This is a genomic window from Rhizobium sp. NZLR8, assembly GCF_019685025.1.
Classification (GTDB): Bacteria; Pseudomonadota; Alphaproteobacteria; order Rhizobiales; family Rhizobiaceae; genus Rhizobium.
Window position 1 is genome coordinate 55,598 of sequence record NZ_JABDVY010000017.1, and the last position, 54,766, is coordinate 110,363.

Below are 54,766 nucleotides of genomic sequence, written 5' to 3' on the forward strand. Positions count from 1 at the left end.
CGGGTGCGCCATTTTCCTTTTTATCAGCTTTAATTCCGCTCGGCTCTGGAAGGGTAACGTCATCTGACGTGTTCCTCTGATACTGTGCGTAACCGACCAGCATTTTTCCCATAGTCCCAACGGAGGACGTGGGCCCGATGGCAGTTGTCTGCGGAGGAAATTTACCGTGGCAATTTCAGAATTATTGACGGTCTCCAATCGACATCAATTCCCCTTGCCGGACTTTCAGAACGGGGATGAAATCAGGTTTCCCGGCGCTTTGGTGTCGGCATTGCTTGATCGGTTTACAAAACCAGGAGACGCCGTTCTCGATCCTTTTGTGGGACTGGGAACGACTTTCTTTGCCTGCGAGGAGAGGGGCAGGATTCCTTATGGGATAGAAGCCGACCGGCAGAGATGTGAATGGGTCAAGGAACGCATCACGACAAAGCATCATCTGCTCTGCGGTGATAGCGCAGAGCTGGCAGCCTTCGATTTTCCCGAGATGGATTTTTGCATCACATCGCCGCCATACATGCCCCATTGGCATAAATGGAACCCGCTTTACAACGGCGATCCGGATTATGATGGCTATGACGTTTATCTGAAAAGAATGCAGGAAATATACGGCCGGATCTGCAAACGCATGAAGACAAACGCTTACCTCGTCGTTCAGGCCGACAATCTGACCAACGAACAATTCTCCCCCCTTGTCTGGGATCTAGGACGAGCTTTGTCGGAGGTTATGACGCTTGAAGGGGAAATTATGGTGAATTGGTCTGATACAGTGGAAAGCGGCAACCGGTTCACACAGTGCCTCGTGTTCAAGAATGCAAGCGGATGAAATCAAGTTTGCCGCGACGGCCGCTCCAGTCTGTGCCTCAAGGCAGCGAAGCGAAAAACTATTGCTCGTCCGGATGGTCTCTCAAATAGTCTTCCCTTTCTTTCTTCCCGAACAAGGATGAGTAATAGCCGCTGCAAACCAGATATGAGCACTCGTCCGGGTTGCCCGTTTGCCATCCCGGCTGGCAGAGGACGACGCGACGGAATTTGGCGTTGCAAAGTCCGTGGTTTGCCAAGAGCCGCGGGTCGTTTCCGAAATACGCGCTTATGGCGTCCTTGTGAGTCCATGCAGGAACGGCTTTCCAATCTGCGGCGCCGCCCTCATCGCTCACATTGGCGATCGCACAGAACGACCAATTCGAAATCACGACCGGCTGATCGCAGGGAAAGGCCTGGACGGCGCTTCCCAGCAGGATCGAAACCAATACCAACAGCCGCTGGCCATAGACCATCGCGCCCTTCTCCGTTATGCCGACCTTTCGCATCCTGGCCTCCACCGCGTGCAATTACCTGTCATCATCTGACGGGATCAGGCAATCTCAAAACCGCCCTAAGATTTTTTTCCTAGTTCACGAAATGTTCTTACGCTAGATTGCTCGCCGTTGCAACCATGGAATGTTGAAGAATCTTGTGGCGATTGGCGATGCGGGCGCTTGGGCCGGTCTTTTCCCTCCGCACGCGTGAAAAACCAGTTCTTCTGCCCTTTCCCGGAAGGACGTGCTGGCAGCCAAGGTGAGGGCTGATCAACCGGCGGGACAAGAGCCGTACCAGTTGCCGGAAACCGCCGGCGCGTGCCCCTTGGTGGAGGCATCAAGCCCAACAGAGGCCAAATGCCCTGGCCCTACTCCTTGATGGGGATTCCGGCTTCGATCGCAGCTTCGATAAAGGCCTGCCGCGCCTCTTCCCGGTTTCGTTTGCCCGACATGACATCAGCGCAAACCGCGCACGCCCGATCCAGGGCCGGCCCATCCTCGGTCGGCCAGTCTTCAACCAGCGCCCATGTAGCGGCCTGGGTCGTCTGGATGACCACCCACTGATCCGGGCCTTCAAGGGCGAGTGTCACCGGCTTCTTCCAAATGGTTTGCATTGTCTCAGGACCTCCGCTGCGTGCTCTCTGCCGCCTCCTCACATAAGGCGGTTTAACCCGCGTGGCGAGGCGAGGGTGTGAGCGAGATGCTTTTTTTTCAAGCGCAAGCAGCGAGTCTGAAAGATCGCGACGCCCTTTCGGTGGCGCTTCTCAAAATTCTTGGGCGAATTCACACGCCAGCAATGTTTTACCCGGCAAGGCCTCTCCAGGCCCGGCAAGTCCCGCTTCGGGCTGCTGATCGGCCGGAAGCTCGCGCGAATAGCCCTTGGTAGATGTTCCGAGCAGGTCCGAACTCTCCGGCTTCAACCCGTATTTTGCGGCCAGATCGTCAGCGCGTTCTCCCTCGACCAGAATCCCGACCGCGTTGCTGGAAAAGAAAACCTCGGTCGATTTGAAGCCGTCGCGGCCGATCTGGTTCGGAATCTTGTAGATCGCCGCACCGAGCGACGAGGTGTTTGGCTTGGCCAGAGCTTCCGCGGCGTCATAGATCTCCATGGTGGATGTCATCGAATAGGGTGGTTTGCACAGCGCCGCGTCAAAGAACTTGTTATTGGCCGGAGCGGCCATGACGCCTTCGGCTTGAAATGCCGCAATAGCGACGCCTAACGAGAAGGCGGCGTAGTGAATGAATTTGGCGTTGTGCATGTCATATTCCCGAAAGTAACTGCAGCTGGTCGCATTCGTGTGCGAATTTCCAGATGCTTAGGGGATTCGGAACGGCTTTGCCACCTTGAGTTTAGTTTTCGGCCTTTTCGAAAGTGCCGCCAGATGTTTAGTTGGAGGTCTGTCCGGCTCGGATGGAGCGGCTTCGCCTGTCGAGACAGAGCATCACAGTCCTTTACGACGGCAGGAGAGCCATGATCGCAGCCTATATCGATGAAATCATCATGTTTTGCGCCGGCCTGTGGATGACCCTCGTGGGCCTTGGTTATCTGCCGTTGCCTGGCTACTCGGCGAAACCGCCTCTGGTTCGTCACTTCAAGTGGATGGGTCCCCTGCTGCTCGTCATTGCCATCGTTCTGGCCGCTGCCTCGTAGGTTCGCCATTTTGGATATCGGAGAGGCTTGCAAGCTCAGGCTGGAGTGAACCAATGAACAATATGATGGCCTGCCCATCGTGCGGATTGGACAAAACAGAATCGATCGTGCACCTCGGTTCGTACATTCTTCGATGCGCCGCCTGCGGCGAAGCAATCGTCGCGACATCATCCATGGGCATATTCGAGTCGGATCACGCGTTTTCAGCCTTTGCCGATCCGGGTCCCGGAAAACACCCTGCTCCAGAGATGCTCATCGCTCGTGGACCGCTTCGGCAGATCTCAACGACAACCAGCGGCGCGGCGCGTAACGGAACGCTGATACGCCTGATCCCTGAACCCAAGGATTGAAATCCGACTTGGCGTCGGTTTACCGGTTTAATCGACCGACAGCCTCGCCGCGCACCAATGCCATACCGCATCGACCGCCTTTCGCGGTGATGACGAACGTTTGCGGATAAGAAAATAGTCGGGTTCGATGGTCGTCGTCGCATCCGTCACCTGCACCAGCCGCCCGGCCTCGAGATCCGCCGCCACGAACGCCCGGCACGCCAAGGCGACGCCCTGGCCGGCGAGCGCCGCATCGAGCGCCAGCGTCGTGTGGTTGAACACGGCACCCGGCAGTTTCTCGCGCGATCGCAGGACGAGCGGCCAGGGACTGACTGCGTCATGCAGAAGCGGCAGCTTGCGAAGCTCATCGGCCATCAGCGGAAGGGGCAGGTCCTTGACCAGGTGTGGACTGGCGACGGCGACGAGGGTCTGGCGGAACAGCAGCCTTGCTTCCAGCGAGGCCGGAAAAGGCGGGCGGGTCAGCCGCACAGCAATGTCCACCTGATCGCGATCGAAGTCGGACAGCGCCTCGGTGGCGACCGTTCGCAGTTCCACGTCGGGAAGGGCCGCCTTGAACTCGGCGAGGCGCGGGATCAGCAGCTTGGCGGCGACAGTTGGGGTTACGCTGATCGTCACCGCGTCCGGCCGAGCGAGAAGACGCCCGGTCGCCTCACTGAGCGTATCGAAAGCGCGGGTCACATCCGCAAGATAGGCCGCGCCCTGCGGGGTCAGAGCCAGGCCGCGCGGCAGGCGCTGAAACAACATCAGGCCGAGTTGATCTTCCAGCGCGCGCACCTGCTGCGCGACCGCACCCTGCGACACTCCCAGTTCTTCGGCGGCGGCGCGAAAATTCAACCTGCGGCCCGAGACTTCGAAGGCGCGGAGAGCATTCAGCGGCGGCAGCTTGCGGCGGGGTTGCATCATTGATCCTTCCGGGGGCTTTCCAGTAGATTTTCTACAGTCTGACACGTTTCTTTCTGAGGCGAAAGTCTGCGCTGTCTCTGGCATACTGCTTGGCAATTCAACGATTGGAGGCTCCGATGTCTAAAGAAAAAGTCGCTCTCATTACCGCAGGCGGTTCCGGCATGGGTGCCGCCGCAGCAAGGAAACTGGCCGCGGATGGCTATCGCATTGCGGTGCTCTCCTCGTCGGGCAAGGGCGAGACGCTCGCCAGGGAATTGGGCGGTGTCGGCGTCACCGGCTCGAACCTGGTGAACGACGATGTCAAGCGGCTCGTCGATCTGGCGATGGAGAAATGGGGGCGGATCGACGCGCTGGTCAATTCCGCCGGCCATGGGCCGCGCGCGCCGATCCTCGAAATTACTGATGAAGACTGGCACAAGGGCATGGAGGTCTATTTCCTCAGCGCCGTGCGGCCGATCCGGCTGGTCACGCCGATCATGGAGGCCCAGGGCGGCGGCGCCATCGTCAACATCTCGACGGCATGGGCTTTCGAGCCGTCGCCGATGTTCCCCACCTCGGCGTTCGCCAGGGCTGGGCTGGCGAGCTTCACCAAAATCTTTGCCGATACCTATGCGGCGAAGAGCATCCGCATGAACAATGTCCTGCCCGGCTGGATCGACAGCCTGCCCGCCACCGACGAGCGGCGCGACAGCGTGCCGATGGGTCGCTATGGCACGGCCGAGGAAATCGCCGCGACGGTTGCCTTCCTGCTGTCTGAGGGCGCCGGCTACATCACCGGCCAGAACATCCGCGTCGATGGCGGCATTACCCGTTCCGTCTGAGCCGGCCATGCAGACAGATCATGAAGCCGTGCCACTGAACCTCGCCGATATAGATGCTTCGGCATGGCGAGAGCTGGAAACGGCGGCAGCAAGCCCGCAGTCGGGTTTCCGGTTCTTGAGCCTCTGCTCCGTCGATGCGGGGCAGAGGCCACAGGCGCGCATGGTGGTCTTGCGGCGCGCCGACGGATCATTGCGGGTTCTGGAATTTCACACCGATACGCGCAGCCCCAAATGGCGGGAGCTTTCGGCAAATCCTCATGCCACGGTCCTCGGCTTCTGCGCGCAGACGCGGCTGCAGTTTCGGCTTCAGGGGATAGTCGAACTGCACGCCTCCGGCAGCGACCGGGCCAAAGCAGCCTGGGACAAGCTCTCCACCTGGACGCGGACGACCTATGCCGGCGGTCCGCCCGGGGACGAGCGTGCCTTTGACGCCATCGACGCGGCAGCTCCATCCAAGCTTGCGGATGAGGCGGAGGGAAAGCCGCATTTCGGCCTGTTGATCTTTCGCGCCCGGACGCTGGACTGGTTCCAGTTGCGCCAGCAGGACAATCGAAGGGCGATGTTGACCTATGACGAGACGAGCGCTCTTGCGGCCTGTCGATGGGTCAATCCATGACAGGCGCCGGTGGCGCCCTCACGGGCGCAACCGGACGATAATCGAAGCCCCTGGAATCCTCAACTGCTCTGCCATCGCCTCTAAATCTTTCCCATCGGTTCCCGCCAGCACAATGCGGCCATCCATGATCGGCTCCCTCATCCACGGTTCCATGACGATCTTGTCATTGATCAGCAACTGCGTTTGCCGTCCCAATGCCGCCTGCGTGAAATCGCGGAATTTGGCGGCGCTTTCCGGGGTGAGCAGGATATTCAGACCCTGATCGTAGGATACTGGGGACCGGGCGAGCTCCGCGCTCTTCACCCTGACTGGCCTCTGACATTGAAGGGTAGGCGGTGGCCTTCCGGCTGAGATCAGCCCCCATCCGGTACTCTTTTCCATGAGGCGCCATCGCAAATGCGATAAGAGCATTTGTCCTTGTCGCCCTCATCCCATCCCGGCCAGCAGATAACGACGCGGTGGAACTTGGCGTTACAAAGCCCGTGATTGGCCAGTGCACGCGGATCATTCAAGAAATACGGGCTTATGGCTTTGCTGCGAGTCCATTCAGGCACGGCCTTCCAATCTGCGTCGCCACCCTCTTCGCTCAATGAAGCGATCTGACAGGACTTCCAGTTGGACAGCACGATGCGTTGATCGCAAGGAAAGGCATGGATGGCGCTGACAAGAAATATCGAAAGCGATGCCAGCAACCGCTTCCCGTAAATGCCGATCATTCGCCTCGTCTCCTGTCGCCTGTGATGCATCACTGTCAACATTCTAGCAGGAAGACCTCGGTTATATAAGATCAAAACTAAGAATATTTTCCTAGTTCATGGATCGTTCTTGCGCTAGGTTGCCCGCAATTGCAACCATGGAATGCCGGATGTTGAGCAAATTTTTCCCTATCGGCGAAGTGATCGCCTGGACGAGCCGCGGCCGTCGCCCCCTTTATGAACAGAGTTCCCGGCCTCGCAGAACATACGTCTTGCCAAAGGATAGGCCGGCAATGAGGGCAAGGGGCTGATGGTGGAATTCAACCCGCGCGACAAGAGCCGAACCAGCGCCGGAAAGACGCGGGCGATGGTGCGCAAGCATACCGCTCCGCCCGGCAGGTGTGATGACGGCAGCCTTCGCTGGCATTGGCTGACGATCCAGTTGCTGGAATCGCCGGCTTTCACGACATTGAGCGCCAATGCCTGCCGAGCCTTCTTCCGCATCGTCATCGAGCACACCTCGCACGCCGCCTTGGAAAACGGCAAGCTTGTCGTGACCCATCCCCAATTCGTGTCCTACGGCGTCACCGGCGAATATGTGGCCGATGCGCTGGATGAGCTGGAATATAAGGGGCTGATCAAAGTTCGCCGCGGCCGGGCAGGCAGCGGGGTCGCGCATCCCAACCGGTTCACGCTGACATTTGTCGGCGACCATGAAGGTGCGCCACCCACCGATGAGTGGAAGCGGTGCACGGCTGAAAACTGCCGGAAATGGTCCGAGACCGACCGCAAGCTTGCCGCCGACAAACGCGGGCATGTCGGCAGGAAGAAAAAAATCCCACTTCGGGATCCCGAAATACTGCCGCTTCGGAATCCCGAAATCCGCCGCGCTTCGTGAACTGTGACCCTCAGGAAACATTGAATGGTTTCAATGCCGCAGCCAATTTCGGGATTCCGAAGTGCTATATAGAGTTTGGTGGGAGTTGCCTTTGTTTTGATGCACGTCGTTATCCCGAAGGCACTTTGCCACGATCAGAAACTCCGTCTCCCGCCCGCCGATCCTTCCGGCAGAAACTGTGCGAAGCAGCAGGCCGAAGGCTTCGTAGAGCCAATAAAGCGGGGGAATCCGGTCCTTGAGCGCATGCACCTGCGTCGACACATACTCGCCGACGAAGACGATATCCATGCCGAGTTCCTTCAGTGTCCCGGCAATCTCCGAATGCGATGCTTCTGCGGCGTGCTCGACGCGAAAGGGGGCATAGCCGGGCTCGCCGGCGTTTTTCTGCCGCAGGACGTAGCGATAGAACAAGACGTGGCTCCACCAGGGCGTCAGGTCGGTGAAGATCCCTTTGGCTGAACTCAGGATCGGACCTTTCACGAACACCAGGCCACCGGGAGACAGGGTATCATGGGCTCTCAATAAGGCAGAGCGCGGGCTTTCCAGATGCTCGAGAACATCCCAGAAGACACAGGCGTCGAAGTGACGATCTCCGTAGTCGATGGTTTGCGCATCGCCGAGGATCCGTTCAGAAGCGTCCCGGTTCTTCTCGAGCTGCTCCTTCGAGATGTCCAGGACCGTATATCGGGCCCCCTCCAAGCGGATATGGGTTCGAGAGCCGCCCCCAACCTCAAGGATATCTGCGTTGATCTTGCTGGAAAATGCTGATCGCGCGTGCGACAGCGCGTCGTTCACCCACGGCGAAGCCATAATCTTTCTCCCCCGGAGAGATTAGTGTCTACACCCATAAGTAAGCATTAATATAATATTTAAGCAATATTTAAACTTCTGCGCCGCTGCACACTTCTGGCCGACATGCTCTAGTTTCGCGCAACCTTGCTGACGTAAGCGCAGATCTGATGATCTCAGAGGCGGTTCGGCCGGAGGAATGCATGACGATGGGAATTTTTCGGGCTCTGGCTGCCCTGGGGATGATGACGGCGCTTGCCGGCTGCATCGACCATGCCAATGATCCGGTCCTCCTGGCGGTCGGCGTGCCGGTCAATCCGTCTGCTGTTGCGCACGGCATTTGCATGACCGATGGCAACGCCATGTATGACGAGGCGAGGCGACAATATCAGCTGCGCGCCCAGCTGACCGGCTATGCCCAAGCCGATGATCTGGAGGCGGAAACGATTGCCCGTGCCGCGGCCCACCGGCAATATGTCGCCTGCCTCTCTGGCCAGGGCTATCGGACATTATACGCGAATTGAGAATAGAGAATTCACCTTTCCGCCCCAGCGCCGTTTGAGCCCTTCCGCCGATCGCGACTTTTCACGTTTTTTGGCGTTTTAGTCACGCCGGATCGCCTGCAATCACGAGTTTAGGAAGTTGCATGCGAGCCCGGAACTCCGCGGGTGGGCAAGGCATTGTCGTCAGGTAAATCCACTAAGGAGGGTTTATCATGAAGATGCTCAGACTTGCCCCTTCCACCGTCGCGCTCGGCGCCCTTCTCGCCCTCGCGTCGATTGCCCCAGCGCAGGCAGCCCCCGTTCAGGCGGTTCGGCCGCCCGATGTCCAAGCCGTAAAAATGGTGCAATATAAACCAGATGCCGGGTCCTGGCATGGCTATCAAGGCTCTCGCAGCGAGCGGCCCGGCACCCGCCGCCATTCCGACGGCTACTGGTATCCGCTTGCCGCCTTCGGCGTAGAGGCCGGTACCACGGGCTCGATCGTCCGCCAGCCGGCGAACCGACCTGCAGCCCCGGAAATGTGCAACCCTACGTTCTCAGGATCGATCGGTCCCGGCAGTATGCCCTGCGATAACGGCTATTGAGCCGGCAAATGAAAGAGGCGGCGATGAGCCGCCTTTTTCTCGATCATGGGGCCGCTCACATATCCGTGACCTCGGCTCTGGCGCCGTAGATTGTGACAGATCGCCTTCCTAACTCCGGGGCGTAAATTCGCTGAATCCTCCCAAGGAGACGACTATGACAACGACCTTCAAGACCGGCCTGATGGCCGCTGCCCTCGGTGCGATCCTCGGCCTCTCGGCCTTTTCAGCCGCGGCAGCTCCCCTCCAGTCGAGCGCGACAGAACAGGGTGCAACCCGACGTCCGGTTGCCCAGCAGGAAACCAAGGTTGAACATGACAGGCGCACGACCGGTTCGATCGGCGAGCGCGCGGAAAGCATGGGCTCGACACATTATATGATGAGCCCGAAAAAGCCCCTCAACATGGATTGTAAGCTCGGCTTCAACCCGACGAGCAGCTCTGGCTGCAACTATTGACGAAGCGCTCGGCCCTTCGCCAACGCGATGTGGGCCGATTTTGTTGACCAGCCTGGAGGCGGCCTTGGGCCGCCTTTTGCATTGAGGATAGCGGTCAGCCGGATTCGGCCCGTCGTTGCTCGGGTCCCCTATTAAATCTTGCGTTAACAAAAATGCAATAAATACAAAATTACGCCTGCTCCCGACCGAAAATTCGCTGGGATCGCCTGTTCAGGCGGGTGATTGATGCCTTTGCCTTGGAATTGCCATGCTCGCCGCGATGGTCGTTTTTCATAATCAATCGAATTTCAAACAGGTGGGATAATCATGACCGCAAAGGCTGCATGCTCCGATTTCCTGCATTTTTTCCGCTCATGGATCAGCAACCCGCTTCGGGTCGCAGCCATCGCGCCGTCGGGCGATTCGCTTGCCAGGATCATGACCAGTGAAATTGCCGCACTCGACGGGCCGATCATCGAGCTCGGCCCCGGCACCGGCGTTTTCACCCGGGCGCTGCTGGCGCGCGGCGTCAGCGAGGCGGACCTGACCCTGATAGAATACGGTCCGGAGTTCATCACTTCGCTGCAGGCGCGGTTCCCGACGGCGCGCGTGCTGCAAATGGATGCGGCCCATCTCGCCCATGCCGATATTTTCGAAGGCGAACCGGTTGGCGCCGTTATCAGTGGCCTGCCGCTTCTGTCCATGTCGCCGCGCAAGATCACCTCGATCCTGGCCGGCGCTTTTGCCTATATGCGGCCGGGCGGAGCGGTCTATCAATTTACCTATGGCCCGCGCTGCCCGGTGCCGCGGCCGATCCTCGACCGTCTCGGCTTGAAGGCGGTGCGCATCGGCGGCACGGTGCGCAACCTGCCGCCGGCCTCCGTCTACCGGATCTCCCGCCGCAAGCCGCTGGAGCTGTCGCGCGAGCGCTTCAGCTATCGTGAGAGCGAGGCTGAACTCGACGATGTCGCCGCCTTTTCCAACGAAACCGGCGGCTGAACGATGATGCCGGGCAGGAATGGCTGACAGCAAGCGGACGGCAGCGACGGAAGGCAGGCGGCAACGCAAGCGGCGGCAGACCCGCGAGCGCATCGAGCAAGCGGCGATGAGTCTCTTTCTCCAGCGCGGCTTCGAGGCCACGACCATCGAGGACATCACCGAGGCGGCCGATGTCTCCAAGCGCAGTTTCTTCGACTATTTCCCCTCCAAGGAAGAGGTGGTTTTCGCCTGGCAGGATGGTTTCGCCGATCGGCTGATGGCCGAGATCGCCGCAAGGCCGGCAGAAGAACCCTCGGTGGCTGTGGTTGAGGCGGCGATCACCGCCACCGTCATCGCCTCTGTCGACGAGCGCGGCCTGGCGCTCAGTGAACTCATCCGTCGCACGCCGGCGCTGAAGGCCCGCGACCAGCTGAAATATGCCAGGCTCGAACAGAAGCTGGCCGAGGCGTTGCTTCTGCTCAAGGGAAACGATCCGGGCGAGCGGTCGCGCATGCGCGTGCTTGCCGCGGTCGTCATCGGCGCGCTGCGCGTCGGTGGCGAACTCTGGCAGCAACGCGAGCCTGGCGCCTCGCTGCACGATTTCGCCCATGAAATCTTCGCCGAACTCTGGAAGACCCTGGCGGAATTCGGCGACGAGGCGAAGAACAGGTTTTGAAAGCCGGCTTCGCCGGCGGCAAATTGCCTGGCGCCGCGATATGGCCGCCGGCATACGGCATGCCGCGCATCTTTTTATCACGGCAGCAAGCGCCCGCTCATTGCATCTGGCAGCCCTCCGGCCCATCTCCTGTCAGGGCGCGCGGCGATGCGCCCGCCCACGAACAGCGTTGAGTCTCCCGCACCGAATTTAGCGCCTGCAAACGGCGATCCAGTTTCACCGGCTTTGAACGTCCGGCTTCGAACGTATCGACCAAGAGAGGAAAGACCATGTCCAGTCATAACGCAGCCAAGTCAGGCAGCTTCAAGATCGGCGGCGATATCGAGATCAACCGTCTCGGTTTCGGCGCCATGCGCGTCACCGGTGACGGCATCTGGGGCGAGCCCGCCGATCATGCCGAATCCATTCGCACGCTGAAGCGCTTGCCCGAACTCGGTGTCAACTTCATCGATACCGCCGATTCCTACGGTCCCGATATTTCCGAATGGCTGATCAAGGAGGCGCTGCATCCCTATGGCGCCAAGTCCGTCGTCGCCACCAAGGGCGGCCTGACCCGCCACGGCCCCAATCTCTGGCTGCCGGTCGGCCGCCCGGAATATCTGATCCAGCAGGCGCATAAGAGCCTGCGCAACCTGGGGCTCGAGCAGATCGATCTCTGGCAGCTTCACCGCATCGATCCGAAGGTGCCGGCCAAGGAACAGTTCGATGCGATCAAATCGCTGCTTGATGCCGGCCTCATCCGCCATGCGGGGCTGAGCGAAGTGTCCGTCGCCGACATCGAGGCGGCCTCGAAACACTTCAAGGTCGCGACCGTGCAGAACCGCTACAATCTCGTCGATCGCACCAGCGAGGACGTGCTCGATTATTGCGCCAAGCACAATATCGGCTTCATCCCCTGGTACCCGCTCGCCGCCGGCGATCTGGCCAAGCCCGGCTCGCTGCTCGATACGATTGCCAAAAAGCACAATGCCGCGCCGAGCCAGATCGCGCTCGCCTGGGTGCTGAAGCGCAGCCCTGTGATGCTGCCGATCCCCGGCACTTCGAAGGTCAAGCATCTCGAGGAAAACGTCGCGGCCGTCGACATCGCGCTGTCGGACGAGGAGTTCTCGGCGCTCGACGCTGAAGGCCGGAAGGTCTTCAAGGCGGCTTGATGGGGTAAACTGGTGGCCCGACGATAGTGCCCAAGGCTGCCCCTCACCCTAACCCTCTCCCCGTAAAACGGGGAGAGGGTGCCGGCAGGCGGATGAGGGGCGCGGCAACCTTCATCGTCAGGCCTAAATTTTCCGCACAATTTTGACCATCTGGTCAAACATGCTGCAAAATGAGGCGGTGACCTGTTAATTTCAGGGCAAGCGATGCATAGAACGCATTGCTGCATTGCAATATTTTCGCTGTTCCCGATCGAGTGAACGCGGTACATATATCTCCGTAAGCAGCGCACTCCTCCTCCCAGCGCTCTTACATCGGACTGACAACACTCCTCCTCCCAGTTGTCAGTCAGGATCAAGAGCCCGGCGCACCTCCTCCCGCGTCGGGCTTTTTTCTTTTTCCACCCCAGCTCTTCACCGCGCGCAATTTGACTCGGCAAGCACCGTCGGCCTATTTGAACGGGCGCCGCCTGCCGGTGCGTGCACCGGTTGGAGTTAAGTCATGATCGGCAAATGGCGCGGCCCGCGGGCGGCTACGACAGGTCTTCTGCTTGCGGCGTTTGCGCTTGCCGGCTGCGGCGGCAGGCCGGTCGGCGTCATGCAGGCGGCCGGCAGCGTTCCCCCTGGCACGTCGAAAGTCGATCTTCTCGTCGCGACGACCCGCGCTGCCGACGACAATCCCGCCGTGCTATTTTCAGGTGAACGCGGCACCGGGCTCACCGCCAATGCCGTCGATGTCTCGATCCCACCGGAAGCCAATCGCAAGGTCGGCCAGGTGCAATGGCCAAGGCGGCTGCCGGCCGATCCGCTGCGCGATTTCGTCACCGTGTCTGTCGATCCACTGCGGGGCGAGCGGGCTGGCGAGACCTGGCTGAAGGGCCATATGCCTAGGAGTCGCCGGGTGCTGGTCTTCGTGCACGGCTTCAACAATCGCTACGAGGATGCCGTCTACCGCTTCGCGCAGATCGTCCATGATTCGCATGCCGACGTCGCCCCCGTCGTCTTCACCTGGCCTTCGCGCGCCAGCATCTTCGATTACAATTACGACAAGGAAAGCACCAACTATTCCCGCGATGCGCTGGAGGAGCTGCTCACCCGCACCGCCGCCAATCCGGCCGTCAGCGACATCACCATCATGGCCCATTCGATGGGCACCTGGCTGACCGTCGAAGCACTGCGGCAGATGGCGATCCGCAATGGCCATGTCGCCCCGAAGATCAACAATGTCATCCTCGCCTCGCCCGATCTCGATGTCGACGTCTTCGGCCGCCAGTTCGTCAGCCTCGGTAAGGACCGGCCGCATTTCACAATCTTCGTCTCTAGGGATGACCGGGCGCTCGCTCTGTCGCGGCGCATCTCCGGCAATGTCGATCGGCTCGGCCAGATCGATCCCTCCGTCGAACCCTACCGCAGCAAGCTTGAGGCGGCCGGCATTACCGTGCTCGACCTCACCAAGCTCAAGGGTGGCGACCGGCTAAACCACGGCAAATTCGCCGAAAGCCCGGAAGTGGTGAAGCTGATCGGCGACCGGCTGATTGCCGGCCAGACCATCACCGATTCCAATGTCGGCCTCGGCGAAGCCGTCGGCGCGGTGGCGATGGGCGCTGCCCAGACAGCGGGAAGTGCCGTCAGCGTCGCCGTCAGCACGCCGATCGCAATCTTCGATCCGCGCACCCGCCGCAACTACGACGCCCAGCTGAAGCGTCTCGGCCAGTCGATGAACAATACCGTGGGCTCGGTCGGCGACAGCGTCGGTGCCGGCCTGCCGGAAAGCCAGTAAAAATTCCACAGAGTAATTCCAGCAAAAGTGCATGGCGGTTTTGCGTTTCGGAATTGCGAGAAAACAAAGAGCTAGAGATTTTCCGTGATTCGGAGAAAACGGAAATTCTCTAGGCATCGCCGCCGATCTGATATATCAGACCGATGGACGGCAATCCTGTCTGCCGTCTGGGTGGGTTGATCGCATGGCGGATGAGACGAAGAAAAAGGTTGTTGTCGTCGGCGCAGGCGTGATCGGCGCCTCGATCGCCTTCGAGCTGCAGCGGCGCGGCCTTGAGGTGACGCTGATCGACAAGGCTGAGCCGGGACGCGGCACGTCTTTCGGCAATATGGCGAGCATCGCGCTCGATTTTTCCGCCGGTTCCGGCCCCTCGACCTGGAAGAAGATGCCCGGCTGGCTGCTCGATCCGGAAGGCCCGGTCTGGCTGAGGCCCTCCTATGCGGCAAAGATGCTGCCCTGGTTCCTGCGTTTCCTCGCCGCCGGCCGGCCGTCGCGTCTGCGACAGATCGAGGATGCCGGTATGAGCCTGTCGCTCCGCGCGCTCGCCGATTTCAGGCAGATGCTCGAGGCGATCGATGCGTCTGACATGATGACCCAGGAGGGCTGCCTGGCGATCTACGAGACAGAGGCGGAATTTGCCGCCGATCGCGGCCATCTCGCCATGATGCAGCGCTACGGCCTCGAATTCGAGGTGTTGAGCAACGGCGCCATCCAATATTACGAGCCGGCGCTTTCGCCTTCGATCGCCAAAGCCGTGCTGCTGCCCGACAACAAGTCGATCCGCGATCCCTACAAGCTGGTGGTGAAACTCTTCGACGCGGCAAGAGCTGCCGGCGCGAATTTCGTCTCCGGCGCGGTCAGGAATATCGAGCGCAGGGGCGATGGCACCGCCGTCGTTCTCCTCGACGATGACAGCCGCATCGAGGCTGGTTCGGTAGTGCTCGCCGCCGGCGTCCACACCCGCTTCCTCGCCGAAAAGCTCGGCGAGCCGATCCCGCTCGAAACCGAGCGCGGTTATCACACCCAGATCATGAAGCCCGGCATCACCATGCGCTATTCGGTGATCTGGCCGCATCGCGCCTTCATGGTGACGCCGACGGCCGGCGGCATCCGTGTCGGCGGCAATGTCGAGCTCGCCGGTCTCGACGCCGCCCCCGATTTCCGCCGTCCGCGGGTGCTGGTGCGCCATGCCCAACGGGCGCTGCCCGGTTTGAAACTCGCGGAGGCGACGGAGTGGATGGGTCATCGCCCGGCACTGCCCGATACGATCCCGATCATTTCGCCGTCGTCGAAGATACCGGGGGTTTTCTATGCGACCGGCCACGGCCATCTCGGCCTGACCTATGCGGCAACGACAGCCCGGCTGATCGGCGATATGATGACCGGCACCGAACCGCCGGTCGACATGAGCCCGTTCCGCATAGACCGATATTAGAACCGGATTTAATGTCGACGGCGGCGTCACCCGTCGCGTCCGAACTGGAGTTTTCTGAGATGAGATGGAAGCGCACGATCCAGCTGCTGGACGTTCATGCCGAAGGCGAGATCGGCCGCGTCGCAATCGGCGGCGTGCCGAAGATCCCGGGCGAGACCATCGCCGCCCAGCTGCAGTGGCTGAACACCGATCCGAAGGGCGACGAGCTCCGCCGCTTCCTCTGCCTGGAGCCGCGCGGCGCCCCGATCGGCTCGGTCAACCTGCTGCTACCGGCACGGCATCCCGAGGCGGATGCCGCCTTCATCATCCTGCAGCCCGACCAGGCGCATGCGAGCTCAGGCTCGAACTCGATCTGCGTGACGACAGCCCTGCTCGAATCCGGCATCGTCGAGATGCAGGAGCCGGAGACGACAGTCACGCTCGAAACCGCAGCCGGCCTGGTCAAGGCGACGGCAACCTGCCGCGACGGGCGCTGCGAGAAGGTCCGGCTGACCATGGTGCCGTCCTTCGTGCATGAACTCGATGTCGCAATCGACACGCCGCATTGGGGAAGGATCAAGGCCGACCTCTGCTATGGCGGCATCTTCTATGCCCTCGTCGATGTCGACCAGATCGGTCTGAAGATCGAGAAAGCCAATGCCGCCGGGCTCGTCCAGGCCGGCATGATCCTGAAAGAATTGATCAACCGCGACATCAAGGTCGTCCATCCCGAGATCCCGGCGATCTCGGGCGTCGCCTATGTGATGTTCCGCGATACCGAGGCCGACGGCACGGTGCGCACCTGCACGACCATGTGGCCGGGCCGGGCCGACCGCTCGCCCTGCGGCACCGGAAATTCCGCCAATCTCGCCACCCTGTATGCCCGCGGCAAGGCCAAGATCGGCGACGTCTTCACCTCGAAATCGATCATCGGCTCGGAATTCGAGGTCGGGCTGCAGGCGGTAACCGAGGTGGCCGGCCGCCCGGCGGTGATCCCGACCATTACCGGCCGCGGCTTCACCTTCGGCCTGACGCAGGTGGCGCTCGACCCCTTCGACCCGCATCCCGCAGGCTTCGCGCTCACGGACGTCTGGGGGCCGTCGGCCGGGGAGATTTGACGCTCGGGCAGGGTGCCGATCGTGTGAAGCGGTCTTCGAGTGGCATCCTGTTCTAATGCGCTCTACCAGAGTCCGCCGCCGGCCGGGCGGGTGCGTCGTTTCACAAACTGCGCACAGAATTGCGCTCCACCAGCTTGCAGGAGACGACACGACTGCTGGCGCGCACATTGTCGCCTGCCACCACTGTGTTCAGCCACTCCGCCCCCTGAAAACCGAGATCGTAATATGGCAACGCCGCGGTGGTCAGTTCCGGCTTCAAGGCCAAAGATACGGTCCTGAAATCGTCAAAGCCGACAATACTGACGTCCTGCGGGATTCTGAGTCCAAGCGCCATGGCCGCGATGTAGATTTGGATCGCCATTTCATCGTTGCCACTCATGATCGCGGTTGGCCGGTCCTTTTGCTGCAGCATTTCGGTCGCCGCTGCGAAGACATAGTTCTCCTCGGCCCCGACCGGTCCCTCCATTCCAAGACGAATGGTGAGGTCACCGTCTGCCACTTCAAACTCTTTGGTGGCCTGACGAAAGGCGTCCAAGCGCAGCTCTGCTCCCAGAAGAACTGGGTTAAGTCTGATATAGCCGATCCTGCGATGGCCCCGTTCAAGCAGATAGCGGGTGAGGTCTCGGGCGCCCTGGAAGTCGTCAGGCTCAATGGACGGAAAAAGTTCACTGGTTTGCGGTCGGCAGTTGATCATCACCGTCGGGACGCTGACATCGCCGGCCACGGGATCCACGATTCGATGGTACATCGTCACATAGAGGACCCCATCGATGCGATGGGACTGGAACATTTTCCAGATTTCCGCCTCGCGTTCGGACGAGCCGCCGGTGTTCGCCATCAGGATGGTTTTGCCGTGCGTGTTGGCCCAGTCCTGGATCCCGCGTACGATGTCGACCGAATAGGGCGTGGTCGAGACATAGTCCGTGATGATCCCGAACGTGTTGGACCGGCTGGAGCGTATCTGGCGCGCGGCCATGTTGGGGACGTATCCCAAGTCTCGAATGGCTTTTTCCACTCTTTCTCGGGTGTCCTCCGTCACGTGCGGTTCGCCGTTGATGACCCGGGACACGGTCTTGTTCGATACCCCGGCCGCTTTGGCGACGCTGACGATACTGACCATGTCCAATCCTTTTCCTGCTTAATTACCTTGTACACGAACGGAATGACAACGTCGACAATTTTATGACAACGTCGTCAATTTGAATTGACAACGTTGTCATTGGAAGATTATGTTGCCTGTCATCGGAGGTTGGAGCGAGAGCCTCGGATCAAAGACAGGAGGATCTGATGAAGTATTTGCTTTCTGCCAGCGCGCTTGCGCTCATCTTCATGGCGGCCCCAATGCAGGCCGAAACGATCAATGTCCTGGTCGAAGGCGGCGGGGAGATGCTGCAAAAGGCCGTGGCCGAGAAGTTCACTGCCGAGACCGGCATTGAGGTGAAGTTCTCCGTCGTCCCCTATCAGGGTGTGTTCGACAAGTTTTCGGCCGAGATTGCTTCCGGTTCGTCGGCCTTCGATGTCGTTGCGATAGACGTCGTATGGAATGCGAAATTCGCTGGTCATGTCGAGGATCTCTCGCCTCTCTTTACCGAGGCAGTGCGCAAAGACCTGCCTCCCGCTTTGCTTGCGGACGCCAAAGTTGGCGGCAAGATGATCGGAATGCCGGCCTGGGCGAATGCCGAGATCGTTTTCTATCGCAAAGATCTCTTCGACAAGCCGGAGGAACAGAAGGCGTTTCAGGCAAAATACGGTTATCCCCTGGCGCCGCCGAAGAGCTGGCAGCAATGGCGCGACATCGCAAAATTCTTCACCCGGGACACGGATGGCGACGGCAAGACCGATTTCTGGGGCACCGATACCATCGGCACCTTTTCTGAGGAGTGGATGGCGCATGTGCTTCAGGCGGGCTCGCCCGGGGTGATCCTCGACAAGGATGGCAAGGTCATCATTGACAATGAAGCGCACAAGAAGGCGCTCGAATTCTACATCGCGCCGCACTGCACCGATCATTCCGTTCCTGAAAACGTCAACGAAATCGGTTGGGGCGAAGCTCAAAACCTGTTCTATCAAGGCAAGACGGCGATGATGAAATTCTGGGCGCACGCCTACAAGATGACACCTGAGGATTCCAAGGTCGGCGTGGCGCCGATGCTTGCAGGTGAGGCCGGAATCGCGGCCATTCCCGGTCCCTGGTACAATGTCGTTCCGTCGACCTCCCAGCACAAGGATGCAGCCAAGAAGTTCATAGCCTTCGCGATCGCCAACAATGCCCTCGGCATCGAGGCTCCGCTTGGCCTCGCCGCGACGAACTCCGCCTACCGAAGCTATGTCGACAAGCCCGGCTATGAGCATTTCACACCGCTCCTCGAAACGCTTGGGGCTCCTGCGACGCAAGGCCGGCCGATGAACGAAAAATATCAGGAAATCGTCGACGAAGCGGTGCTTCCCGCGGTGCAGCAGGCCCTGACCTGCAAAGCGGATGTCGGCAAGGTCCTGACGGACGCCAAGGAAACGATCGAGGATATCCTCCACTAACCCGTATCCTTAACCTCAGCGGGGGACCGAAGGTCCTGCGCCTATCATCAGCTTTCGGAGACGGCCATGTCGGGTGAAGACCGATTTGTGCTCTACATGCTTGCGCCGGCGCTGGCCATCCTCGGCTTGCTGGTCGCATACCCGGTAGGGCTCCTGGTGTTCGATTCCTTTTTCAAGGTCGATACCATCGCACCCCACATACGAGAGTGGGTGGGTCTCAAGAATTATGTCGATGCGCTAACCTCGAAGCGCGTCGCCGAAAGCGCCTTTAGAACCGTCCAATATTCAATCTTCGCATTGTTCTTCGAGTTTACCTTCGGCTTCTGCGCCGCTCTGCTGTTCTCGGCTCTGCCCGGCCAGTCACGTTGGCACCGCACGATCTTTACTCTGCCGCTGATGGTGCCTCCGATCGTCGCCGGCCTGCTGTGGCGCTTTCTGCTGGTCGGGAACATCGGCATTCTGAACTACGGACTCGTCCATCTGGGCATCATCAGCGATCCCGATGCGATCGCGTGGCTTTCCGACGAAGATATCGTCATCTATTCCGTTTCCTTCGCCGATATCTGGTTGACGACCTCCTTTGTCGCGCTCGTATCCTACGCCGGATTGACGAACATTCCCAAAGACCTGCTCGAGGCCGCGCGGATCGACGGTGCCAATGCGTTCAAACGGTTCTGGCATGTCACGCTGCCGCTGATGCGCCCGGTGATTGCCGTCGTCGTCATCGTGCGCGGGGTGGATGCAGCCAAGACCTTCGACCTCATCTGGATACAAACGCAGGGCGGTCCCAACCATGCCTCGGAGGTGTTTTCGATGAACATCTACCAGCGCATGGTTCGGTTCGGTGACCTCGGCGAAGCGTCGGCGTCGGGCGCTCTTTTCCTGATGGTCATGATGCTTCTGGCCGCCGCAGCCTATTGGAAGATATGGAGGCCGGCCCATGCATAGAGCGCCTCGCCTCAATGCCAGCGGAGTCCTGATTAACGCCGCAGCTCTCGTGCTCGTGCTGTCCTACGCTCTGCCCTACATCTATCTGTTGATGACCTCCATCAAACCGGCGGCCGATGTTCAGCAGATCCCGCCGAGCTTCTTTCCTGCGGTCATGTCGTTCGAGAACTTTCGGGCGGTGCTGCAGTCGTCGACCCTGCCGAGAGCTTTCGTCAATTCCCTTTCGGTTGCGGTGCTCACCACCGCGCTCTCCCTTTTGGTTGCCGTGCCTGCCGCTTACGTTGCCACGCAGTACCGACGCCGGATCACCACGCTTTTTCTGCTTTTTGCCCTGATCACGCGCATGGTGCCGTCGGTGTCGCTGGGTGTGCCGCTGTTCCAGCTTTTGAAGTCCATGGGTCTGCTTGACACTATTCCAGGGCTTGTTCTCGCCCACACTTCGGCCGCTGTGCCGCTGGCGCTGCTGCTCATGGCCGCTTTCTTCGAAGGTGTGCCTAAGGAACTCGAAGAGGCTGCCCGCATGGATGGCTGCACGCGATTTCAAGCCTTTCGGAAAATCATCCTTCCCGTCATGACGGGCGGCATCGCAGTCACCGCACTCTTCACGTTCATCACCAGTTGGAACGAGTTCCTCTACGCACTGCTGCTGACGTCGGAGACGAGCAAGACGGCGCCGATCGTCATTGCCGAATACAATTCCGTCTACGGGCTTGCCTGGGGCGCGATGACCGCGGCGGCGGTGCTCTATTCGCTTCCCGTCATCATCGTGACGCTCGCACTTCAAAAACAGATCGTCGGCGGCCTGACATTCGGCGCTGTAAAGGGATGAGGAGGCAGGTATGGCCGGTATCGAACTGCGCAACATCAACAAGATCTACGCAAACAGTTTTCACGCCCTTCACGATCTGAACTTCGACGTCAGGGATGGCGAGTTCATGGTGTTCGTCGGTCCCTCGGGTTGCGGGAAGTCGACAGCGCTGAGGATGATCGCCGGCCTGGAGAGCATCTCCAGCGGCGAACTCAGGATCGATGACCGGGTCGTCAATGATGTCGATCCCAAGGACCGCGACATTGCCATGGTCTTTCAGTCCTACGCGCTCTACCCCCATAAGACGGTGCGCGAGAACATCGCCTTTCCCTTGCTGATGGCTGGCCTGCCGAGGGCCGAGATCGATAGTCGCGTGACCGAAGCGGCGCGCATTCTCGAATTGACGGCATTGCTCGACCGCAAACCGGGGCTGCTCTCCGGAGGTCAGCGCCAGCGCGTCGCCATGGGACGGGCGATCGTTCGCAAACCGGCGGCCTTCCTGCTGGATGAACCGCTCTCCAACCTTGATGCCAAACTGCGTGTGCAGATGCGGGCCGAGATCGCCAGCCTGCAAAGAAAACTGAATGTCACCACGGTCTATGTGACCCATGACCAGGTCGAGGCAATGACGATGGGTGACCGGGTGGCGGTGATGAAAGGCGGCGTGCTGCAGCAAGTCGACACACCGCAAAACCTGTACAATCGCCCTGCAAACGTCTTTGTCGCCGCCTTTATCGGGTCGCCGTCAATGAACTTGTACGAGGCCGTTCTGAATGGAAGGACGCTGACCCTGGGCAACAACAGTTTCGAGATCCCTGACCGGGTTTTCGAATGCCGCCCCTCTCTCGACGGTGCGTCCAACCGTCAGGTCATTGTCGGTATCCGGCCCGAGCACATGAACGACGCCGCGATCCGGCCTTCTTCGGCCGAGATCTCGGCCCCGGTCACTTTAGTCGAGGCGCTGGGTTCTGAATCCATGGTGCATCTGCATATCGACGCACCTTGGGTGGATGCCGGCGACCCGGACGCCGTCGCCGACATCGGCAACGAAAAAGCTGCTGTAGCCCGTTTTTCTCCGAAGAGCACAGTACGCGCAGGTAACATCGCGCGCATCGCTGTCGATGCCGAAGAACTTCACTTCTTTAAACCGGATACCCGCACCAGCATCTGGTGATGATATTGCCTGGAGAAACACAAGAGTGACTAGTCCATCTATCGGCACCGATTGTCTGCAACTCTTTCGGATCTCCAGCCAGGATCTTACTGCAAACGCAAAACGAGAACTGGTTGGACGCGTTTGCCCAGACGCCTGGCGAGCAACAAGCCAATCAAGAGCATCAGTCTACTCTCGCTGTGGAGCAAGAAATGTCCGAGAAGACGTTAACAATGGTTAGCGAAAACTGCTTCGATGTAACGAAGCATCCCGCAGGCAATCCCTATGAGGATATTGGGGCGGTCATCAATGGCATCATTGCGGATATCAAGAGCAGGCAACCGGTTTCCGATCTCAATGATGGCGGAAAACCTGGAGCAGTTATCTATATACCACCAGGCGATTATCGTCTTGTTACGCAAGTCGTTATCGACCTGAGCTATCTGAAGATTGTGGGCTCTGGACATGGTTTCACGTCGTCGAGCATCCGTTTCAATGTACCCGCAAACGAGCTGACGCACTGGCATGAAGTGTGGCCAGGCGGAAGTCGCATACTCGTGGACACATCTCCGGATGCCGCCCACGGTGAGGCTGCCGGAGCCGCGTTTTATGTTAAGCGCATCGGAAATCCGCGCATAAGCTCTGTGGAGTTTGCCGACTTCTGCATCGATGGCCTGCACTTCATTGACGATGGTTCGGGGCAAAATGATTCAGAAAATACATACAGGAATGGCAAAACAGGAATTTATGTCGGCAGCGCCAATGACTCAATCCGAATAACGGGGATGGGTCTTATCTATCTGGAGCATGGAGTGACTGTTCATGATGCAGATGCGCTCGCGGTAGATAACAATTTCATTGCAGAGTGCGGCAACTGTATCGAATTGAAAGGCATGGGCCAGGCCACAAGAATAGCAAATAATTTTGTAGGAGCCGGCTACAGGGGACATTCCATTTACGCTGAAAATTATGGTGGCATTCTAGTATCATCAAACAATGTATTCCCTCGAGGAGCGAGCAGTGTCTATTTTTCCGGCGTCGTCCGTTCCTCGGTCACAGGAAACAGATTCCATTCCTTCTATCCCGGAATGTTGGTTTTTGCTCATAACTGTTGCGAGAATTTGGTTTCCTCAAATCACTTTTTGCGAGATCGCGAGCCATGGGCGCCCATGCAGAAGTACGACAACGGTTTGGATGATCTGTTTGGACTTTTGCATATTGACGGCAGCAACAACTCGGTAATCGCGAACCACATCTCGGAAACAATAGATATTCAATATATCAAGCCTGTCGCCGTAAAGCCTGTGATTATCAAGCTGGTTTCCGGTAGTGGCAATTACATAGCCAATAATCACATTGTGGCCACCACCGAAATATCGCAAATCACTGACGCACCAGACAGTGCCTGCTTTTCAACACAAGTGGGCGCATTGCTGTCGACTGACAATCTAAAGGCGCTCGAAGTAACGGCAATACTGGTGCAAGAGGGGTCGGTACGCAATACAGTCCTGGATTCAGGCCGTGACGAACAGGTTGAGATGGACAGAACAATGAACGCATTCAGGGCCACTCCAGCTCCTGGGAATAGTCTGCGATAAAACCCGCCGCCAAGACTCGGCCACCGGTTCAAGATCGGCTTGTGCGGCGCTGGCCGGAACATGGGCTGTCGGACCAATAGGAGTTCGCGCCGGCTTTTTTCAAGTGGATCAATGTCGGGATCGGGTATGACCAGCCGTAGCGACGTCATTCAATTCGAAGGCGTCACAACCTGCTCTACGTAAGCCGCGAGTGTGGGTGCAACATGCTTCCCCGAAACGCTCGCATCAGGACCGCAGCCCCCATCAACCGCGTTGCAAAATCCTGGTGTTGACGTGACCTGCGGTGATCTCCTCGATCGGCACTGGTCGGCCAAGCAGATATCCCTGGCCGATGTCGCAACCCAGTTCCTGAAGCCGTCGACGCTGGCTCTCCTCTTCGATGCCTTCGGCCGTGATCGTCACGCCAAGTCCGGCACCGAGAGCGATAATGGCCTTGATCACCTTGTCCTGCTTGTCATTGGTCTCGAACGAGGCGACGAAACTCCTGTCGATCTTGATCTTGTCGAACCGGTAGTTCGACAGTTGGGAGAGGCTGGAATAGCCTGTTCCAAAGTCGTCGAGAGCAATCCTGACCCCCGCATTCACCAGATCGTCGAGGACGATCCGTGCCGTGACGGCGTCCTGGATGATGGCGCTCTCCGTTACCTCAAGCTCGACCCTGTGCGGGGGAAGACCGACATCGCCCAATATCTTGAGAATTCGCAGGCCCAGCAACCTGTCGCTCAGTTGGATCGGTGAAAGGTTGAACGACAGGACGAGTTCGCTTGGCCAGGAAAGCGCATCGGTGCAGGCGCGCCGAAGCAGCTGATCCGTCAATTCGACGATCAGGCCGGCTTGCTCTGCCACTGGAATGAATACGCTGGGGGGGATGAATTCGCCGGAAGCCGTTTTCCAGCGGGCCAGCGCCTCGAAGCCGATAATCTTGTTCGCCTTCAGGTCCACGAGCGGTTGATAATAGGGAACGATCTCAGCCTTCCGGATCGCCGCTCGCAGATCCCCTTCCATTCGAATCCGTTTCGCCAACTCGTCCTGCATCGAAGGCACGAAGGGCTTCACCAGATCGCGGCCCTGCTTTTTCGCCACAGACATCGCACAGTCGGAATGTCGAATGACTTGACCGAGGTCATCGCCGTTCTCCGGATAAAGTGCGAAGCCGACGCTGGCGCCGAGATCGACGGCGACACCATTGAATGTGAAAGGCTTGCCGATCACGCGGACGATGCGGCTGCCCAAAGCGGCAAGATCGGGATTTCCCATGCGCCGCGCCAGAACGACGAACTCGTCTGCACCAATGCGGAAAACGCGCTCACGGGGAAAGAGGGCGGAGAGCCGCTGAGCAACAATTTTCAGCACCGCATCACCGTGATCGTGCCCCAGCAGGTCATTGACCTTCTTGAAGCCGTCGAGATCGATGCTGAACACGGCATAGGTTTCCTGTGCCCTTTGATCGATCATCGCCCGCGCGCACAAGGAATCCAGAAATCTGCGGTTGGGCAGCTCGGTCAGCGTGTCGTGACAGGCAATCCAGTCCACGTTCTTTTCGGCCTGCAGCCTGCGATTAACCTCTCGCGAAAGATCCCGGATCCGCAGCGCGGAATAGATTAGCCCCAGAAACCCGGAGATGTTGAGGGCGAGGAGCGCGTGGTCGAGCGGGTAGCCGTGATGCTGCTCGATGAACCCATCCAGCCCCTCATGCCAATGGAACTGCCAGGATAGGCAGAAAAGCAGCAGGAAGATCGAGATCCAGACCAATATCTCCATCTGGGGTCTGGTTGGCTGGATGCGAGGCATGGGAACGGGCTCCTGTTGGGTGAAGAACCATCATGGCCAGTTCGCAGGACCGCATCGTCCCCTAGATATTTCCAACACCGCCACAATTCATTCGGGCGGAATTAAGCGGGCCGGCTTTTGCCGTCGTTGATCAAGCGCACAGCACCGACCAGCCCGAAAGACTATCTGAACTTCGAACGTTAATGGTGGGTTGCCTGGACGGCGGCGCTGGCATTTCGCTGCGCAGAACGGACAGCTTTCCCGCAAACTGGATGGGGTGGCACCGATCTATAGCGTGGCGCAGGCTACTGAAGGGTGGGGGTAACACCCCACGTGTCCGAGACCATGTAGCCGTTCTGCCACGGATCCTCCGCGTCGACGGAGTATGTATCTCCCAGCGACGAAATGTTTCCTGCCGAGTGAAGCTCAGTGCTTTCGACCGTCACAAACTGAACTTGCTGATGGATTGGATACAATATGTATGCAACATGGCGATGCCTGCCTGCCTGTTTGGCCAGGCTAGATGGAGGAAAAATGACTGAGACAGCCACCATGTCGATCAGCCAGCTGCACGAGTTGGTTGAAGCAATCTTTCGGCGGGCCGGGTTGAATGCGGTGCAGGCAGTTGCATTGACGAATGTCATTGTGGCTGGCGAGCGCGACGGCTGCAAATCTCACGGCATCTACCGCATCGAGGGCGCCTTGCGCACGGTGAAGGCGGGAAAAGCCAAGCCCGATGCCATCCCCACGATCGCCCCGCAGGCAAGTTCCGGTATCGTGACGGTTCAGGGGAATGGCGGGTTTGCTAATCCCGCGTTCGAGCTTGGCTTGCCGCTGGTTGCTCAGGCGGCGCACGCGTCGGGAATTGCGGCGTTGGTTGTCAACGATGTCGTCCACTTTTCTGCGCTCTGGTCGGAAGTGGAAGCCCTGACCGGACAAGGCCTCGCGGCGATCGTCATGTGCCCCAGCTATGCCGCGGTTGCTCCGGCGGGCGGCAGCAAGCCACTGCTGGGGACCAACCCATTCGCCTTCGGCTGGCCGCGAGTGGACAAGCCGCCCTACGTTTTCGACTTCGCGACATCCTTGGTGGCTCGAGGTGAAATTGAACTTCATCGCCGCGCCGGCAAGCAGCTTCCCGAAGGCTGGGCAATCGATGCGCACGGCGCCCCGACCACCGATCCCGATGAAGCTCTCGCCGGCGCGATGTTGCCTTTTGGCGGCCATAAGGGCTCGGCTATAGGAACGATGATCGAACTGCTTGCCGGGGTCATGATCGGTGATCTGACAAGTCCGGAAGTGCTCGATTATCTCGGGACGACGACACTGTCACCAATGCATGGCGAGCTGATCATCGCCATGTCGCCGAAAGCGTTTTCGGCGGGTCGTCCGGGTGACCCGTTTGCGCGAGCAGAAGCGCTGTTCGAGGCAATAATCGGGGGTGGTGCACGGCTTCCCTCCGAACGCCGTTTCGTTGCGCGCGCAAAGTCTGAAAGGGAAGGGATCACCCTGACCTCGGCTGAATTGGAACAACTCAGCCGCCTTCATGACAAGGGCCTCGATGCCGTTTCCTGACGAGGTTTCAACGTGGCATGGGACGAGCAGGTCTCCCGGAAGGAGGACCTGTTCGTTGAAGGGCTAAGGGATCAGGGCTTGTATTTTTCGACCGCGCCCGGCAGTTTGCTCCATCCGGCATACCAGGTATCGAACAGCTTCAGCTGCTGCTCGACATAGCCGCGCTGGCTTTCGGAAAGTTCGTCGGTTTCGTTGAAATGCAAGGCATATTCCGCGTCACCCTTCAGCACCATCATATGCTTGAAATAAAGCACAAGGTCCGGACCTTCATCGAAGGACGAAAGCACGCCGAGCGCCGATTCCAGCTCGAGCGCACGCTGACGGGCATCCGGGTCGCCCTTTGCGGCAGCCTGCGAAAGATTGCACATATGGATGACTTCCTTGGGCAGGACGCAACCAATGCCGGTGATCGCGCCGACAGCACCGCAGTTCACAAACCCGTGGAAGACACAGGTATCGACGCCGATCATCAGCGACACGTCATCGTCGCGGCTGGTGATGTTTTCCGCAGCATAGCGCATGTCGGCTGCACCGCCGAATTCCTTGAAGCCGACGAGGTTCGCATGGTCTGCACGCAGGGCAAAAAACAGGTCGGCGCGGGTCGCGAAGCCATAGTAAGGGCTGTTGTAGATGACGGCAGGAAGATCCGGCGCAGCCGCAAGGATGGCCTTGAAATGGTTTTTCTGGGCCGTGACGACGGTGCCGCGGGAGAGCACGCGGGGGATAACCATCAGTCCCTGTGCGCCTACCTTCTGAGCGTGCGCCGCATGGGCAACGGCTGAAGCGGTATTGACCGCTCCTGTGCCGACGATAACCGGAATACCGGCATTGACCAGGCGCTCGACGCCTTCCATGCGCTGCTGATCGGTCAGGAGGGGCCAATCGCCCATCGAGCCGCAATAGACGACCGCCGACATTCCTTCTGCGATGAGTTCTTTGCCCTTGCGGACCAGCCCATCATAGTCAGGGCTGCGGTCATCCTTGCAGGGTGTCATGAGAGCGGGAACGACGCCCGAAAAAATCTTAGCTTTCATCGTGAAAACTCCTCGGTGAGACGAAACGGAGACTGGTGGCGGATGCAGAGCGTCGCGCCTCGATGCAGATGAATATACATCTTTGTATTTTTTTTGTCGACAAGAAATTGCGAGCGTCGATGTTTTTTAAAGACTGATGTCGAACCGGTCTTTCCTGGCAAACAGCTTCTGAATCTGTTCAACAATTTGTTCCGCGTGCATGCGCGCCAGCCGGTCGGCGAGGTCCGCGTCCCGCGCTGCGATTGCAGCAATGATCTCTTCGTGTTCGTCGACGAATTGCTGCGGCAGCCGATCGCCATAGGACTGGTAGTACAGCCGGAGAATGCGTCGTCCATCATCGAGGATACGATTGAATACGGCGACGAAGTATGGATTGCGCCCGGCTTCTGCAATCGAAGAATGAAGGGCGGCGTTGCTCGCAATCATCGCCAGGGCGTCTTGGTTCGCGACGGCGGTTGCGAATTCTAATTGACGAGCCTTGATCTCCAGCAAATCTGCAGGACGATGATATTGCGCCGCGAGCTTCGTGGTGACGCGGTACATCAGCACCAAAGCGTCGAAGAAAGTATGCAGGTTGAGAAAGTCGATGTTGGATACCATCGTCGACCGATTGGGCAGCGTATCGATCAGACCTTCACCCGCAAGGCGGACCAGCGCCTCGCGGATTGGCGTGCGCGACATTTTGAAATGTTCGGCGAGCTGCACCTCGTCGATCGGGCTGCCGGGTGGCAAGACCAGGTCCAGAATGTCATTGCGCAGAAGTTCGTATACGGTTTTCGCACCGGAACCACGCTTGCGTTCGGAGGGAGCTTGCGTCTGCATGGCCATTTCAAAATCCTTGTTGTCGACAACGGGTACTTTGAAACATTCACGCGGGCAACTGTTCGTGTTCTGCTCCCGACCTTTGCAACAACCGCAAAACAACTCTCGCTGCGGACGCCGGCCCGCACTCGATCCCCTTTTTAGATTGGTCGATCATGCCGGCAGCGAGGCTTCGGCTGTCCATCCGGCTGCTCGGGGTGTCACGCGTCCTGAAATCGCGGCTTCCACGCAGTCGCTCAGACTGGCGAGCCGTACGAAGCGACCCGAGAGGCCGGGGCCGTAATGCGCATATTTTCCGGAGTTCGTGATCACGGCTTTGGTCTTGGTGGGAAACACTGGTTCGGAGATCGAGCACCAGCAAAGGTCCGGGAAAACCTGAACCCCCGCCTGACGCAACTCGGCAAGGGTGCCGTCGCCTTGAGCCTGGTCGATCACCTGCTGGCCGGCTGTCACAATCACGGCGACGCCCGGATGGCGGCGCCTTCCCATCAACGCAGTCGTCAGTGCGGCGGCCAACGCGCGGCATTCTTCGATGGATGCATGCGGGCTCCCGATCGCGACGAGTTCGACATCTGCCGGGCCGTCATTCAGCAAGCGCCACGCATCGTGCATGTCCTCGACCGTGATGCTGACTTGACCGGCGTCCGGATGGACTGGCCCGGCTGCCTCGGGCGTTATCCCTGCGATGTGCAGCATTGGCGATGCGGATGTTGTTCCGAATGCAGCGCAGAGAGCTTTCAAATCGTCTCGAGACGGACGGGCCTGGCCAAGCCCTTTGACAAGCGGAATGCAATCGGGCGCCTTCTTCCCGATCAGATATCCGATGAGTGGCCAAAACGCGTCGTTCACGGATGCCGGGGTTTCAACGTCGATAACCAGCCGAGCGTGCCGATTGATGTCGAGATAAACCCCGGATTCCGGGGCTCGCCCGGTCAATGCAATACAGAGATCCAGGAAGTCAGGGTGTTTGGCCGTGCGCGCACCGAGCACGGTGTTTGCGAAGATGACGGCATTGGACTCCGACCAGGCAATCGTTTCACCGGTTTGCGGAGCGCTGTCCAGAAGATAGGGAGAACAGGTGAAGGTTGGCCGACAGCCCATTCGCACGTAAGCGTCCGCAAGGCGTGCGGCCGGTGCGCCGAAGGACGGCGGTATCCCTTGCATTTCCCAGTTCGCCCGATCGACCGAGATCGCGTTCATCGTGGTCGGAATACGCACCCTCGCACCGAGATCGGCGATCGTCTCGGCAAAAGTAAGGTTTGCCGGACTTGCGTAGATGCATCCGTCGATATGGCCCTGGCTCACATCGATGAGCCGCGTGGCGCCCTGCTGGGCGGCCATCGCACAAATGATCCGCATGGCCTGCATCGCGCCCGGACCATCGCCGCCATTGAGCATCTTGCAGTCTTCCTCGGTCAGTTCGAGGTCGGCGAGGGCAGGAGCAGGCAGTTCCGTGTTGAGGCTCTGAGAGGTGATGACACCACGCTCTATCGACGCCGACTGAGCCTGGGAAAGAAGTCGGAAATTCTCCGGGCTGAGCCTGATGACCGGCATCGGCCTATCGAACATCTCGGCTGCTATCAGTGCACCGAGCGTCAAGACGTCCTCTGCTTCGCTGAAGACCAGAGCGGCGGGACCGCGGCCGGTCAGAATGAGGTCGAGCAATACGCCGGATCCCGTGCAGGAGCCACGGCTCGTCGGCATCATCAAAATGGCGCCGGTCAGGGAAACGCCGTGCAGCGGGTGGTGCACGTCGATGACATTTCCGGTTGCCGGGTCTACGCCGCCCCAGAAGCTCAATGCCTCCTCCGTTGCGACAACGCGGCCTGTTGCGGAGCCCTTCAAAACGGTCCGCGGTGCTGATGCGATGGTCATTTGACTGTCTCGTCTGCTCTTTTGGTCGACTGCCGTCGTGTTGCCGTTGCCGGTGGATCGCTCCGCCGACGCCAAGGCTTCAGCTGGAGAATTGTATAAAATATGCAAAAAATGCAGACCTCCCAAGGACCTCCAGGCGCAAATTTGCCGATTTATCGCAATCCAATTTCGCTGAGTTAGGATCAGGCAGTCAGGTCAAGCGCTCAAGAGCACGGATCGTGAAGAGGTACGCGTGACCAGTCGCGCGGCGCAAGCCGCTTGGCTTCGGCGTGGCACATCTGCCGGGGAGGTTTGAACCTCCGAAGCACGATGCCGCGGGCATCGACATCAGCCAAACGGGCTAACGGCCAGGATCGTGTCGGAACGTCTGCGGCCGGGCGTCGGGGTCGCGTGCAATGCTCGCTCCGAGCACGTGCGCAGCAGCGCCGGATCGTCGATCACATGTGCCGGGACTGCGTAGTAGCGGCGAACCGTCACCTCCCTGCCAGCAGCGCTGTAGCGGAACGGTTCTGAGCCATCTGCCTCGAACTCCGCGCGCATCGCGGCGTCGACGCGGAGATACAACGTGCCCTTCATGACGAATCCGAACTGCGCGCCGTTTCGGACGAGGGCGGATCCGCCGAAGAACCGCCGGACATCGATGGAGCCGGCTGGACCGATCTGGCTCGCAAAATCCAGCGCCAGCCTGCGTGTCGCCTCGCTACCCATGGTGCTGTCCTGCGAGAGGATCGAAGAAGCCGGTGATCGCGCCGAGCCGGCCATCAGAAATCACCCCGAAGCTCGTGCCCGTCTGCAGAACACGCTCGTCTTCGTGGCTCAGTGCCCAGCGTGCCAGCGAACGTTCATTGTGATGGAGGACGCTCAATATTTTGAATCGGCCACCCGGTACGCTCTCCTGAAAGCCGGCCATGTAAGCCGTGAGACCGGCTCGCCCGGCGATCTCTCCATTGGGGTCGCAATAGGTCACATCGTCAGCGAGGCAAGCCAGCATTTCCGGCTCGCGAGCGTCAGCATCCAGCGACCAGATGGCCGCATATCGGTTCCATAGTGCCTCAGGTGTCATAACAGTGTCTCCAGTTGATTGAATTCGTCTTCTATCGCCTGCCGCAGGCCGGCCTTGTCTTCGCCGCCGCGAATGAGCACGAGCAGACCTTGATAGAAGGCAAGAAGACGGATGGCCGTCGTGGCTGCCCTGGCTCCGTCCGCGTCTCGAGCCAAGGTCGACTGCTCGGTCAGCCTCGAGCGGAATGTGGTTCGAAGGAGACCGAGCGCTGTCTCGACACGCGGATGCGATTTGACGCCGCCTCCGAATTCCACCGCCATGTTCGTGATCAGGCAGCCAAGGGAGCCGCCGTCGGGCTCATGCAGGAGCGAGAGGAACAGTTCACGCAAGCCTTTAACCCCGCTCCCCGGCGGCGCAAACCGCGCGATCCGTCCCTCCAGGACCGTGCGGTTGTAATGGCCGAAGGCCGCGTCGAAGAGGCCGGCCTTGTCGCCGAAGGCGTGATAGATGCTTCCGCCTTTGAGGCCCGTCGCCTCCTCGAGGTCGCGGATCGACGCACCTTGATAGCCGTGCTTGCGAAAGATTTGCATCGCCCCCTTCAGCACTGCCTCCTCGTCGAATTCCCGTGCTCTGCCCACAATCACCTCGATTCTTTATCAACCGTTCTAGAATGACTGATCAAGAATGAAGGCGCAAGAGCCTCCCGTGACAATCCGCGAGAAAATTCCGCTTGACAACTTTGATGATGAATATCATTGATGATCTATGATGACGATGGTCATTAAAAATTTGAGTGACTGCAGCTGGCTGCCTTCTGCGCGAAAGTTGGTGGTCGATACGGAAGGGCAAGGACAATGGCGATGATGGCGGCGAAAGCGAGCGATGCGGCGCAAGGCCCCCGCACCTGGGCTGACCCGCTGCCGCATCCAACCACGCCGATTTCGTGCCGAAGGCTTTGTCCTTCCTTGGCGCCTGACGCCTCAACAGACTTCGAATTGGAGAAAGCCTCATGAAGGCATTCGTCGTTGATAAGTACAAAAAGAAGGGCGCTTTGCGCCTGGCCAACCTGCCGGAACCTGAATTGCAGGACAATGATGTCCTTGTCCGGATTCAGGCCACGGCCGTGAACCTGCTGGACTCCAAGCTGCGGGACGGAGAGTTCAAGCCTATTCTTCCCTATCGTCCGCCATTCGTCCTGGGGCACGACGTTGCCGGCACGGTTGTCAGGACGGGACCGAGGGTCAGGCGGTTCAAGGTCGGTGACGAGGTCTATGCACGGCCGCGCGATCATCGGGTCGGTACATTCGCCGAATTCATTGCCATCGATGAAGCCGATGTGGCGCTGAAACCAAACAATCTCAGCATGACCGAAGCAGCGTCCATTCCCCTGGTGGGGCTGACCGCGTGGCAGGCGCTGGTCGAGGTTGGCAAGGTGAAGCCCGGCCAGAAAGTCTTCATTCAGGCCGGTTCCGGCGGTGTCGGGACTTTCGCCATCCAACTCGCCAAGCATCTTGGCGCGACGGTGGCGACGACGACCAGCGCTGGGAATGCCGAGCTCGCCAAAAGTCTCGGGGCGGATGTGGTCATCGACTACAAGACGCAGGATTTCGAGAAGGTCTTGTCGGGCTACGATCTCGTGCTGAACAGTCAGGATCCGAAGACGCTCGAAAAATCTCTGGCTGTACTGAAGCCGGGTGGCCGGCTAATCTCCATTTCCGGCCCGCCCGATCCCGCATTCGCCAGGGAACTCGGCCTGAACCTGTTCCTGAAACTGGTGCTGCGCCTGCTGAGCCGAGGCGTTCGGAAAAAGGCCAAGCGCCTCGGCATAGGGTATTCATTCCTGTTCATGCGCGCTGAGGGGCAGCAGTTGGGTGAGATTGCGCGCCTGATCGAACAAGGCGTGATCCGACCGGTCGTTGACAAGGTGTTCCCGTTTGAAAAGACCGGCGATGCACTGGCCTATGTCGAGACCGGGCGCGCAAAGGGCAAGGTGGTCATCACGGTCGCAGACTGAGGTCGACCTGACGGCGTGGCGTGCGTTGCGAGACGAACGCCAGAAATAGTTTCCAACTCTGAAAGTGACAAATGACCAGCAGGGCACTCTTTGAGCCCGCCGTACTCGGCTCTCTCACACTATCCAACCGCATCGTCATGGCGCCATTGACGCGCAACAGAGCGGGCGCCGGGTTTGTGCCGGGCGATCTTATTGCTGAGTATTATGCGCAACGGGCCTCGGCAGGCCTGATCATCTCGGAGGCGACCCAGATTTCGCAACAAGGGCAGGGCTATCAGGACACGCCCGGCATCTACACGCAGGCGCAGGTCGACGGCTGGCGCAAGGTGACCGACGCGGTGCATGCCAGGGGCGGCCACATCGTTCTGCAGCTCTGGCATGTCGGTCGGGTATCGCATGTCGACCTGCAGCCGGATGGGCAGCCCCCAGTGGCGCCTTCCGCCATCAGGGCCGAAACCAAGACGTTTGTGAACAACACCTTCGTCGACGTGTCGGCACCTCGGGCGCTCGAATTGCATGAGATCTCCGGCATTATCGAGGATTTCCGTCGCGCCGCCGCCAATGCCATTGCCGCCGGCTTCGATGGCGTCGAAGTTCACAGCGCCAACGGCTACCTGCTCGACCAGTTCGCCAGGGACGGCGCCAACACCCGCACCGACGCCTATGGCGGGTCGATCGAAAACCGGGCCCGGCTGACGCTCGAGGTGACGGCCGCGGTCATCGAGGAAGTTGGAGCGGCGCGAACCGGAGTTCGGATTTCACCGGTGTCGCCGGCCAATGGATTATCCGCAACCGATCCGCAGGCGCAGTTCGGTTACATCGTCGAGAAGCTCGACGAGATGGGCATCGCCTACCTCCATGTCGTCGAAGGCGCGACGGGCGGGCCGCGCGATGTTGCACCCTTCGATTACGAGGCGCTTCGCCGCAAGTTCAGGAATACCTACATCGCCAATAACGGCTACGATCTGAACCTCGCGACGGCCAGGCTGGAGCAAGGGCTGGCGGACCTGTTTGCCTTCGGCAGGCCGTTCATCGCCAATCCGGATTTTGTCGAACGCCTGAAGGTTGGTGCATCGCTGGCCAATCTCGATATGGCGACGCTCTACGGCGGAGGCGCGGCGGGCTATACCGACTATCCTGAAATGGCCGCACCGGTCGGCGCCTGACGGCATGGGGCCGCTTGTATGCGGCCCTACAGCATGATGCCGAAAAGTGTGAGCGGTTTTAGAACAGGATTCAGATTTTAGGCCGATCCGGCCTAAAATCATCCTGTTCTAACGTTCCCGCATCCGATTTTCGATGGCGTCGCGGCAATCCGCTCGGCAGGCGTCGAGTAGTTCGTCCGCCAGCGGGGAATCGTCCGGGCAGGCCCTCGACAGCACGATTGCTCCGACGGCCTGAGCGAGGATGGTGATGGCTTGCGCCCGGTCCCCGGCGCCGGAAGCGTGATGTCGTGCAATGCCGTCCTCGATCGCGCGCACGAGGTTATCTATTCCTGCAGCAAAGACGGCCTTCGTTTCTTCAGGTTGCCGAGCCGCATCGCAGCTCAGCGCCGCGGCCGTGCACCCCTGGCCGCGCCCATCCCGGTGTTCACGCGCGAGATAAAGTTCCATGACGGCGAGCACGTCATGACCGGCATAGCGCTTCAAGGTCTCGCTCAAACCATTCTCGGTCGACTCCGCGATCAAGTCCTCCTTGGAGCGGAAGTGATTGTAGAAGCCGCCATGGGTGAGCCCCGCACGCTCCATCAACTCCGCCACCCCCACGCCATCGAACCCGCGCTCGCGAAACAGCTCCGACGCGGTGGCGATAATCCGTTCGTAATTTTGCTGCTTCTTTTCCTTGGTGATCCGCACTTTACAGTCCTTTCGACCGCCATGCCCGAATTATGATGTCATATATCATTATAACTTGACTTATTGATGATGTATATCATTGATAATTGCGGCCGGCACAGGCTCGTACCTCATGGCAGACACGCATCTCATCGCACCGGCCCGTTTCGCCGCCGCCAGAAGACGTGCCGATCACGCTCTACGATCTGACCCCGACCGAGACGCGCGTCGTCCTCAATTGCCGCGGCGACTGGTTGAATTTCTGGCGGAAAGCGGTTGCGAAATGTGCCGCATCGGAAAAGCCGGTCTCGAAGGCGATCTGCGTCATCGGGAGCGTGCTGTTTTCCACCAGAAAGCGGGCGTAACGCAGGCGGGTCTCGATGATGAACCGCTTCGGCGTCATGCCGATGCCTTGCTGGAACAGGCGCCCGAACTGACGCGGCGACAGGCCGATCATGCTGGCTGCCTGCTCGGGTGATACGTCACGGCCCTTGCGACTCTCGATCAAAACGACCGCGCGCTGAATTCGGGAATCCTCGATATGACGAAAGCTGGAAACCCGACCGTGGTCGAAAGCGCTCAAGCCCTTGTGCTCGGTCAGCGACAGCTGGTGAACTGCCTTGGCCGCCCGGTCAGGCCCGCAATGGGTGCCAATGAGTTCTGTCATCAGTGACAGGATCGAGACGCCGCCGGGAACGGTGATGCGGCCGTTCTCGATCAGGAAGTCGTCGCGCGTCGAGAATGCCTGGCGCGGAAATGCGATCTTGAAATCCTCGGCATGGAAGGGATGAACGGAGGCTTTACGCCCGGTCAGCAGACCTTCTTGGGCGAGTACGAAGACGCCGGTGCAGACGCCGATCACCGGGACGCCGGCGGATGCGGCGACCCGCAGGTAGTCGCGGTGCTTGCTGGGTGCTGCGCGTAGATGCGGCAGGAGTCCGCCGATGACGGCGATATAGTCGAAGTCCGTCGGGTTGATATAGGGCGCATCGGGCTGCACGCGGATGCCGCAACTCGCCACCGCGGCGTGGCCCGGCGCTCCCATGATCGACCAGCGGCAATGCAGGGGCCGGGAGTTGTCGGCGAAATCGGCGGCATGCCGCAAGGGCTCGACGATCCCGGTCAGCGACATCATCGGGAACCTCGGCCAGAGCAGAATGCCGATGGAGAGATCGGCCTTGCGGTCTCGGGCGGCCAAAAGCCGTTCGGCCCACAAACCATCGAGCCAGCGGACATAGTCCGGCTCGCTGGCACGTGCATCTGAAAGGGTGGCGTCTGCGTCCATGCCCGGCCGACCTTAGATCAGCCGTGTCGCTATTTCAAAGAAAATGTCCGATTTCTAAAATTCAACGCCGCCTTTCGGTGGCAAGCTCTCTCTCGTCGAACTCGACATCCGGGGACAAGACCCACGGACCGGGGAACTAAAAACAAATCAAGGATCAGAACAATGGCACTTTCTCTTTCGAGAAGGGTGGTGATGTGCGCGCTGCTGGCAGGCAGCTTCATGGCATCGGCACCGCTCGCAAACGCATTCGAACTTGCCGAGCAGGGCAAGCTGACGGTCGCATTTACCGGCGACATGCCGGGCTCCGGCTGGCAGGACGGCAAGCTGATCGGTTATGACGGCGAGATTATGCAGCGCATCGCCGACAAGCTCGGCCTCAAGATACAACCGGCCCTCATGGAATGGTCGGGTACGATCGCCTCCGTTCAGTCCGGTCGCGTCGACGTGATGCTCGGCACGATGGGCTGGACCGAGAAGCGTACGAAGATCATGACGTTGTCTGAGCCGATCCATTATTTCAAGAACGGCATCATGCAATCGAACAAGACGAACTGGGACAAGCTTTCCGACCTGGAAGGCAAGAAGGTCGGCACGATCACCGGCTTCTCCTTTGTCCCGGAACTGAAGACGATCAAGGGCCTTGAGCTCTCACTCTACGACACCTCCGACGCCGCCGTGCGCGATCTTATTGCCGGGCGTATCGATGCCGTCATCGGCGACCCGCCGGTGGTTTCCTACGCCATCAAGCAGAACCCGGATTGGAACATGCACTTCCTCGCCTTCACAGACAACAGCGCGGATTTCCCGCTGCTTACCGGGCTCGGTCAGGTCGTCTACGGTCTCAACCAGAAGAACGACGATCTGCGCCAGAAGATGGACGCGATCATCGCCGATATGTGGAAGAGCTGTGAGATGAAGGACATCGGCGCACGCTACGGATTGTCCGCCGATGTCTGGTTTAAGCCGGTGGGTGCAAACTTCCGTGCCGGCGTCGACCGCCCCGGCGATTACAAGCTTCCGTCCTGCGCAGCCGGCGGCTGACCGGGCTGACGGATGAAGGCTGCGGCAAGCGGCTTTCATCCGTCCTCTTCGCCAAGACACAACAGCATAAGGAAACGGCGATGAATGCGCTTTTGAGCGTTGCGGGCCTGCGCAAGAGTTATGGCCCTGTCGAAGTCCTGAGGGGAATCGATTTTACCGTCGCAGCCGGTGAGAAGATTGCCCTGATCGGCCCCTCGGGCTCCGGGAAATCTACCTGTCTGCGCTGCGTGAATTTTCTGGAGAAACCGAGTGCTGGTGAGATCAGCCTCGATGGCGAGCGGATCGGCGTTCGCAACGGCCAGGTGATGAGAGACCGGCAGCTTGCGCCACAGCGCGCCGAGATGGGCATGGTCTTCCAGCTCTTCAATCTCTGGCCGCATCTCTCGGTGACGGAAAACGTTGCGATCGCGGCGCGCAAGGTCCGCGGTCTGACTGCCGTCGAGGCGCGCGAATTGGCCTTGGAGATGTTGGCGAAAGTGCACATGACGCACCGCGCCGATGCTTCACCGCTGGAGCTGTCCGGCGGGCAGCAGCAGCGTGTGGCCATCGCGCGGGCGCTCGCCCAGAAGCCGAAGCTCATGCTTTTCGACGAACCGACCTCAGCCCTTGATCCCGAACTGGTCCATGAAGTTCTGAAAGTGATGGAAGAGCTCGCGGCCGAAGGACGCACGATGCTGATCGTCACGCACGAGATTGCCTTTGCCCGCGACATCGCCGACCGGGTGCTGTTCCTCGACGGCGGAAAGATCGTCGAAGCCGGACCGGCGCGCCAGGTCATTACCGCTCCGCGCGAGGCACGCACGCAAGCGTTTCTCAACAAGATCCGGCACTAGGCGCCATGAGCGGATTCTCGCTATTCTTCTCCGTCGTCCAGGGGCTCGCCGCCGGGCTTGAGGTAACGGTCTTGGTTACGGTGGCCTCGCTGGCTTTTGCAACCGGCATCGGCTTCCTTCTCGCCCTCGTCAGGCAATTCACAGCGATCAGGTTCGTCAATATGGCGATCGACGCCTATTGCGAAATCCTCTGCAACGTACCGGCCCTGACGCATCTGTTCATCCTCTACTTCGGGCTTGCCAGCATTGGCGTGAGGCTGACGTCGATTGCCGCCGCCATTCTGGGCCTCGGGCTTATCGGCGCAGCCACTACCTCAGCGATCTTCCGCGCCGGTTTCGCCGCTTTGCCAAAAGGGCAGGCGGAGGCGTCGCTTGCTGCAGGGTTGACACCGCTCCAGACGATTTTCGAAATTCTGACGCCGCAGGCCATGCGGATCGCCCTGCCGGCGCTCGGGAATTACGCGGTGCAGCTCCTCAAGGACACCTCCGTCGTCTCGGCCATCGCGGCGCCTGAAATCATGTTCTTCGCCCGCTCCATGGTCACGTCGTCCTTCCAGACAACGATGATCTACGCGACGGCGGCGGCACTCTATCTGTTGCTGAGCCTGCCATTGATGCAGGCGACGCGATTCCTTGAAAGACGTTACGGGAGACTGAAAGGATGAGCGGGTTCTTCGCACCCTACCGCGACTATGGTGGCGAATGGCTGCCCTTGTTGTTGCGGGCAATGATGAATACGGCAGTGCTTTCCGTGTGCGCCTTTGCTCTGGCGCTCGTGCTCGGTTTGCTGCTTTCGCTGTGCCAGAGATCAAGTTTCGCGGCGCTACGGCATTTCGCGGCACTTTATGTGACGGTCGCGCGCGGCGTGCCGCTGCTCGCGGTGCTGTTTCTGCTTTACTTCGGCCTGCCGGGCATTGGGATCGTCTTCGATGCCTTCGGCGCGGCGATCGCAGGTTTGGCGTTGTGTTTTGCGGCTCAGATCGCCGAACTCTTCCGGGCCGGACTGAAGGCGATCCCGGCGGGGCAGAGCGAGGCGGCCCTGGCCGTCGGTCTCACGCCGGTTCAGAGCTTCCGGCTGATCATCCTCCCCCAGGTCGTCCGCGTCATCCTGGCCCCGATGATCGTCACCTTCGTCGCGCTTCTCAAGGATTCCTCGCTCGCATCGCTGATCACCGTCAACGAGCTGGTTCTGACCGGCCGGGCGATGGCGACCGAGTATTTTCTGCCGCTGCAGATCTATGTGGCGGTTGGCCTCTGCTACTTCGCGATCGCCTGGCCGTTTTCGGTCTTCTCCCGCCGGCTTGCCGTGCCCACCCGCTAATTCATCACAAGGCTCAGATCATGACCACCGATATGACCGTTGCCGCGGTCACCGCGTTTCGTTCCGCCGCGCCGGCACGCAAGGCCCGCCCCCTCATTCTTATAACGCCCGATCTCGGCGAGACGCCGCAAAAGCCGACCGAGTGCGAATATGTGGTGCGGTCGAACTATGCCGAGGCAATCACCAGCGCCGGCGGGGTCCCGATGATCCTGCCCTATGACGCCGAAAACATCGATGCGGCGCTGGCGCTCGCCGATGGTGTCGTTCTGACCGGCTCCCGTCCGGGTGCTGAAGTGGCTGATCGGCGCCGCGACTTCGAGCGTCAGCTGGTGGCCAAGGCCCTGACGACAGGCAAACCGCTCCTCGGTATCTGCCATGGCATGCAGTTGATCGGCGAGTGCCTTGGCGGAGAGTTCCTGAGCGAGCTTCCGGCCGCCGGCATTTCGCACATCCCGCAGGACCTGCCCGATGAACTGGCGCACGAGATCATCGTCGAGCCGGACAGCCTGCTTGCCGGCTGGGTCGGGACAGGACCGACCCGGGTCAACAGCCTGCATCGCCATGCGCTGTCCGGTCACGGGCGCTTTCGCGTCATCGCGCGGGCACCCGATGGGATCATCGAGGCATTCGAGGGCGAGACGGAGGCATTTTGCCTGGGTGTCCAGTGGCATCCGGAATACCGCCTGACGGTCCTCGATCTGGAAATCCTCAAGGCTTTCGTCGCGCGCAGTGCCGAAGCCGGGGAAAGGAGAAGGGCGGAGCCCGGCATGAGCGGAAGCGATGCTGTGCGCAGGCGCCTTGCCGCCTTCGGCCTGGCCTTGCCGGAAGCCGCAATGCCGCCCGGGGCTTTCGCCGGCGCTGTTCGAACCGGCAATATCGTCACCGTGTCCGGTCAGGTGCCGGTGACCGATGGAGCCGTTCGGCGGACCGGTCGGCTCGGGACGGATGTCTCGATCGAGGAGGGCCGCGAATGCGCACGGATCTGCCTTCTCAACGTGCTTGCTCAGCTTGAGCGCGCCAGCGGTGGGTTCGACAAGGTGCGCGGCTTCGTGCGGCTTGCGGGCTATGTTGCCGCGACTGACGATTTTACCCGCCACGGCGCGGTCGTCGACGGCGCGTCCGAGCTGCTGCGCGATCTCTTTCCGGATCGGTGGGAGCATGCCCGCATTGCGATCGGCGTGTCATCTCTTCCGCGGGGCGTTCCGGTCGAAATCGAGCTGACCGCGCTTGTGGGAAACGAGGTGTGACATGGCGCGCATCGCGGTCATCGGCGCAGGCGTCATCGGCGTTTCCTCCGCCTACCTTTTGGCCAAGGCAGGGCACGATGTGACGCTTATCGATGCAGCAGCCGAACCCGGCAGCGGCGCCAGCGCCGGCAACGCCGCGCAGCTCTCCTGGGCCTATGGCGATGCGATGGCATCTCCCGGACTGCTCAGGCATCTGCCGGCCATCGCCCTCGGCCGCGATCCCGCGTTCCGGATTCGCTGGCAGCTGGACCCGGATTTTCTTCTCTGGGGGCTGCGCTTCCTCGCCAACGCACCATTTCCGCGATGGTGGAGCAATACGCAGGCCATTCTGGAACTCGCCGGAGAGTCCCGCCGCGAGCTCGCATTCCTGCTGGCGGAAACCGGTCTTTCCTTCGACTACCGGCTTGCGGGAAAGCTGCATCTCTATCCGGATCAGCGCAGCTTTGCCGCGGCCCGATCGGCCGTCTCGCGCAAGAATGCACTCGGATTCGAGCAGCACATGCTGTCGCGCGCAGAAGCCCGGGAAATCGAGCCTGCCCTTGCCGGCTACCAAGGCGAAATCGCCGGTGCGGTCTACACGCCGGGTGATGCGCTCGGCGATGCAGCCGGCTTTTGCCGTCAGCTGACACACCATATTGCACAGCATTACCGGGTTTCGCTCCTCTTCGGCCGGAAAGTGGCGGGTTTCTCGCGCGAGGCGGACAGACTTGCAGCCGTGAGGTTCGACGACCGGGAGGAACTCACGGTCGATGCCGCCGTCGTCGCTGCGGGGGCTCAGGTCCGTTTGCTTGCCACAGAGCTGCCGGAGGTCCGCCCGGTGCGTCCGGTGAGAGGCTATTCGCTGACCGTGCCGCGGACCGGCGCCGCACCCGCCATCAGCCTCACCGACGTCAAACGCAAGCTGGCTTTCGCATCGATCGGGGATCGTTTCCGCGTCGCCGGTCTTGCCGATATCGACCGCCCAGGCGCGGGCTTCGACCCAGCGCGTTTCGAAGCGCTGCGTAGCGCAGCGGCCGGTGTCCTGCCGGATCTCTTCAATAGCGGCGTCGTTCTGATGCGCTGGTCAGGCGAGCGGCCGATGACCCCGTCATCCCGCCCGATCATCGGGCCCTCCGAGCGTCTGAAAGGTGTTTACATCAACACCGGCCACGGGATGCTCGGCTGGACCTTAGCATTGGGCTCGGCCCGAAAAATGGTGGACCTGATCGGTATGCAGACGAGATGACGGCTAGACCATAGCTAATAAACGAACGGATCTACCGCCGCCTGCGCGCCCGGCTCCTTCGGATAGATCACCCCCTTGCGCAGGATGATGTTGGCATAGAGCCTGGGCTCGCTTGTCTGGATCACCGCATGGGCGGCCTTCACCCGGACGTAGAAATCCGGGCCGATCAGCGGCATCACCTGGCGGTGCGGCTCGTGGTGGGCGCAGCAGTCGATCATCTCCTCATGCACCGGATCGAGCTTGTCGCGCTCGGTCTTGACGGTCGAGCGGAAGATTGCCTCGGGCACAAAATCATCGATCGGCAGCACGCTGAGCACGGCGTTGAGAACGGGCACGAGATGGTGGCCGTCGAGCCGGATCAGCCGGCGCGCATGTTCGACGCCTGGGTAATTACCGTCGACGATGGCGATCTCGTCGCCGTGACCCATGGCCCGAAGCGTAAAAAGCAGCTCCGGGCTCAACAGCGGATCAAGTCCTTTCAGCATGGTCTACCTCCTTGAAAAGTACGTTCTGGTCGGTGAGGTAACGCGCAAAGATCGGCAGGCTGGCGCCGCCGATGGCGCGCGCCTGGGCGCCGACCGCGCCCTCGAGGATTTCGGGCATGACGACGCCCTGCAGGTCGAGCTTGGCGGCTTCGTCGATCGTCGCCTGCACCACGCGGCTGCGCACCCAATGGGGAAAACCGCCGTCGATCACAGCCGCGCTGAAATCGACGATCGAGGCGGCCGCGACGATCGCCTGCGCCAGCGCCTTGGCGCTATCCTGGATCCAGGCTTCCATCGGCTCGCCGAAATCCACCCAGTCGTCGGCCGAATACCACAGCGGCTCGGGATCGATGCCGCGCTCGCGCAGCATGTTTTCGAGCACGAAGATCGAGGCGATTTCGAGCAGCTGCATCGTCTCGCCGTTCTTGCCGCGCACCGGCAGTGGCCCGATTGCGCCTGCCGTCCCGGTGCGGCCGGAAAAGATCGCCGAATTCAAGACGATGCCGCCGCCGATGAAGGAGCCGATGAAGAAATAGACGAAATCCGGATAGGACGGCCCGACGCCGAAGACCAGTTCGGCGCCGCAGGCGCTGGTCGCATCGTTCTGCATGAAGACCGGATGAGAGACGCGCGCGGCGATGTCGGCCTGCAGGTCGACCTCGCGCCAGACCTCCATGGCGCCGGCCGGCGCGCCGACCTCTTCGGCCCAATTCCAGAGCTCGAAGGGTGCGGCGATGCCGAGGCCGGCAATGCGGCCGCGCTGTTTTTCGTCGAGCCGGTCTTCGAGTTCCTGGATGCCCGAGGTGACGAAGGCGAGGATTTCATCCGGCAGCGGGTAGGCATAGGTCCGGTGCAGCTGCATGCGGATGCGGCCGACGAAATCCATCAGCACCAGATCGGCGCTGCGCCGGCCCATCTTCAGGCCGAAGGAATAGACGGCGTCGGCATTGAGATGCATCGGGATCGACGGCTGGCCGACCCGGCCGCGCACCGGCGCCCCGCGCGACAGCAGCCCTTCCTTTTCCAGGACCCGCATGATGACGGAGACGGTCTGCGCCGACAGCCCGCTGCGGCGCGCGATATCGGCCTTCGACAGCGCGCCGTAAAGACGCACCAGCGACAGCACGAGCCGTTCATTATAGGCCCGTACCCTGACCTGGTTCGCACCGCCGGCCGGATTCAGAATAGGTGACGGGACCGGTGTGTGTTCCGGTCCATCCAAGGACGACATGACCGCTCCTCCCGATCGTTGGCCCTACTGCATAATTCCTTAAGTCGGGATCGATTTAAGGACAAAATTATGCAGCACTTCAAAGTGCTACAGCGTCCTTTGCGCGTCGAAGACGCGCGGCGCTGTATGCCTGATTTCCACGGAGCATGCCATATCGAATTAATAATTCAATTGGATTTATTTATTGACAAGCCAATTTCTTTTCGCTTTTAATTGCCGTCGTCAAGGGCACGGGACGGCTTTGGAAGCTTAACAATCCACGGCAAAGTGCCATATCGTAAAATTCCGGCCCGCAGGGGCGGCGCCGGCAAACTCTGGGAGGAGTTCCATGAAGAAATCTGTTCTCGCTTTCGGCGCGCTCGCGCTTGGTGTCACCTTTTCCGCTCCTGTCATGGCGGCGGACGTTGCCGCCTGCCTGATCACCAAGACCGACACCAACCCCTTCTTCGTCAAGATGAAGGAAGGTGCTACGGCCAAGGCCAAGGAACTCGGCGTTTCGCTGAAGTCCTATGCCGGCAAGATCGATGGTGACAGCGAAAGCCAGGTGGCAGCGATCGAAAGCTGCATCGCCGACGGCGCCAAGGGCATCCTGATTGCCGCTTCCGACACCAAGGGCATCGTCTCTTCGGTCAAGAAGGCGCGTGAAGCCGGCCTGCTGGTCATCGCTCTCGACACGCCGCTCGAGCCGGCCGATGCCGCCGACGCCACCTTCGCCACCGACAACCTGCTCGCCGGCAAGCTGATCGGCCAGTGGGCCAAGGAAACCATGGGCGACAAGGCCAAGGACGCCAAGGTCGGCTTCCTCGACCTGACCCCGTCGCAGCCGACGGTCGACGTTCTGCGCGACCAGGGCTTCATGATGGGCTTCGGCATCGATCCGAAGGACCCGAACAAGATCGGCGACGAAGACGACAAGCGCATCGTCGGTCATGACGTGACCAACGGCAATGAAGAAGGCGGCCGCAAGGCCATGGAAAACCTTCTGCAGAAGGATCCGAGCATCAACGTCATCCACACGATCAACGAGCCGGCTGCTGTCGGCGCCTACCAGGCGCTGAAGGCCGTCGGCATGGAAAAGAACGTGCTGATCGTCTCAGTTGACGGCGGTTGCCCAGGCGTCAAGTCGGTCAAGGAAGGCGTCATCGGCGCCACCTCGCAGCAATATCCGCTGATGATGGCAGCCCTTGGCGTCGAGGCGATCAAGAAGTTCGCCGACAGCGGTGAAAAGCCGAAGCCGACCGAAGGCAAATCCTTCTTCGACACCGGCGTTTCGCTCGTCACCGACAAGCCGGTCTCCGGCGTCAAGTCGATCGACACCAAAGTAGGCACGGACAAGTGCTGGGGCTGAGCCAAATCTCTTGAAAGCAGAACGGCCGGGGCTTGATCCCCGGCCGTTTTCGACGGACGATGTACCGTCGCCTCACGAACCGGCTAAGCAAAGACCGGAAGGATATCGGTGACGGCCCCCGTGCGAATTCGGCGCGCGGATGCGGAGGAGGAACCATGACCGGAACACAGGAATTCGAACGTGTCCTCGACGGCAGCGACAAGAGCGTCGCCTCCTTCGAGCATCAGGATGTCTCGCTGATCAAGCGTGCCCAGCATTTTCTGCACTCGACGCCGGCCGCCGTGCCGCTGATCGTGCTGGTGCTGGCGATCATCATCTTCGGGATCGCCATCGGCGGACGGTTCTTCTCGTCCTACACGCTGACGCTGATCCTGCAGCAGATCGCCATCGTCGGTATTCTCGGCGCCGCCCAGACGCTGGTCATCCTGACTGCCGGCATCGATCTTTCGATCGGCGTCATCATGGTGATCTCGGCGGTTATCATGGGCAATGTCGCCATCGCCTACGGCATACCGACGCCGATCGCGGTCGCAGCCGGCCTCCTCGTCGGCGGCCTTTGCGGATTGCTGAACGGCTTTCTCGTCGCCTACATGAAACTGCCGCCGTTCATCGTAACGCTCGGCACCTGGAATATCGTCATGGCGACGAATTTCATCTATTCCGCCAACGAGACGATCCGCGACACCGACGTCGATGAACAGGCGCCGCTGCTGCATCTTTTCGCCATGAGCTTCAAAGCCGGCACCGCCGTGCTCACACTCGGCGTCATCGCCATGGTGCTGCTCGTCCTCTTGCTCTGGTATGTGCTCAATCACACCGCTTGGGGCCGGCATGTCTATGCAGTCGGCGACGATCCGGAGGCGGCCAAGCTCTCCGGCATCCAGACCAAGAAGGTGCTGCTCACCGTCTATACCATATCGGGCGTCATCGCCGCCTTCGCCGCCTGGGTCTCGATCGGCCGCAACGGCTCGATCTCGCCATCCTCGGCGGTGACCGATTTTAACCTGCAGGCGATCACCGCGACGGTGATCGGCGGCATCTCGCTGTTCGGCGGCCGCGGCTCCATTCTCGGCACGCTGTTCGGTGCGATGATCGTCGGCGTCGTCTCGATGGGCCTCAACATGCTCGGCGCCGACCCGCAATGGAAAGTCCTTTTGACCGGCGTGCTGATCATTGCCGCCGTCGCCATCGACCAGTGGATCAGAAAGGTTTCGGTGTAATCATGGCTCGCGAACCCCTTCTCACCGCGCGCGGTCTCGTCAAGCGCTACGGCCGCGTGACCGCGCTCGACAATGCCGATTTCGACCTTTACCCCGGCGAAATCCTCGCCGTCATCGGCGATAACGGCGCCGGCAAATCCTCGCTGATCAAGGCGATATCGGGCGCCGCCACCCCGGACGAGGGGGTGATCACCCTCGAAGGCCGGCAGGTGCAGTTCCGCTCGCCGATGGAAGCGCGCGATGCTGGCATCGAGACCGTCTATCAGAACCTGGCTTTGTCGCCGGCGCTGTCGATCGCCGACAACATGTTCCTCGGCCGCGAGATCCGCAAGCCCGGCGTGCTCGGCTCGATGCTTCGCATGCTCGACCGGCCGGCGATGGAAAAGCTGGCGCGCAACAAGCTCTCCGAACTCGGCCTGATGACCATCCAGAACATCAACCAGGCGGTGGAAACGCTCTCCGGCGGCCAGCGCCAGGGTGTCGCCGTCGCCCGCGCCGCCGCCTTCGGCTCCAAGGTCATCATCATGGACGAACCGACGGCCGCCCTCGGGGTCAAGGAAAGCCGCCGCGTGCTGGAATTGATCCTCGACGTTCGCGCCCGCGGCATTCCGATCGTGCTGATCTCCCACAACATGCCGCATGTCTTCGAGGTCGCCGACCGGATCCATATCCACCGCCTCGGCCGGCGCCTGACGGTGATCGATCCCAAGGAATACACCATGTCCGACGCCGTCGCCTTCATGACCGGCGCCAAGGCGGTGCCGACGGAGCCGGTCGCGGCATGACGGTCAGCACCGAGGAAATCGCCGGCGAGGTCCTCAGCCGCGCCGGCGATAGCACGCGCTTCCTCATCGGCATTGCCGGCCCGCCAGGGTCGGGCAAGTCGACTATGGCCGACAATCTGGCGGCGGCGCTGAACGCCAAAGGCGAAAGCGCCGCAGTCCTGCCGATGGACGGCTTCCACATGGACAATGCCATCCTGATCGAACGCGGCCTTTTGGCCCGCAAGGGCATCCCCGAGACCTTCGATGTCCGCGGTTTCCTCGACATCGTCCGTGCCGTCAGGCCAGCCGACCAGGAGGTTCTGGTGCCGGTCTTCGACCGCTCGCGCGAACTCGCGATTGCTTCCGCCCGGCCGATCGATCCCAAGGACCGTTTCATCATCGTCGAGGGCAACTATCTGCTCTTCACGCAAGGTAAATGGGCAGAACTCGACGGCATCTTCGATTACACGATTATGCTGGCCCCGCCGATCGAGGTGCTCGAGGAGCGGCTCTGGGCGCGCTGGCGCGGTTATAATCTCACCGAGGACGCCGCCAGCGCCAAGGTCTATGGCAACGACCTGCCGAACGGCCGGCTGATCCTCGAAAACCGCCGTCCGGCCGATGTGACGCTGGAGATCGCGCTGGCGTGATGCCGCGACGACGACATGCATGAACAACGAGCTGAAGCGCGGCGCATGAATCGATTTCAATGCGCCGCGCTTTAGTGTTATTCGAAGCCGCAGACGCATCGCTTCGGAGGCCTGCCATGCAATCGATCACCATCCGCCGCCCTGACGACTGGCACCTGCATCTGCGCGACGGCGCCATGCTGGAAGGCGTGATTGCCGATACGAGCCGCACCTTCGCCCGCGCCATCATCATGCCCAACCTGGTGCCGCCGGTGGTCACCACATCAGACGCCATCGCCTACCGCCAACGTATCCTTAAAGCGCTGCCGGCCGGCCATCGTTTCCAGCCGCTGATGACGCTTTATCTCACCGAGCATACCAGCCCCGACGATGTCGAGGCGGGCGCAAAAAGCGGCCTGATCACCGCCGTCAAGCTCTATCCGGCCGGCGCCACCACCAATTCGCATGGCGGCGTGCGCGACATGGAAAAGGCGATGCCGGTGCTGGAGCGCATGGCAAAGATCGGCCTGCCGCTCTGCGTCCATGGCGAGGTGACGACACCTGAGGTCGATATCTTCGACCGCGAGGCTGTCTTCATCGACACCGTGCTCGATCCGCTGCGCCGACGCCTGCCTGAGCTGAAGGTGACGATGGAGCATGTGACGACATCTGATGGTATCGATTACATCAAGGCGGCCAAGGCCAATCTCGCCGGCTCGATCACCACTCACCATTTGATCATCAACCGCAACGCCATCCTGGTCGGCGGCATCCGCCCGCATTATTATTGCCTGCCGGTCGCCAAGCGCGAGAACCACCGGCTGGCCTTGCGCGCCGCCGCCACCGGCGGCGATCCGCGCTTATTCCTCGGCACCGATTCCGCCCCGCATGTCGACCCGCTGAAGGAATGCGCCTGCGGCTGCGCCGGCATCTACACCTCGGTCAATACGATGAGCTGCCTTGCCCATGTTTTCGAACAGGAGGCCGCGCTGGAAAATCTCGAAGCCTTCGTCTCGCTGAACGGCCCGGCCTGGTACGGGCTTCAGCCGAACGAGGATCGCATCACCCTGGCAAAGCAGGCCGAGCCGGTCGTCTTCCCCGCCAGGATCGAAACCGGCGCCGGCCCGGTGACGGTGTTTGATCCGATGTTCCCGCTGCATTGGCAGGTGGTGGCATAAGCGCCACGTTTGTCCCTCACCCTCACCCTCACCCTCTCCCAGTAAAAACGGGGCGAGGGGACGTGCCCTGCGAGACGTCGGCGAGGGACGGAGAGGTCGCGGCATTTCCCCTTCGCCCCGTTTACGGGGAGAAGGTGGCGGCAGCCGGATGAGGGGCGCCTCAAGCGCGAGCTTCGCCTCGAAGTTACCGCTCTAACATTTCTATGTGCGGTGCATCATTTTTTAACGGAATGCATAAGACATTCCTCACCGCCGATCGCATAGCTTGCCAAGATTATCGGCGTGGCTGCAGTCGCGGAGACTGAAAAAGCATGATGCTTGACTATAACTCCCTTTTGCTGGCGCTCGGCGTCTCCACCGCATGCCTTGCCGTGACCTTGATGGGCAGCTGGCTGGTGCGTCGGGCCGAAACCGTGCTGCTCACCGCCAGCATCGGCCTGGTCCTCGTCATTGCCGGCATTTTCATCTACGGCGCCTATGTGAACAGGCCGGAGACATGGCTGGGTGTGGCCAATTTCGTGCTGTTTCATGCCGGTTTCGCCACCATATGGGGTGCCGGCAGACAGTTTCTCACCGGCCGGCTCGCTTTGCTCGGCATCTCTGCCCGTGCGCTGACGGCGATGGCTTTCTCCGTCGTGCCGATGCTGGCAGGTTATGACGGCCTGGCCTTCATATCAGACAATCTTGCCATTGCTTTGCTGCTCTTTGCCACCGCCCGGCAATATTGGCTCGCCCGCGCCGAAGCGCCCGCGCCGATCCTCGGCATCACCGCGCTCTATACGCTGACGGGGATCTCCTTCGTGCTCTGCGCCGCCGTGCTGATCGCCGATGGCAAGCTGGTGCTCGGAAGCGCGCCCAGCAACTGGGCCGAGGATCTGAGCCTTGCCGTCTGCATCGCCGGCATGACCGGGATCGGTGCGCTGTCGCTGGCGCTGCATCAGTGGCGGCTTGCCGCGCGCCACCGTCTCGAGGCGATCACCGATCCGCTGACCGGGCTGCTCAACCGCCGCGCCCTGTTCGATCAATACGGTACGCGTCCGATGGGCTCGACCACGGCCGTCATCGTCTTCGATATCGACCACTTCAAATCCGTCAACGACCGCTTCGGCCATGCGAGCGGCGATCGCGTGCTCAAGGTCTTCGCCGGCGAACTCGCCGCCCATTGCCGCCCCGGCGACATCGCCGCACGGTTGGGTGGTGAGGAGTTCGCGCTGGTGTTGAAGGAGATCATGCCCGGCCGGGCGGAACTGGCGGCCGAGCGCATCCGCAGGGCCTTCGAGGTGCGCGAGATTTACATCGACGACGAGGTGCTGAAATGCACGGTCAGCGTCGGCGTTGCGCCCGGCCGCTCGAAGCCGCTGGATTTCGACGCCATGCTGAACGCCGCCGACAAGGCGCTCTACGCCGCCAAACGGGGCGGCCGCAACCGGGTGGAACTAGCCGGCCACCTGCAGGCGGTTCCCGTCGAGGTATCGCGCACCGCGTCTTGATTCCGGGCGGATCCTCTGATGACGTCTTCCGGTGGCATACGGTCGTTAGCCAGCGGAATGCGGATCCATACTATAGAGATGGACTGGATAATCGGGACCGATGGCATCGCGGACGCGGCCACACCAGGCGGCGAAGGCGGGATAAACTGCGAGCGAAAAGCCGCAATCCTCGGCCCGGTGGCTATAGGCATAAACCGCAATGTCGGCGATCGACAACTCCTCGCCGACAACAAACGGGCTGTCGGTGAGGTCCCGTTCGAGTGCAGCGAGCGCCCGGTTTGCCGCGTCGCGCTTGCCCGCAATCATGCTCTGGTTACGCTCCAGCCGCCCCGTCAACGTCCAGAAGCGCAGCGAACCGATGACCGGCTCGACATGATATTGCTCGAAGAACAGCCACTGCATGACCTTGGCGCGCCGGTACCTGTCTGACGGCAGGAAGCGCGTCCCCTCGGCGAGAAAAGTGAGGATTGCGTTCGATTCGGCGATCGCACGCCCATTGTCGAGTTCGAGAACAGGGACGGCGCCCACCGGGTTGAGTTTCAGGAAAGCCTCGGTGCGGCACTCGCCCTCGAAGATCGATACTTCGCGACTGATATAAGGCATGTCGAGCAGGCCGAGCAAAACCCGGACCTTCCAGCCATTTTGCGACGGCAGATAATCGTGAAGCGTAAACATGGCGGTCCTTTCGCGACGATTGGCTCACGTTCGCACGCCGCCTCGAAACCAACCACCCGATTCCTGAAGGGGCATGTCGGTTAGCCAGGAAGCAATCATTCAGACGATCATCAGCGCCCTGATGAAGGCGACCGAAGCAAGCAGCGAGGCCACGGTCCGCACATGGTTCCACCACGTCCAGTCCCTGAGATAGGCGGCCCAGAGCTCGACTGCCTGCGGCCCACTGCCGCTCACCTTCTCCAGCGCATCGTTCATCGGCACATTGAAGATGATGGTCGAGAGGAAGGAGGCGAGGAGATAGAGGGCGGCGCCTGCCAGCATCAGCGTCGATGCGCCGCCGCGCCAGTCGATCAGGGCGAGCACTGATATGACGATGCAGAGGATCGCCGTCGGCACGAAGAGGGCCATGAAGGGCGAGCGGACGATTGTCACATTGATGGCGTTCATCGCCGCAATGCCTTGCTCCGTCGGGATCCTGGAGAAAGCGGTCATGATGAAGGTCGAAAAGGCGAAGAAGATGCCGGCGACGAGGCCGCTGCCGATTGCCGCCGCCACGAGGGAAAGGATGAGGACGATCTGCATAGTCAGGCACTCCATATTCCGGATGCCGCGGCCCGGCGGGCATAGTGGCTGAAATCGGTGGCGGGGCGCCCGAGAATATCAGGGACGCCGCCCATGGTGCTGGAATTGCGCCCATCGAGCACCTGGCCGAAGAGCTCCTCCAGAAGGTCGATCAGGCCCTGTGGCAGGCCGGCTGCCGCAAGCCCGCCGGTGAAGTCTGCCATCGACACCTGCTGGTATTCGATCGGCCGTCCGGCTGCCGCGGCGATTTCGGCGACCGCCTGACCGAATGTCAGCGCCCGGGGACCGGTCAGTTCGTAAATCTTGTTTCGATGGCGCGGATCGGTCAAGGCGGCTACGGCGGCATCGGCGATGTCGTCCGCATCGATGAAGGGTTCGCGGATCTCGCCCGCCGGCAATTGCAGCCGGCCGCCGAGGATCTGCTCGACAAAGGCACCCTCGCTGAAATTCTGGCAGAACCAGGAGGCGCGCAGGATGGTGGTGCCGATGCCGGAAGCGGTGAGCGCGGTTTCGCTCCGTTGCGCGCCCTCTTCGCCGCGGCCGGAGAGCAGCACGATATGCTCAAGACCGCATTCCCTGGCCACCTCGGCGAGGGTTGCGATCGCTTCTGCCGCCCAGGCGACGGCAAGATCCGGCTGGAAGGCAACATAGGCGCTCGATGCGCTCTGAAGCGCGCCGCGCCAGCTTGACCTGTCCTCCCAGTCGAAGGGACGTGCGCTGGAGCGCGATGCCGCGCGAACGGTGAGGCCGCGCGCTTCCAGGCGCTTGATGATGCGGCCACCGGTCTTTCCCGGCCCACCGACGACGACGATTTCGGAATTCTGCATGTCGAAGCTCCTTCCAAAGTTAAGAAACAAGAGAAACTCTCTCATTTGCAAAATGAGATAAACTCTCTTATTTTGTTTGTCAACCATGAGGAGCAGACGATGTCGCAACAGCCGGTCGCAACGCGCAGGCGCCAGCAGCAGCATTCGGGCCAGCCGCGCCGGATCCCCAGCCAGCAGCGCGGCCGCGAACGCTTCGAAAAGATCCTTGCCGTTGCCGCCGAGCTGATCGAAAGCCATGGCAGCGACGGCTTGAAGATGAGCGAGATCGTCGAAAAGGCCGGCCTCTCCTTCGGCGCCCTCTATCAATATTTCCCCGACAAGAGTTCGATCATCCGGACATTGGCCGAACGCTTCAACGAAGAGGGCAGGCGCTGCGTCGAGGCGGAGCTGGCGAAAGTGACCGACGCCGTGGCGCTGACAGCCGCGCTCGCCACGATCGTCGACGAATATTATGCCTTCTTCCGCCGCGAGCCGGTGATGCGCGACATCTGGCACGCAACCCATACCGATAAGCTGCTGCAGCAGATCGATGCCGAGGACATGGAATTTCACGCCCAGGCCTTTCTCGCCGTGCTCCTCCGCCTGTGGCCGGATCGCGACCGAAAGGAGCTTCTGGCGATCGCCCGGCTGACGATGCAGCTCCTTGCTGCCGCCGTGCGTTATGCCGTTTCGCTGGATGCGGAAGAGGGTGACGAGGCGATTGCCCTGTTCAAGAAGATGCAGGGACCCGATATCGGCCGTCTGTTGCGCTAATACGATCGTCCAGCGTCTGGAAACTCAGGCCTCTTGCTGCTATTCCCGCAGGGAACCGAGCCGAAGGAGAGCCGCATGATCCAGACCACGTTTCCCGACCGCGCCGTGATGGCCGAACTGGTGGCCAAGATGCTGTGGGAGATCAAGGCGGTGCATTTCAATGCAGCCCAGCCCTACAAACTGGCCTCCGGCATGGCGAGCCCGGTCTATATCGATTGCCGTAAGCTGCTTTCCTTCCCGCGCATCCGCTCGACGGTGATGGATTTCGCCGCCAGTACCCTGCTGCGCGATGCCGGCTTCGAGCAGTTCGATTGCATCGCCGGCGGCGAGACCGCCGGCATTCCCTTCGCCGCCCTGCTTGCCGATCGCCTCGGCCTGCCGATGATCTATGTCCGCAAGCAGCCGAAGGGCCATGGCCGCAATGCCCAGATCGAAGGCAACATGCCGGAAGGATCGCGGGTGCTGGTCATCGAGGACCTGACGACGGCCGGCGGCAGCATGTTCAAATTCATCGATGCCGTCCGTGCCGCCGGCGGCGTCGTCGACCACGGCATCGCCCTGTTCTTCTATGACATCTTCGGCCAACAGCGTTTTGCCGACGGCAAGGTCCGGCTGCATCACATCGCCACCTGGCGTCATGTCCTGGCCGTCGCCAAGGCGCAGAAGCTGTTCGACGACAAGACGCTTGAAGAGGTCGAAGCCTTCCTCGATGCGCCGCTGGCCTGGTCGGGACGGAATGGTGGCGTAAGTGAGCTTTCGCTCTAGCCAGTTGACAAAAGCTCACTTAATCGGTTGATGAACGTATAAGTCTGTTGGGAGGAATTCGATGATTTTGTGCTGCGGCGAAGCCTTGATCGACATGCTGCCGAGGGACACGACCCTTGGTGAAAAGGGCTTTGCCCCCTATGCCGGCGGCGCCATCTTCAATACCGCCATCGCGCTCGGCCGCCTCGGCATCCCCACCGCCTTTTTCACCGGCATTGCCGACGACATGATGGGCGAGATCCTGCTTG

Annotated in this window: 58 protein-coding genes, 1 tRNA gene and 2 pseudogenes (2 of these 61 cut by a window edge); 39 read left to right on the forward strand and 22 right to left on the reverse strand. The window is 60.6% G+C overall.

Translation table 11 applies throughout. The annotated features are described in order from the left end of the window. Positions 1-11: transfer RNA gene (locus tag HJB89_RS27935), tRNA-Arg, on the forward strand (it extends 66 nt beyond the left edge of the window). 155 nt (positions 12-166) lie between these two features. Then, positions 167-823, forward strand: coding sequence for a DNA methyltransferase (locus HJB89_RS27940; protein ID WP_207582694.1), 657 nt, complete (start codon positions 167-169; stop codon positions 821-823). 58 nt (positions 824-881) lie between these two features. Here the strand turns inward: HJB89_RS27940 and HJB89_RS27945 are convergent, their stop codons facing one another. From HJB89_RS27945 to HJB89_RS27955, 3 genes are all read right to left on the reverse strand, one after another. Continuing rightward, positions 882-1,307 carry a hypothetical protein gene (locus tag HJB89_RS27945; protein WP_207582695.1) on the reverse strand — a complete coding sequence of 142 codons (426 nt, stop codon included), beginning with the start codon at positions 1,305-1,307 and terminating at the stop codon, positions 882-884. Positions 1,308-1,663: 356 nt separating this feature from the next. Continuing rightward, the gene (locus HJB89_RS27950) at positions 1,664-1,909 is read right to left on the reverse strand and encodes a DUF982 domain-containing protein (RefSeq protein WP_207582696.1); all 246 of its coding nucleotides are present in this window, start codon (positions 1,907-1,909) and stop codon (positions 1,664-1,666) included. 150 nt (positions 1,910-2,059) lie between these two features. Next, entirely contained in the window at positions 2,060-2,554 is a 495-nt protein-coding gene (locus tag HJB89_RS27955; RefSeq protein WP_221150821.1) for a hypothetical protein, read from the reverse strand. A gap of 212 nt (positions 2,555-2,766) precedes the next feature. Between HJB89_RS27955 and HJB89_RS27960 the strand changes: the two genes are divergently transcribed. Continuing rightward, on the forward strand, positions 2,767-2,946 hold the full coding sequence (locus tag HJB89_RS27960; protein ID WP_207582698.1) for a hypothetical protein: 180 nt from the start codon (positions 2,767-2,769) through the stop codon (positions 2,944-2,946). 53 nt (positions 2,947-2,999) lie between these two features. Further along, positions 3,000-3,296: a hypothetical protein gene (locus HJB89_RS27965; RefSeq protein WP_207582699.1), complete on the forward strand. Its 297-nt coding sequence runs from the start codon at positions 3,000-3,002 to the stop codon at positions 3,294-3,296. A 27-nt stretch (positions 3,297-3,323) separates the two neighbouring features. On the opposite strand, the gene HJB89_RS27970 is transcribed toward HJB89_RS27965, so the two are convergent. Next, positions 3,324-4,199, reverse strand: a complete 876-nt coding sequence (locus tag HJB89_RS27970) for a LysR substrate-binding domain-containing protein (RefSeq protein WP_221150822.1) — start codon at positions 4,197-4,199, stop codon at positions 3,324-3,326. A 116-nt stretch (positions 4,200-4,315) separates the two neighbouring features. On the opposite strand from HJB89_RS27970, the gene HJB89_RS27975 reads away from it, so the two are divergent. Together HJB89_RS27975 and HJB89_RS27980 are read left to right on the forward strand one after the other, a co-directional pair. Continuing rightward, positions 4,316-5,020: an SDR family oxidoreductase gene (locus HJB89_RS27975; RefSeq protein WP_221150823.1), complete on the forward strand. Its 705-nt coding sequence runs from the start codon at positions 4,316-4,318 to the stop codon at positions 5,018-5,020. A 7-nt stretch (positions 5,021-5,027) separates the two neighbouring features. Next, positions 5,028-5,636 carry a pyridoxamine 5'-phosphate oxidase family protein gene (locus HJB89_RS27980; protein ID WP_246762708.1) on the forward strand — a complete coding sequence of 203 codons (609 nt, stop codon included), beginning with the start codon at positions 5,028-5,030 and terminating at the stop codon, positions 5,634-5,636. Between the two features lie 18 nt (positions 5,637-5,654). Here HJB89_RS27980 and HJB89_RS27985 read toward each other — a convergent pair. Beyond that, positions 5,655-5,942: pseudogene (locus tag HJB89_RS27985) on the reverse strand (hypothetical protein); the annotation flags it as partial. 47 nt (positions 5,943-5,989) lie between these two features. Continuing rightward, a complete protein-coding gene (locus HJB89_RS27990) occupies positions 5,990-6,382 on the reverse strand; it encodes a hypothetical protein (RefSeq protein WP_246762752.1) in 393 nt (130 codons plus the stop codon). A gap of 259 nt (positions 6,383-6,641) precedes the next feature. Between HJB89_RS27990 and HJB89_RS27995 the strand changes: the two genes are divergently transcribed. After that, positions 6,642-7,229 carry a hypothetical protein gene (locus HJB89_RS27995; RefSeq protein WP_221117792.1) on the forward strand — a complete coding sequence of 196 codons (588 nt, stop codon included), beginning with the start codon at positions 6,642-6,644 and terminating at the stop codon, positions 7,227-7,229. Positions 7,230-7,343: 114 nt separating this feature from the next. Here HJB89_RS27995 and HJB89_RS28000 read toward each other — a convergent pair. Further along, positions 7,344-8,039: pseudogene (locus HJB89_RS28000) on the reverse strand (class I SAM-dependent methyltransferase); the annotation flags it as partial. A 182-nt stretch (positions 8,040-8,221) separates the two neighbouring features. Here HJB89_RS28000 and HJB89_RS28005 point away from each other — a divergent pair. The 9 genes from HJB89_RS28005 to HJB89_RS28045 all read left to right on the forward strand — a co-directional run bounded on the left by HJB89_RS28005 (position 8,222) and on the right by HJB89_RS28045 (position 16,652). Further along, positions 8,222-8,542, forward strand: coding sequence for a hypothetical protein (locus HJB89_RS28005; protein WP_207582704.1), 321 nt, complete (start codon positions 8,222-8,224; stop codon positions 8,540-8,542). 191 nt (positions 8,543-8,733) lie between these two features. Then, positions 8,734-9,105: a cell surface protein gene (locus HJB89_RS28010; RefSeq protein ID WP_221117791.1), complete on the forward strand. Its 372-nt coding sequence runs from the start codon at positions 8,734-8,736 to the stop codon at positions 9,103-9,105. Positions 9,106-9,259: 154 nt separating this feature from the next. Further along, positions 9,260-9,559, forward strand: a complete 300-nt coding sequence (locus tag HJB89_RS28015) for a hypothetical protein (protein WP_207582706.1) — start codon at positions 9,260-9,262, stop codon at positions 9,557-9,559. Positions 9,560-9,865: 306 nt separating this feature from the next. After that, positions 9,866-10,537, forward strand: coding sequence for a class I SAM-dependent methyltransferase (locus HJB89_RS28020; protein WP_221150824.1), 672 nt, complete (start codon positions 9,866-9,868; stop codon positions 10,535-10,537). Positions 10,538-10,556: 19 nt separating this feature from the next. Further along, a complete protein-coding gene (locus HJB89_RS28025; protein WP_221117789.1) occupies positions 10,557-11,192 on the forward strand; it encodes a TetR family transcriptional regulator in 636 nt (211 codons plus the stop codon). A gap of 269 nt (positions 11,193-11,461) precedes the next feature. Beyond that, a complete protein-coding gene (locus HJB89_RS28030) occupies positions 11,462-12,343 on the forward strand; it encodes an aldo/keto reductase (protein WP_221150825.1) in 882 nt (293 codons plus the stop codon). 499 nt (positions 12,344-12,842) lie between these two features. Next, a complete protein-coding gene (locus tag HJB89_RS28035) occupies positions 12,843-14,120 on the forward strand; it encodes an alpha/beta hydrolase (RefSeq protein ID WP_207582710.1) in 1,278 nt (425 codons plus the stop codon). A 184-nt stretch (positions 14,121-14,304) separates the two neighbouring features. Further along, positions 14,305-15,555, forward strand: coding sequence for an FAD-binding oxidoreductase (locus HJB89_RS28040; protein WP_207582711.1), 1,251 nt, complete (start codon positions 14,305-14,307; stop codon positions 15,553-15,555). 59 nt (positions 15,556-15,614) lie between these two features. After that, on the forward strand, positions 15,615-16,652 hold the full coding sequence (locus HJB89_RS28045; RefSeq protein WP_207582712.1) for a proline racemase family protein: 1,038 nt from the start codon (positions 15,615-15,617) through the stop codon (positions 16,650-16,652). A gap of 100 nt (positions 16,653-16,752) precedes the next feature. On the opposite strand, the gene HJB89_RS28050 is transcribed toward HJB89_RS28045, so the two are convergent. Next, on the reverse strand, positions 16,753-17,772 hold the full coding sequence (locus HJB89_RS28050; protein WP_207582713.1) for a LacI family DNA-binding transcriptional regulator: 1,020 nt from the start codon (positions 17,770-17,772) through the stop codon (positions 16,753-16,755). A 167-nt stretch (positions 17,773-17,939) separates the two neighbouring features. Between HJB89_RS28050 and HJB89_RS28055 the strand changes: the two genes are divergently transcribed. From HJB89_RS28055 to HJB89_RS28075, 5 genes are all read left to right on the forward strand, one after another. Continuing rightward, entirely contained in the window at positions 17,940-19,187 is a 1,248-nt protein-coding gene (locus tag HJB89_RS28055; protein WP_221150826.1) for a sugar ABC transporter substrate-binding protein, read from the forward strand. 66 nt (positions 19,188-19,253) lie between these two features. Next, positions 19,254-20,135: a carbohydrate ABC transporter permease gene (locus tag HJB89_RS28060; RefSeq protein WP_207582715.1), complete on the forward strand. Its 882-nt coding sequence runs from the start codon at positions 19,254-19,256 to the stop codon at positions 20,133-20,135. Further along, positions 20,128-20,964 carry a carbohydrate ABC transporter permease gene (locus tag HJB89_RS28065; protein WP_207582716.1) on the forward strand — a complete coding sequence of 279 codons (837 nt, stop codon included), beginning with the start codon at positions 20,128-20,130 and terminating at the stop codon, positions 20,962-20,964. Before HJB89_RS28060 ends, HJB89_RS28065 begins: the two co-directional genes overlap by 8 nt. A 10-nt stretch (positions 20,965-20,974) precedes the next feature. Beyond that, on the forward strand, positions 20,975-22,117 hold the full coding sequence (locus HJB89_RS28070; protein ID WP_207582717.1) for an ABC transporter ATP-binding protein: 1,143 nt from the start codon (positions 20,975-20,977) through the stop codon (positions 22,115-22,117). 212 nt (positions 22,118-22,329) lie between these two features. After that, complete coding sequence (locus tag HJB89_RS28075; protein ID WP_221132448.1) at positions 22,330-23,694, forward strand: NosD domain-containing protein; 1,365 nt, start codon at positions 22,330-22,332, stop codon at positions 23,692-23,694. A 243-nt stretch (positions 23,695-23,937) separates the two neighbouring features. On the opposite strand, the gene HJB89_RS28080 is transcribed toward HJB89_RS28075, so the two are convergent. Further along, positions 23,938-25,485 carry a bifunctional diguanylate cyclase/phosphodiesterase gene (locus HJB89_RS28080; protein ID WP_221117784.1) on the reverse strand — a complete coding sequence of 516 codons (1,548 nt, stop codon included), beginning with the start codon at positions 25,483-25,485 and terminating at the stop codon, positions 23,938-23,940. A gap of 513 nt (positions 25,486-25,998) precedes the next feature. On the opposite strand from HJB89_RS28080, the gene HJB89_RS28085 reads away from it, so the two are divergent. Next, entirely contained in the window at positions 25,999-27,036 is a 1,038-nt protein-coding gene (locus HJB89_RS28085; protein ID WP_221117783.1) for an Ldh family oxidoreductase, read from the forward strand. A 71-nt stretch (positions 27,037-27,107) separates the two neighbouring features. On the opposite strand, the gene HJB89_RS28090 is transcribed toward HJB89_RS28085, so the two are convergent. The 6 genes from HJB89_RS28090 to HJB89_RS28115 all read right to left on the reverse strand — a co-directional run bounded on the left by HJB89_RS28090 (position 27,108) and on the right by HJB89_RS28115 (position 32,408). Continuing rightward, positions 27,108-28,070, reverse strand: a complete 963-nt coding sequence (locus tag HJB89_RS28090; RefSeq protein ID WP_207582719.1) for a dihydrodipicolinate synthase family protein — start codon at positions 28,068-28,070, stop codon at positions 27,108-27,110. Between the two features lie 126 nt (positions 28,071-28,196). After that, a complete protein-coding gene (locus HJB89_RS28095) occupies positions 28,197-28,898 on the reverse strand; it encodes a GntR family transcriptional regulator (protein WP_207582720.1) in 702 nt (233 codons plus the stop codon). A 147-nt stretch (positions 28,899-29,045) separates the two neighbouring features. After that, positions 29,046-30,767 carry an aconitase X gene (locus HJB89_RS28100; protein WP_221117782.1) on the reverse strand — a complete coding sequence of 574 codons (1,722 nt, stop codon included), beginning with the start codon at positions 30,765-30,767 and terminating at the stop codon, positions 29,046-29,048. Positions 30,768-31,094: 327 nt separating this feature from the next. Beyond that, on the reverse strand, positions 31,095-31,475 hold the full coding sequence (locus tag HJB89_RS28105; RefSeq protein ID WP_207582721.1) for a TfoX/Sxy family protein: 381 nt from the start codon (positions 31,473-31,475) through the stop codon (positions 31,095-31,097). After that, the gene (locus tag HJB89_RS28110; protein WP_221117781.1) at positions 31,468-31,830 is read right to left on the reverse strand and encodes a nuclear transport factor 2 family protein; all 363 of its coding nucleotides are present in this window, start codon (positions 31,828-31,830) and stop codon (positions 31,468-31,470) included. The genes HJB89_RS28105 and HJB89_RS28110 overlap by 8 nt, the downstream gene beginning before the upstream one ends. Continuing rightward, positions 31,827-32,408 carry a TetR/AcrR family transcriptional regulator gene (locus HJB89_RS28115; RefSeq protein WP_207582723.1) on the reverse strand — a complete coding sequence of 194 codons (582 nt, stop codon included), beginning with the start codon at positions 32,406-32,408 and terminating at the stop codon, positions 31,827-31,829. Before HJB89_RS28115 ends, HJB89_RS28110 begins: the two co-directional genes overlap by 4 nt. A gap of 371 nt (positions 32,409-32,779) precedes the next feature. Here HJB89_RS28115 and HJB89_RS28120 point away from each other — a divergent pair, with 371 nt between their 5' ends. Together HJB89_RS28120 and HJB89_RS28125 are read left to right on the forward strand one after the other, a co-directional pair. Then, positions 32,780-33,784: an NADP-dependent oxidoreductase gene (locus tag HJB89_RS28120; protein ID WP_207582724.1), complete on the forward strand. Its 1,005-nt coding sequence runs from the start codon at positions 32,780-32,782 to the stop codon at positions 33,782-33,784. A gap of 71 nt (positions 33,785-33,855) precedes the next feature. Next, on the forward strand, positions 33,856-34,950 hold the full coding sequence (locus HJB89_RS28125; RefSeq protein WP_221150827.1) for an alkene reductase: 1,095 nt from the start codon (positions 33,856-33,858) through the stop codon (positions 34,948-34,950). A 108-nt stretch (positions 34,951-35,058) separates the two neighbouring features. Here HJB89_RS28125 and HJB89_RS28130 read toward each other — a convergent pair whose 3' ends face one another. Continuing rightward, a complete protein-coding gene (locus tag HJB89_RS28130) occupies positions 35,059-35,640 on the reverse strand; it encodes a TetR/AcrR family transcriptional regulator (RefSeq protein WP_207582726.1) in 582 nt (193 codons plus the stop codon). 178 nt (positions 35,641-35,818) lie between these two features. Next, entirely contained in the window at positions 35,819-36,904 is a 1,086-nt protein-coding gene (locus HJB89_RS28135) for a GlxA family transcriptional regulator (RefSeq protein ID WP_221150828.1), read from the reverse strand. A 162-nt stretch (positions 36,905-37,066) separates the two neighbouring features. On the opposite strand from HJB89_RS28135, the gene HJB89_RS28140 reads away from it, so the two are divergent. From HJB89_RS28140 to HJB89_RS28165, 6 genes are all read left to right on the forward strand, one after another. Further along, complete coding sequence (locus HJB89_RS28140) at positions 37,067-37,945, forward strand: ABC transporter substrate-binding protein (protein ID WP_221142295.1); 879 nt, start codon at positions 37,067-37,069, stop codon at positions 37,943-37,945. Positions 37,946-38,025: 80 nt separating this feature from the next. Then, positions 38,026-38,778 carry an amino acid ABC transporter ATP-binding protein gene (locus HJB89_RS28145; RefSeq protein ID WP_207582729.1) on the forward strand — a complete coding sequence of 251 codons (753 nt, stop codon included), beginning with the start codon at positions 38,026-38,028 and terminating at the stop codon, positions 38,776-38,778. A 5-nt stretch (positions 38,779-38,783) separates the two neighbouring features. Next, positions 38,784-39,443 carry an amino acid ABC transporter permease gene (locus tag HJB89_RS28150; protein ID WP_207582730.1) on the forward strand — a complete coding sequence of 220 codons (660 nt, stop codon included), beginning with the start codon at positions 38,784-38,786 and terminating at the stop codon, positions 39,441-39,443. Continuing rightward, positions 39,440-40,099: an amino acid ABC transporter permease gene (locus tag HJB89_RS28155; protein ID WP_221117776.1), complete on the forward strand. Its 660-nt coding sequence runs from the start codon at positions 39,440-39,442 to the stop codon at positions 40,097-40,099. Before HJB89_RS28150 ends, HJB89_RS28155 begins: the two co-directional genes overlap by 4 nt. 20 nt (positions 40,100-40,119) lie before the next feature. Next, complete coding sequence (locus tag HJB89_RS28160; RefSeq protein ID WP_207582732.1) at positions 40,120-41,346, forward strand: Atu1372/SO_1960 family protein; 1,227 nt, start codon at positions 40,120-40,122, stop codon at positions 41,344-41,346. Between the two features lies 1 nt (position 41,347). Beyond that, positions 41,348-42,571, forward strand: coding sequence for an FAD-dependent oxidoreductase (locus HJB89_RS28165; RefSeq protein WP_207582733.1), 1,224 nt, complete (start codon positions 41,348-41,350; stop codon positions 42,569-42,571). 14 nt (positions 42,572-42,585) lie between these two features. Here HJB89_RS28165 and HJB89_RS28170 read toward each other — a convergent pair whose 3' ends face one another. Further along, positions 42,586-43,056, reverse strand: a complete 471-nt coding sequence (locus HJB89_RS28170; RefSeq protein WP_207582734.1) for an RbsD/FucU family protein — start codon at positions 43,054-43,056, stop codon at positions 42,586-42,588. Further along, positions 43,040-44,287, reverse strand: coding sequence for an ROK family transcriptional regulator (locus HJB89_RS28175; protein ID WP_221150829.1), 1,248 nt, complete (start codon positions 44,285-44,287; stop codon positions 43,040-43,042). Before HJB89_RS28175 ends, HJB89_RS28170 begins: the two co-directional genes overlap by 17 nt. Before the next feature lie 328 nt (positions 44,288-44,615). On the opposite strand from HJB89_RS28175, the gene HJB89_RS28180 reads away from it, so the two are divergent. The 6 genes from HJB89_RS28180 (at position 44,616) to HJB89_RS28205 (ending at position 50,916) form a co-directional block, all read left to right on the forward strand. After that, positions 44,616-45,635 (forward strand): sugar ABC transporter substrate-binding protein, encoded by a 1,020-nt coding sequence (locus HJB89_RS28180; RefSeq protein WP_207582736.1) that lies wholly within the window; start codon positions 44,616-44,618, stop codon positions 45,633-45,635. 155 nt (positions 45,636-45,790) lie between these two features. Beyond that, positions 45,791-46,855 carry an ABC transporter permease gene (locus tag HJB89_RS28185; RefSeq protein ID WP_207582737.1) on the forward strand — a complete coding sequence of 355 codons (1,065 nt, stop codon included), beginning with the start codon at positions 45,791-45,793 and terminating at the stop codon, positions 46,853-46,855. Positions 46,856-46,857: 2 nt separating this feature from the next. After that, positions 46,858-47,640, forward strand: coding sequence for an ATP-binding cassette domain-containing protein (locus HJB89_RS28190; RefSeq protein WP_207582738.1), 783 nt, complete (start codon positions 46,858-46,860; stop codon positions 47,638-47,640). Then, on the forward strand, positions 47,637-48,269 hold the full coding sequence (locus HJB89_RS28195) for a nucleoside triphosphate hydrolase (protein WP_207582739.1): 633 nt from the start codon (positions 47,637-47,639) through the stop codon (positions 48,267-48,269). Before HJB89_RS28190 ends, HJB89_RS28195 begins: the two co-directional genes overlap by 4 nt. Positions 48,270-48,385: 116 nt before the next feature. After that, entirely contained in the window at positions 48,386-49,426 is a 1,041-nt protein-coding gene (gene pyrC, locus HJB89_RS28200; protein ID WP_221150830.1) for a dihydroorotase, read from the forward strand. 311 nt (positions 49,427-49,737) lie between these two features. Next, on the forward strand, positions 49,738-50,916 hold the full coding sequence (locus tag HJB89_RS28205) for a diguanylate cyclase (RefSeq protein WP_221117773.1): 1,179 nt from the start codon (positions 49,738-49,740) through the stop codon (positions 50,914-50,916). A 45-nt stretch (positions 50,917-50,961) separates the two neighbouring features. Here HJB89_RS28205 and HJB89_RS28210 read toward each other — a convergent pair whose 3' ends face one another. The 3 genes from HJB89_RS28210 to HJB89_RS28220 all read right to left on the reverse strand — a co-directional run bounded on the left by HJB89_RS28210 (position 50,962) and on the right by HJB89_RS28220 (position 53,000). Beyond that, entirely contained in the window at positions 50,962-51,591 is a 630-nt protein-coding gene (locus HJB89_RS28210) for a glutathione S-transferase family protein (protein ID WP_207582742.1), read from the reverse strand. A 99-nt stretch (positions 51,592-51,690) separates the two neighbouring features. Beyond that, complete coding sequence (locus HJB89_RS28215) at positions 51,691-52,173, reverse strand: DUF1772 domain-containing protein (RefSeq protein ID WP_221142297.1); 483 nt, start codon at positions 52,171-52,173, stop codon at positions 51,691-51,693. Positions 52,174-52,175: 2 nt separating this feature from the next. Beyond that, positions 52,176-53,000: an NmrA family NAD(P)-binding protein gene (locus HJB89_RS28220; RefSeq protein WP_221150831.1), complete on the reverse strand. Its 825-nt coding sequence runs from the start codon at positions 52,998-53,000 to the stop codon at positions 52,176-52,178. Between the two features lie 99 nt (positions 53,001-53,099). Between HJB89_RS28220 and HJB89_RS28225 the strand changes: the two genes are divergently transcribed. The 3 genes from HJB89_RS28225 to HJB89_RS28235 all read left to right on the forward strand — a co-directional run. Continuing rightward, positions 53,100-53,753, forward strand: a complete 654-nt coding sequence (locus tag HJB89_RS28225) for a TetR/AcrR family transcriptional regulator (RefSeq protein ID WP_221133226.1) — start codon at positions 53,100-53,102, stop codon at positions 53,751-53,753. Between the two features lie 75 nt (positions 53,754-53,828). Continuing rightward, positions 53,829-54,518 (forward strand): orotate phosphoribosyltransferase, encoded by a 690-nt coding sequence (locus HJB89_RS28230; RefSeq protein ID WP_221133227.1) that lies wholly within the window; start codon positions 53,829-53,831, stop codon positions 54,516-54,518. A gap of 61 nt (positions 54,519-54,579) precedes the next feature. Next, positions 54,580-54,766, forward strand: the start of a protein-coding gene (locus HJB89_RS28235; protein ID WP_221133228.1) for a carbohydrate kinase. Its footprint extends 740 nt past the window's final position; only the first 187 of its 927 coding nucleotides appear in the window; it begins with the start codon at positions 54,580-54,582; its stop codon lies beyond the right edge, outside the window.

What these genes read in the sequence shown, in the direction of transcription:
- HJB89_RS28095 (WP_207582720.1), bottom strand. Translation starts at nt 28,898, where the DNA reads ATGGCCATGCAGACGCAAGCTCCCTCCGAACGCAAGCGTGGTTCCGGT.
- HJB89_RS28180 (WP_207582736.1), top strand. Translation starts at nt 44,616, where the DNA reads ATGAAGAAATCTGTTCTCGCTTTCGGCGCGCTCGCGCTTGGTGTCACC.
- pyrC (WP_221150830.1), top strand. Translation starts at nt 48,386, where the DNA reads ATGCAATCGATCACCATCCGCCGCCCTGACGACTGGCACCTGCATCTG.
- HJB89_RS28165 (WP_207582733.1), top strand. Translation starts at nt 41,348, where the DNA reads ATGGCGCGCATCGCGGTCATCGGCGCAGGCGTCATCGGCGTTTCCTCC.
- HJB89_RS28035 (WP_207582710.1), top strand. Translation starts at nt 12,843, where the DNA reads ATGATCGGCAAATGGCGCGGCCCGCGGGCGGCTACGACAGGTCTTCTG.
- HJB89_RS28220 (WP_221150831.1), bottom strand. Translation starts at nt 53,000, where the DNA reads ATGCAGAATTCCGAAATCGTCGTCGTCGGTGGGCCGGGAAAGACCGGT.
- HJB89_RS28085 (WP_221117783.1), top strand. Translation starts at nt 25,999, where the DNA reads ATGACTGAGACAGCCACCATGTCGATCAGCCAGCTGCACGAGTTGGTT.
- HJB89_RS28195 (WP_207582739.1), top strand. Translation starts at nt 47,637, where the DNA reads ATGACGGTCAGCACCGAGGAAATCGCCGGCGAGGTCCTCAGCCGCGCC.
- HJB89_RS28025 (WP_221117789.1), top strand. Translation starts at nt 10,557, where the DNA reads ATGGCTGACAGCAAGCGGACGGCAGCGACGGAAGGCAGGCGGCAACGC.
- HJB89_RS28050 (WP_207582713.1), bottom strand. Translation starts at nt 17,772, where the DNA reads ATGGTCAGTATCGTCAGCGTCGCCAAAGCGGCCGGGGTATCGAACAAG.
- HJB89_RS28110 (WP_221117781.1), bottom strand. Translation starts at nt 31,830, where the DNA reads ATGACACCTGAGGCACTATGGAACCGATATGCGGCCATCTGGTCGCTG.
- HJB89_RS28125 (WP_221150827.1), top strand. Translation starts at nt 33,856, where the DNA reads ATGACCAGCAGGGCACTCTTTGAGCCCGCCGTACTCGGCTCTCTCACA.
- HJB89_RS28090 (WP_207582719.1), bottom strand. Translation starts at nt 28,070, where the DNA reads ATGAAAGCTAAGATTTTTTCGGGCGTCGTTCCCGCTCTCATGACACCC.
- HJB89_RS28140 (WP_221142295.1), top strand. Translation starts at nt 37,067, where the DNA reads ATGGCACTTTCTCTTTCGAGAAGGGTGGTGATGTGCGCGCTGCTGGCA.
- HJB89_RS28075 (WP_221132448.1), top strand. Translation starts at nt 22,330, where the DNA reads ATGGTTAGCGAAAACTGCTTCGATGTAACGAAGCATCCCGCAGGCAAT.
- HJB89_RS28190 (WP_207582738.1), top strand. Translation starts at nt 46,858, where the DNA reads ATGGCTCGCGAACCCCTTCTCACCGCGCGCGGTCTCGTCAAGCGCTAC.
- HJB89_RS28015 (WP_207582706.1), top strand. Translation starts at nt 9,260, where the DNA reads ATGACAACGACCTTCAAGACCGGCCTGATGGCCGCTGCCCTCGGTGCG.
- HJB89_RS28010 (WP_221117791.1), top strand. Translation starts at nt 8,734, where the DNA reads ATGAAGATGCTCAGACTTGCCCCTTCCACCGTCGCGCTCGGCGCCCTT.
- HJB89_RS28060 (WP_207582715.1), top strand. Translation starts at nt 19,254, where the DNA reads ATGTCGGGTGAAGACCGATTTGTGCTCTACATGCTTGCGCCGGCGCTG.
- HJB89_RS27945 (WP_207582695.1), bottom strand. Translation starts at nt 1,307, where the DNA reads ATGCGAAAGGTCGGCATAACGGAGAAGGGCGCGATGGTCTATGGCCAG.
- HJB89_RS28030 (WP_221150825.1), top strand. Translation starts at nt 11,462, where the DNA reads ATGTCCAGTCATAACGCAGCCAAGTCAGGCAGCTTCAAGATCGGCGGC.
- HJB89_RS27980 (WP_246762708.1), top strand. Translation starts at nt 5,028, where the DNA reads ATGCAGACAGATCATGAAGCCGTGCCACTGAACCTCGCCGATATAGAT.
- HJB89_RS28120 (WP_207582724.1), top strand. Translation starts at nt 32,780, where the DNA reads ATGAAGGCATTCGTCGTTGATAAGTACAAAAAGAAGGGCGCTTTGCGC.
- HJB89_RS28160 (WP_207582732.1), top strand. Translation starts at nt 40,120, where the DNA reads ATGACCACCGATATGACCGTTGCCGCGGTCACCGCGTTTCGTTCCGCC.
- HJB89_RS28215 (WP_221142297.1), bottom strand. Translation starts at nt 52,173, where the DNA reads ATGCAGATCGTCCTCATCCTTTCCCTCGTGGCGGCGGCAATCGGCAGC.
- HJB89_RS27995 (WP_221117792.1), top strand. Translation starts at nt 6,642, where the DNA reads ATGGTGGAATTCAACCCGCGCGACAAGAGCCGAACCAGCGCCGGAAAG.
- HJB89_RS27950 (WP_207582696.1), bottom strand. Translation starts at nt 1,909, where the DNA reads ATGCAAACCATTTGGAAGAAGCCGGTGACACTCGCCCTTGAAGGCCCG.
- HJB89_RS28020 (WP_221150824.1), top strand. Translation starts at nt 9,866, where the DNA reads ATGACCGCAAAGGCTGCATGCTCCGATTTCCTGCATTTTTTCCGCTCA.
- HJB89_RS28100 (WP_221117782.1), bottom strand. Translation starts at nt 30,767, where the DNA reads ATGACCATCGCATCAGCACCGCGGACCGTTTTGAAGGGCTCCGCAACA.
- HJB89_RS28210 (WP_207582742.1), bottom strand. Translation starts at nt 51,591, where the DNA reads ATGTTTACGCTTCACGATTATCTGCCGTCGCAAAATGGCTGGAAGGTC.
- HJB89_RS28230 (WP_221133227.1), top strand. Translation starts at nt 53,829, where the DNA reads ATGATCCAGACCACGTTTCCCGACCGCGCCGTGATGGCCGAACTGGTG.
- HJB89_RS28225 (WP_221133226.1), top strand. Translation starts at nt 53,100, where the DNA reads ATGTCGCAACAGCCGGTCGCAACGCGCAGGCGCCAGCAGCAGCATTCG.
- HJB89_RS28105 (WP_207582721.1), bottom strand. Translation starts at nt 31,475, where the DNA reads ATGGGTAGCGAGGCGACACGCAGGCTGGCGCTGGATTTTGCGAGCCAG.
- HJB89_RS27955 (WP_221150821.1), bottom strand. Translation starts at nt 2,554, where the DNA reads ATGCACAACGCCAAATTCATTCACTACGCCGCCTTCTCGTTAGGCGTC.
- HJB89_RS28145 (WP_207582729.1), top strand. Translation starts at nt 38,026, where the DNA reads ATGAATGCGCTTTTGAGCGTTGCGGGCCTGCGCAAGAGTTATGGCCCT.
- HJB89_RS28040 (WP_207582711.1), top strand. Translation starts at nt 14,305, where the DNA reads ATGGCGGATGAGACGAAGAAAAAGGTTGTTGTCGTCGGCGCAGGCGTG.
- HJB89_RS28155 (WP_221117776.1), top strand. Translation starts at nt 39,440, where the DNA reads ATGAGCGGGTTCTTCGCACCCTACCGCGACTATGGTGGCGAATGGCTG.
- HJB89_RS27975 (WP_221150823.1), top strand. Translation starts at nt 4,316, where the DNA reads ATGTCTAAAGAAAAAGTCGCTCTCATTACCGCAGGCGGTTCCGGCATG.
- HJB89_RS28045 (WP_207582712.1), top strand. Translation starts at nt 15,615, where the DNA reads ATGAGATGGAAGCGCACGATCCAGCTGCTGGACGTTCATGCCGAAGGC.
- HJB89_RS28070 (WP_207582717.1), top strand. Translation starts at nt 20,975, where the DNA reads ATGGCCGGTATCGAACTGCGCAACATCAACAAGATCTACGCAAACAGT.
- HJB89_RS27960 (WP_207582698.1), top strand. Translation starts at nt 2,767, where the DNA reads ATGATCGCAGCCTATATCGATGAAATCATCATGTTTTGCGCCGGCCTG.
- HJB89_RS28175 (WP_221150829.1), bottom strand. Translation starts at nt 44,287, where the DNA reads ATGTCGTCCTTGGATGGACCGGAACACACACCGGTCCCGTCACCTATT.
- HJB89_RS28205 (WP_221117773.1), top strand. Translation starts at nt 49,738, where the DNA reads ATGATGCTTGACTATAACTCCCTTTTGCTGGCGCTCGGCGTCTCCACC.
- HJB89_RS28080 (WP_221117784.1), bottom strand. Translation starts at nt 25,485, where the DNA reads ATGCCTCGCATCCAGCCAACCAGACCCCAGATGGAGATATTGGTCTGG.
- HJB89_RS28135 (WP_221150828.1), bottom strand. Translation starts at nt 36,904, where the DNA reads ATGGACGCAGACGCCACCCTTTCAGATGCACGTGCCAGCGAGCCGGAC.
- HJB89_RS27990 (WP_246762752.1), bottom strand. Translation starts at nt 6,382, where the DNA reads ATGCATCACAGGCGACAGGAGACGAGGCGAATGATCGGCATTTACGGG.
- HJB89_RS28150 (WP_207582730.1), top strand. Translation starts at nt 38,784, where the DNA reads ATGAGCGGATTCTCGCTATTCTTCTCCGTCGTCCAGGGGCTCGCCGCC.
- HJB89_RS28005 (WP_207582704.1), top strand. Translation starts at nt 8,222, where the DNA reads ATGACGATGGGAATTTTTCGGGCTCTGGCTGCCCTGGGGATGATGACG.
- HJB89_RS28185 (WP_207582737.1), top strand. Translation starts at nt 45,791, where the DNA reads ATGACCGGAACACAGGAATTCGAACGTGTCCTCGACGGCAGCGACAAG.
- HJB89_RS28065 (WP_207582716.1), top strand. Translation starts at nt 20,128, where the DNA reads ATGCATAGAGCGCCTCGCCTCAATGCCAGCGGAGTCCTGATTAACGCC.
- HJB89_RS27965 (WP_207582699.1), top strand. Translation starts at nt 3,000, where the DNA reads ATGAACAATATGATGGCCTGCCCATCGTGCGGATTGGACAAAACAGAA.
- HJB89_RS27970 (WP_221150822.1), bottom strand. Translation starts at nt 4,199, where the DNA reads ATGATGCAACCCCGCCGCAAGCTGCCGCCGCTGAATGCTCTCCGCGCC.
- HJB89_RS28170 (WP_207582734.1), bottom strand. Translation starts at nt 43,056, where the DNA reads ATGCTGAAAGGACTTGATCCGCTGTTGAGCCCGGAGCTGCTTTTTACG.
- HJB89_RS28055 (WP_221150826.1), top strand. Translation starts at nt 17,940, where the DNA reads ATGAAGTATTTGCTTTCTGCCAGCGCGCTTGCGCTCATCTTCATGGCG.